This is a genomic window from Streptomyces panaciradicis, from assembly GCF_023516615.1.
GTDB classification, from domain to species: Bacteria; Actinomycetota; Actinomycetes; order Streptomycetales; family Streptomycetaceae; genus Streptomyces; species Streptomyces panaciradicis.
On record NZ_JAMGBF010000032.1, the window covers coordinates 1 to 51,455 of the forward strand.

49 protein-coding genes and 1 pseudogene are annotated in these 51,455 nt (G+C 72.7%); 34 read left to right on the forward strand and 16 right to left on the reverse strand.

Going from position 1 to position 51,455, the window contains the following annotated elements:
- From M8J74_RS13560 to M8J74_RS13575, 4 genes are all read left to right on the forward strand, one after another.
- Positions 1-538 (forward strand): ATP-binding cassette domain-containing protein (locus M8J74_RS13560; protein ID WP_505016703.1); only part of this gene is annotated, 538 nt, incomplete at its 5' end.
- Positions 531-3,143, forward strand: a complete 2,613-nt coding sequence (locus M8J74_RS13565) for an ABC transporter permease/substrate binding protein (protein ID WP_249836627.1) — start codon at positions 531-533, stop codon at positions 3,141-3,143. The genes M8J74_RS13560 and M8J74_RS13565, both read left to right, overlap by 8 nt.
- 350 nt (positions 3,144-3,493) lie before the next feature.
- On the forward strand, positions 3,494-4,069 hold the full coding sequence (locus M8J74_RS13570) for a helix-turn-helix domain-containing protein (protein WP_249836628.1): 576 nt from the start codon (positions 3,494-3,496) through the stop codon (positions 4,067-4,069).
- A complete protein-coding gene (locus M8J74_RS13575; protein WP_249836629.1) occupies positions 4,069-4,794 on the forward strand; it encodes a helical backbone metal receptor in 726 nt (241 codons plus the stop codon). Before M8J74_RS13570 ends, M8J74_RS13575 begins: the two co-directional genes overlap by 1 nt.
- Here M8J74_RS13575 and M8J74_RS13580 read toward each other — a convergent pair.
- On the reverse strand, positions 4,706-5,869 hold the full coding sequence (locus M8J74_RS13580; RefSeq protein ID WP_249836630.1) for a TDT family transporter: 1,164 nt from the start codon (positions 5,867-5,869) through the stop codon (positions 4,706-4,708). The two genes, M8J74_RS13575 and M8J74_RS13580, sit on opposite strands and share 89 nt — an antisense overlap.
- A 70-nt stretch (positions 5,870-5,939) precedes the next feature.
- Here M8J74_RS13580 and M8J74_RS13585 point away from each other — a divergent pair, with 70 nt between their 5' ends.
- Positions 5,940-6,875 (forward strand): LysR family transcriptional regulator, encoded by a 936-nt coding sequence (locus tag M8J74_RS13585; RefSeq protein WP_249836631.1) that lies wholly within the window; start codon positions 5,940-5,942, stop codon positions 6,873-6,875.
- A 113-nt stretch (positions 6,876-6,988) separates the two neighbouring features.
- Here the strand turns inward: M8J74_RS13585 and denD are convergent, their stop codons facing one another.
- A complete protein-coding gene (gene denD, locus M8J74_RS13590; protein WP_249836632.1) occupies positions 6,989-7,993 on the reverse strand; it encodes a D-erythronate dehydrogenase in 1,005 nt (334 codons plus the stop codon).
- 89 nt (positions 7,994-8,082) lie between these two features.
- On the opposite strand from denD, the gene M8J74_RS13595 reads away from it, so the two are divergent.
- Positions 8,083-9,051: a phosphotransferase gene (locus M8J74_RS13595; protein WP_249836633.1), complete on the forward strand. Its 969-nt coding sequence runs from the start codon at positions 8,083-8,085 to the stop codon at positions 9,049-9,051.
- Here the strand turns inward: M8J74_RS13595 and M8J74_RS13600 are convergent.
- Positions 9,020-9,706 carry a gamma-glutamyl-gamma-aminobutyrate hydrolase family protein gene (locus M8J74_RS13600; RefSeq protein WP_249836634.1) on the reverse strand — a complete coding sequence of 229 codons (687 nt, stop codon included), beginning with the start codon at positions 9,704-9,706 and terminating at the stop codon, positions 9,020-9,022. The two genes, M8J74_RS13595 and M8J74_RS13600, sit on opposite strands and share 32 nt — an antisense overlap.
- A gap of 82 nt (positions 9,707-9,788) precedes the next feature.
- The gene (locus M8J74_RS13605) at positions 9,789-10,523 is read right to left on the reverse strand and encodes a FadR/GntR family transcriptional regulator (protein WP_249836635.1); all 735 of its coding nucleotides are present in this window, start codon (positions 10,521-10,523) and stop codon (positions 9,789-9,791) included.
- A gap of 85 nt (positions 10,524-10,608) precedes the next feature.
- On the opposite strand from M8J74_RS13605, the gene M8J74_RS13610 reads away from it, so the two are divergent.
- Genes M8J74_RS13610 through M8J74_RS13620 form a run of 3 tightly spaced genes read left to right on the forward strand, consistent with a single transcriptional unit; the run spans position 10,609 to position 14,139 of the window.
- Complete coding sequence (locus M8J74_RS13610; protein WP_249836636.1) at positions 10,609-11,973, forward strand: glutamine synthetase family protein; 1,365 nt, start codon at positions 10,609-10,611, stop codon at positions 11,971-11,973.
- A gap of 7 nt (positions 11,974-11,980) precedes the next feature.
- Positions 11,981-13,360 carry an aldehyde dehydrogenase family protein gene (locus tag M8J74_RS13615; protein ID WP_249836637.1) on the forward strand — a complete coding sequence of 460 codons (1,380 nt, stop codon included), beginning with the start codon at positions 11,981-11,983 and terminating at the stop codon, positions 13,358-13,360.
- Complete coding sequence (locus tag M8J74_RS13620) at positions 13,357-14,139, forward strand: 3-oxoacyl-ACP reductase (RefSeq protein ID WP_249836638.1); 783 nt, start codon at positions 13,357-13,359, stop codon at positions 14,137-14,139. The genes M8J74_RS13615 and M8J74_RS13620 overlap by 4 nt, the downstream gene beginning before the upstream one ends.
- A gap of 6 nt (positions 14,140-14,145) precedes the next feature.
- On the opposite strand, the gene M8J74_RS13625 is transcribed toward M8J74_RS13620, so the two are convergent.
- Complete coding sequence (locus M8J74_RS13625; RefSeq protein WP_249836639.1) at positions 14,146-15,348, reverse strand: amino acid deaminase/aldolase; 1,203 nt, start codon at positions 15,346-15,348, stop codon at positions 14,146-14,148.
- A 1,566-nt stretch (positions 15,349-16,914) separates the two neighbouring features.
- On the opposite strand from M8J74_RS13625, the gene M8J74_RS13630 reads away from it, so the two are divergent.
- Positions 16,915-17,742: a hypothetical protein gene (locus M8J74_RS13630; RefSeq protein WP_308406046.1), complete on the forward strand. Its 828-nt coding sequence runs from the start codon at positions 16,915-16,917 to the stop codon at positions 17,740-17,742.
- Complete coding sequence (gene mycP, locus M8J74_RS13635; RefSeq protein ID WP_249836641.1) at positions 17,739-18,935, forward strand: type VII secretion-associated serine protease mycosin; 1,197 nt, start codon at positions 17,739-17,741, stop codon at positions 18,933-18,935. The genes M8J74_RS13630 and mycP overlap by 4 nt, the downstream gene beginning before the upstream one ends.
- 12 nt (positions 18,936-18,947) lie before the next feature.
- On the opposite strand, the gene M8J74_RS13640 is transcribed toward mycP, so the two are convergent.
- Positions 18,948-19,952, reverse strand: coding sequence for a serine hydrolase (locus M8J74_RS13640; RefSeq protein WP_249836642.1), 1,005 nt, complete (start codon positions 19,950-19,952; stop codon positions 18,948-18,950).
- Between the two features lie 160 nt (positions 19,953-20,112).
- Between M8J74_RS13640 and M8J74_RS13645 the strand changes: the two genes are divergently transcribed.
- Positions 20,113-20,841, forward strand: a complete 729-nt coding sequence (locus tag M8J74_RS13645) for an SseB family protein (RefSeq protein WP_249836643.1) — start codon at positions 20,113-20,115, stop codon at positions 20,839-20,841.
- A gap of 21 nt (positions 20,842-20,862) precedes the next feature.
- Here the strand turns inward: M8J74_RS13645 and M8J74_RS13650 are convergent, their stop codons facing one another.
- The gene (locus M8J74_RS13650) at positions 20,863-21,234 is read right to left on the reverse strand and encodes a DUF1844 domain-containing protein (protein ID WP_058926392.1); all 372 of its coding nucleotides are present in this window, start codon (positions 21,232-21,234) and stop codon (positions 20,863-20,865) included.
- Positions 21,235-21,583: 349 nt separating this feature from the next.
- On the opposite strand from M8J74_RS13650, the pseudogene infC reads away from it, so the two are divergent.
- The 10 genes and pseudogenes from infC (at position 21,584) to M8J74_RS13700 (ending at position 32,498) form a co-directional block, all read left to right on the forward strand.
- Positions 21,584-22,286: pseudogene (gene infC / locus M8J74_RS13655) on the forward strand (translation initiation factor IF-3).
- A 113-nt stretch (positions 22,287-22,399) separates the two neighbouring features.
- On the forward strand, positions 22,400-22,594 hold the full coding sequence (gene rpmI / locus M8J74_RS13660) for a 50S ribosomal protein L35 (RefSeq protein ID WP_004933563.1): 195 nt from the start codon (positions 22,400-22,402) through the stop codon (positions 22,592-22,594).
- Positions 22,595-22,695: 101 nt separating this feature from the next.
- Positions 22,696-23,079 carry a 50S ribosomal protein L20 gene (rplT, locus tag M8J74_RS13665; RefSeq protein ID WP_004933571.1) on the forward strand — a complete coding sequence of 128 codons (384 nt, stop codon included), beginning with the start codon at positions 22,696-22,698 and terminating at the stop codon, positions 23,077-23,079.
- A 94-nt stretch (positions 23,080-23,173) separates the two neighbouring features.
- Positions 23,174-24,016, forward strand: coding sequence for a TrmH family RNA methyltransferase (locus tag M8J74_RS13670; RefSeq protein WP_249836644.1), 843 nt, complete (start codon positions 23,174-23,176; stop codon positions 24,014-24,016).
- A gap of 54 nt (positions 24,017-24,070) precedes the next feature.
- On the forward strand, positions 24,071-25,207 hold the full coding sequence (locus M8J74_RS13675) for a sensor histidine kinase (RefSeq protein WP_249836645.1): 1,137 nt from the start codon (positions 24,071-24,073) through the stop codon (positions 25,205-25,207).
- 179 nt (positions 25,208-25,386) lie between these two features.
- Entirely contained in the window at positions 25,387-26,508 is a 1,122-nt protein-coding gene (gene pheS / locus M8J74_RS13680) for a phenylalanine--tRNA ligase subunit alpha (RefSeq protein WP_249836646.1), read from the forward strand.
- Complete coding sequence (gene pheT / locus M8J74_RS13685; RefSeq protein WP_249836647.1) at positions 26,508-29,018, forward strand: phenylalanine--tRNA ligase subunit beta; 2,511 nt, start codon at positions 26,508-26,510, stop codon at positions 29,016-29,018. The genes pheS and pheT overlap by 1 nt, the downstream gene beginning before the upstream one ends.
- A gap of 132 nt (positions 29,019-29,150) precedes the next feature.
- Entirely contained in the window at positions 29,151-30,206 is a 1,056-nt protein-coding gene (locus M8J74_RS13690; RefSeq protein WP_249836648.1) for a PP2C family protein-serine/threonine phosphatase, read from the forward strand.
- 330 nt (positions 30,207-30,536) lie between these two features.
- Positions 30,537-31,877 carry an NsdA family TPR-like regulatory protein gene (locus tag M8J74_RS13695; RefSeq protein WP_249836649.1) on the forward strand — a complete coding sequence of 447 codons (1,341 nt, stop codon included), beginning with the start codon at positions 30,537-30,539 and terminating at the stop codon, positions 31,875-31,877.
- A 75-nt stretch (positions 31,878-31,952) separates the two neighbouring features.
- Positions 31,953-32,498, forward strand: a complete 546-nt coding sequence (locus M8J74_RS13700) for an NUDIX hydrolase (RefSeq protein WP_249836650.1) — start codon at positions 31,953-31,955, stop codon at positions 32,496-32,498.
- Between the two features lie 27 nt (positions 32,499-32,525).
- Here M8J74_RS13700 and M8J74_RS13705 read toward each other — a convergent pair whose 3' ends face one another.
- Both M8J74_RS13705 and M8J74_RS13710 read right to left on the reverse strand, forming a co-directional pair.
- Complete coding sequence (locus tag M8J74_RS13705; protein ID WP_249836651.1) at positions 32,526-32,783, reverse strand: hypothetical protein; 258 nt, start codon at positions 32,781-32,783, stop codon at positions 32,526-32,528.
- A 224-nt stretch (positions 32,784-33,007) separates the two neighbouring features.
- Positions 33,008-33,868, reverse strand: coding sequence for a 3-hydroxybutyryl-CoA dehydrogenase (locus M8J74_RS13710; protein ID WP_058926402.1), 861 nt, complete (start codon positions 33,866-33,868; stop codon positions 33,008-33,010).
- Between the two features lie 187 nt (positions 33,869-34,055).
- Between M8J74_RS13710 and M8J74_RS13715 the strand changes: the two genes are divergently transcribed.
- The gene (locus tag M8J74_RS13715) at positions 34,056-35,315 is read left to right on the forward strand and encodes a glycoside hydrolase family 10-like protein (protein WP_249836652.1); all 1,260 of its coding nucleotides are present in this window, start codon (positions 34,056-34,058) and stop codon (positions 35,313-35,315) included.
- 1 nt (position 35,316) lies between these two features.
- Here the strand turns inward: M8J74_RS13715 and M8J74_RS13720 are convergent, their stop codons facing one another.
- Both M8J74_RS13720 and M8J74_RS13725 read right to left on the reverse strand, forming a co-directional pair.
- Entirely contained in the window at positions 35,317-35,511 is a 195-nt protein-coding gene (locus M8J74_RS13720; protein WP_142150646.1) for a DUF1918 domain-containing protein, read from the reverse strand.
- Between the two features lie 92 nt (positions 35,512-35,603).
- A complete protein-coding gene (locus M8J74_RS13725; RefSeq protein WP_249836653.1) occupies positions 35,604-36,539 on the reverse strand; it encodes a DMT family transporter in 936 nt (311 codons plus the stop codon).
- Here M8J74_RS13725 and M8J74_RS13730 point away from each other — a divergent pair.
- The 3 genes from M8J74_RS13730 (at position 36,538) to M8J74_RS13740 (ending at position 39,155) form a co-directional block, all read left to right on the forward strand.
- Positions 36,538-37,974: an aminotransferase-like domain-containing protein gene (locus M8J74_RS13730; RefSeq protein WP_249836654.1), complete on the forward strand. Its 1,437-nt coding sequence runs from the start codon at positions 36,538-36,540 to the stop codon at positions 37,972-37,974. The genes M8J74_RS13725 and M8J74_RS13730 overlap by 2 nt on opposite strands.
- Positions 37,975-38,015: 41 nt before the next feature.
- Positions 38,016-38,459, forward strand: a complete 444-nt coding sequence (locus M8J74_RS13735) for a GNAT family N-acetyltransferase (RefSeq protein WP_249836655.1) — start codon at positions 38,016-38,018, stop codon at positions 38,457-38,459.
- A gap of 117 nt (positions 38,460-38,576) precedes the next feature.
- The gene (locus M8J74_RS13740; protein ID WP_249836656.1) at positions 38,577-39,155 is read left to right on the forward strand and encodes a histidine phosphatase family protein; all 579 of its coding nucleotides are present in this window, start codon (positions 38,577-38,579) and stop codon (positions 39,153-39,155) included.
- Positions 39,156-39,391: 236 nt separating this feature from the next.
- Here M8J74_RS13740 and M8J74_RS13745 read toward each other — a convergent pair whose 3' ends face one another.
- The 3 genes from M8J74_RS13745 to M8J74_RS13755 are packed head-to-tail and all read right to left on the reverse strand — an operon-like array spanning position 39,392 to position 40,772.
- On the reverse strand, positions 39,392-39,877 hold the full coding sequence (locus M8J74_RS13745; RefSeq protein WP_249836657.1) for a DUF6314 family protein: 486 nt from the start codon (positions 39,875-39,877) through the stop codon (positions 39,392-39,394).
- 35 nt (positions 39,878-39,912) lie between these two features.
- Positions 39,913-40,353, reverse strand: coding sequence for a carboxymuconolactone decarboxylase family protein (locus M8J74_RS13750; RefSeq protein ID WP_249836658.1), 441 nt, complete (start codon positions 40,351-40,353; stop codon positions 39,913-39,915).
- Positions 40,350-40,772 (reverse strand): MerR family transcriptional regulator, encoded by a 423-nt coding sequence (locus M8J74_RS13755; RefSeq protein ID WP_249836659.1) that lies wholly within the window; start codon positions 40,770-40,772, stop codon positions 40,350-40,352. Before M8J74_RS13755 ends, M8J74_RS13750 begins: the two co-directional genes overlap by 4 nt.
- Before the next feature lie 312 nt (positions 40,773-41,084).
- Here M8J74_RS13755 and M8J74_RS13760 point away from each other — a divergent pair, with 312 nt between their 5' ends.
- Genes M8J74_RS13760 through M8J74_RS13795 form a run of 8 tightly spaced genes read left to right on the forward strand, consistent with a single transcriptional unit; the run spans position 41,085 to position 50,050 of the window.
- Positions 41,085-43,790 carry a YfhO family protein gene (locus M8J74_RS13760; RefSeq protein WP_249836660.1) on the forward strand — a complete coding sequence of 902 codons (2,706 nt, stop codon included), beginning with the start codon at positions 41,085-41,087 and terminating at the stop codon, positions 43,788-43,790.
- 19 nt (positions 43,791-43,809) lie between these two features.
- Entirely contained in the window at positions 43,810-44,760 is a 951-nt protein-coding gene (locus M8J74_RS13765) for a glycosyltransferase family 2 protein (RefSeq protein WP_249836661.1), read from the forward strand.
- Positions 44,760-45,191, forward strand: a complete 432-nt coding sequence (locus M8J74_RS13770; protein ID WP_249836662.1) for a GtrA family protein — start codon at positions 44,760-44,762, stop codon at positions 45,189-45,191. Before M8J74_RS13765 ends, M8J74_RS13770 begins: the two co-directional genes overlap by 1 nt.
- 34 nt (positions 45,192-45,225) lie before the next feature.
- Positions 45,226-46,254: an N-acetyl-gamma-glutamyl-phosphate reductase gene (gene argC, locus M8J74_RS13775; RefSeq protein WP_249836663.1), complete on the forward strand. Its 1,029-nt coding sequence runs from the start codon at positions 45,226-45,228 to the stop codon at positions 46,252-46,254.
- A complete protein-coding gene (gene argJ / locus M8J74_RS13780) occupies positions 46,251-47,402 on the forward strand; it encodes a bifunctional glutamate N-acetyltransferase/amino-acid acetyltransferase ArgJ (protein WP_249836664.1) in 1,152 nt (383 codons plus the stop codon). The genes argC and argJ overlap by 4 nt, the downstream gene beginning before the upstream one ends.
- Complete coding sequence (gene argB / locus M8J74_RS13785; RefSeq protein WP_249836665.1) at positions 47,399-48,307, forward strand: acetylglutamate kinase; 909 nt, start codon at positions 47,399-47,401, stop codon at positions 48,305-48,307. Before argJ ends, argB begins: the two co-directional genes overlap by 4 nt.
- A complete protein-coding gene (locus M8J74_RS13790) occupies positions 48,304-49,491 on the forward strand; it encodes an acetylornithine transaminase (RefSeq protein WP_249836666.1) in 1,188 nt (395 codons plus the stop codon). The genes argB and M8J74_RS13790 overlap by 4 nt, the downstream gene beginning before the upstream one ends.
- Before the next feature lie 19 nt (positions 49,492-49,510).
- Complete coding sequence (locus tag M8J74_RS13795) at positions 49,511-50,050, forward strand: arginine repressor (RefSeq protein ID WP_058926418.1); 540 nt, start codon at positions 49,511-49,513, stop codon at positions 50,048-50,050.
- Positions 50,051-50,094: 44 nt separating this feature from the next.
- Here M8J74_RS13795 and M8J74_RS13800 read toward each other — a convergent pair whose 3' ends face one another.
- Both M8J74_RS13800 and M8J74_RS13805 read right to left on the reverse strand, forming a co-directional pair.
- Positions 50,095-50,832, reverse strand: coding sequence for an FAD:protein FMN transferase (locus tag M8J74_RS13800; RefSeq protein ID WP_283948142.1), 738 nt, complete (start codon positions 50,830-50,832; stop codon positions 50,095-50,097).
- Positions 50,833-50,890: 58 nt separating this feature from the next.
- The coding region (locus M8J74_RS13805) for an FMN-binding protein (RefSeq protein WP_249836668.1) at positions 50,891-51,455 on the reverse strand (565 nt) is incomplete at its 5' end.

A 51,455-nucleotide genomic window follows, 5' to 3' on the forward strand; every position in this document is an offset into this window, starting at 1 on the left:
GGGCCTCGCCCGCGCCCTCGCCACCGACGCCGACCTGCTCCTCATGGACGAGTCCTTCAGCGCCCTGGACCCGCTGATCCGCCGCGACATGCAGGACCAGCTGCTCCAACTGCAGCGGACGCTGAAGAAGACCATCGTCTTCATCACCCACGACCTCAACGAGGCCATGCGGCTGGGCGACCGCATCGCCGTCATGCGCGACGGCCGCATCGTCCAGACCGGCACGGCCGAGGACATCCTGGTCCGGCCGGCCGACGACTACGTCGCCTCCTTCACCAAGGACGTCGACCGCTCCCGCGTCCTGACCGCCTCCGCCGTCATGGACACCGACCTGCGCGGCGACGAGGCCGACTGCGGGTGTGAGAGCGGGTGCGAGACCGCGACCCCGGACACCCCGTTCACCGAACTGTGCGCGATCAGCGCCCGCCTGTCGCACCCGGTGATCGTCCTGGACGACGACCGCAGACTCGTGGGGGTGGTGCCGACCCGGCGACTGGTCGGCTTCCTCGGCGACGGGGAGGTGCCGGCCCGTGCCTAGGATCCCTCTCGGCGACTGGGTCAACAGCACCGTCGACTGGCTGCTGAACCACGTCTCCTGGCTCTTCGACTTCCTCAAGACGGTCTTCACCGGCGCCTACGACGGCATCGACGCCGTCCTGCAGGCCCCCGAGCCGCTGCTCCTCGCGGGCATCTTCGCCGTGCTCGCCTTCTGGCTGCGCGGCACGCTCGCCGGCGTCCTCACCTTCGCGGGGTTCGCCTTCATCGACTCCCTCGAACTGTGGGACGACGCGATGGTGACCCTCTCGCTCGTGCTCGTCGCCACGATCATCGCGCTGGTCGTCTCGGTGCCGTTGGGCATCTGGGCCGCGCGCTCGGACCGGGTCAGCTCGGTCGTCCGCCCGGTCCTGGACTTCATGCAGACGCTGCCCGCGATGATCTACCTCATCCCGGCCATCCTGTTCTTCGGCACCGGCGCCTCCGCGGGCATCGTCGCGACCCTGATCTTCGCGCTCGCCCCCGGGGTGCGCATGACCGAGCTGGGCATCCGGCAGGTCGACGCCGAACTGGTCGAGGCGGCCGACGCCTTCGGCACCACACCCCGCGACACCCTGCTGCGCGTGCAGCTGCCGCTCGCCCTGCCCACCGTCATGGCGGGCGTCAACCAGGTCATCATGCTGGGCCTGTCCATGGCGGCCATCGCCGGCATGGTCGGCACCGGCGGTCTCGGCGGCGACGTCAACGAGGCCATCGGCCAGCTCGACGTCGGCCTCGGCTCCGAGGCGGGCGTCGCCATCGTCATCCTCGCGATCTACCTGGACCGGATGACCGGCGCCCTGGGCACCCACGTCTCCCCGCTCGGCCGCCGTGCCGCCGCCAGGGCGCGCGCCGCCCGGGGCCTGAGGATCTGGTCCTACCGCCCCCGCCCCCAGGTCGCCGTGATCGGCGTCGTGATCCTCGCCCTCGTCGCGGGCGGCATGGGCGTGTTCGGCGGGGCCTCCGGCGGCTCCACCGCCGTCGCCGACGCCAAGGACGTCGGCCAGGGCAAGAAGGTCACCCTCGGCTACGTCCCCTGGGACGACGGCGTCGCCTCCACCTTCCTGTGGAAGGAGATCCTCCAGGAGCGCGGCTTCCAGGCGGACGCCCGGCAGTTCGACGCGGGCCCGCTCTACACCTCGGTCGCCTCGGGCGACGTCGACCTCATGACGGGCGCCTGGCTGCCGACCACCCACGAGCAGTACTGGAAGAAGTACGGCGACCGGCTCGACGACCTCGGCGCCTGGTACGGCAAGACCTCGCTGGAGCTCAGCGTGCCGTCGTACATGAAGGGCATCGACTCCCTCGACGACCTCAAGGGCAAGGCCGCGCGCTTCGGCGGGAAGATCACCGGCATCGAGTCCAGCGCCGGCGAGACGGCCCTGCTCAAGAGCAGGGTCCTCAAGGAGTACGGCCTGGACAAGGAGTACAAGGTCGTCGACAGCTCCACGCCGGCCATGCTGGCCGAGCTGAAGCGGGCCTACAGCCACAAGCAGCCGATCGTCGTCACGCTCTGGTCGCCGCACTGGGCGTACAACGACTACCGGCTCACCAAGCTGAAGGACCCCAAGGGCGCCTGGGGCTCCGGCGACGGCATCCACACCGTCGCCCGCAAGGGCTTCGCAGGCGACAACCCGGTCGTCGCCGGATGGCTGAAGGACTTCAAGCTGGACGAGAAGCAGCTCACCTCCCTGGAAGCCGAGATCAACACGGCGGGCAAGGGCAGGCAGCAGGACGCCGTCCGCGCCTGGCTCAAGAAGAACCCGGGCGTGGTCGACAAGCTGGCACCGGTCCGCGACAGCGCCGCGCCCGCCGAGGCCCGGCGCGCCGTGAACGTCGCCTGGTTCCCCTGGGACGAGGACATCGCCGTCACCTACCTGTGGAAGAACGTCCTCCAGCGCCGCGGCTACCAGCTGAACCTCAAGCAGATGGACGTCGGACCCGTCTACACGGGACTGGCCTCCGGGGACCTGGACGTCACCTTCGACGCCTGGCTGCCGTATGCCCAGAAGAACTACTGGGACAAGAGCAAGGACAGCCTGACGGACCTCGGCACCTGGTACCGGCCCACCTCGCTGGAGGTCGCCGTGCCCTCCTACGTCACGGGCGTGAAGACCTACGAGGACCTCAAGGGCAAGGCGGACCTCTTCGGCGGGAAGATCATCGGGATCGAGCCGGGGACCGGCGAGATGAACCTGCTCAAGACCAAGGTGCTGCCCGGCTACGGCCTGGACAAGGAGTACAAGGTCGTCGACGGCTCCACGCCCGCGATGCTGGCCGAACTCAAGCGCGCCTACGCCAGGAAGCAGCCGGTCGCCGTCGTCCTTTGGTCGCCGCACTGGGCCTACAGCCGCTACGACCTGACCAAGCTCCAGGACGGCCGGAAACTCTTCGGCGAGGGCAACACCATCCGCACCGTCGCCAACGAGACGTTCCCCGGGCGGTACCCGCAACTCACCAAGTGGATCAAGGGATTCCACATGAGTGAGGCCGAGCTCGGCAGCCTGGAGAGCGAGATCAACCGGCGCGGACAGGGCCACGAGGAGAAAGCCGTCGCCGCCTGGCTGAAGGAACACCCCGGCATGGTCGACCGGATGACCCCGCAGTAGGGCGGCTGGCGCCTGTGCGTTATCGGCCGGATCCCTACCGTGTCCAAGGGCGCGGTAAGGATCCGGCCAACCACGCAGCGCTACCCCGACCCCAAGCCTCTCCGCGCTCCTCGCTCCCCCCGCTGGTCAGTCACTTCGATCCGAAGACGAAATCCGGACCCGTCGACTCCGTGGAACTGGTCTACTGGCGATAGTTGGCGCATTGACCACACGCCTCGTTTACGGGTGCGTGACGGTCACATGAAACGGTTTGCCGAACCTGCGTAAGGTGCAGAGAACCCATCAGGGCCACCGCACCCGACGGCGGCGCACACACGACGGACCGACGAGCGAAGGAGGGAGCCGGAGCGATGGGCGACCACAAAGACCTCAAGGAGCAGCCCCTGCGCGTGGGTGCGGCGGTGCGCCGCAGGCGCCGGGCCCTGGATCTCACCCTCGCCGTCGTGGCCGAGCGCAGCGGCCTGTCGGTGCCCTTCCTGAGCCAGATCGAGAACGACCGGGCCCGCCCCAGCAGCACGTCGCTGGAGAAGGTCGCCGACGCCCTGCGCACCACCGCGGTCGAACTCCTCGCCGCCGCCGACCCGGCGTGCAGCGTCGACGTCGTGCGCGCCGAGGGCCCCGAGCCCACGCCGGAGCCCCGGGTGCGTTCCCTCGTCCGCGGCCATCACCAGATGCACGCCTCGGAGTTCACCGGCGACCACGACGCGGGCCGTGAATTCCAGTACCGCAACGACCAGTTGATGTACGTCGCCGACGGCGCGGTGGAGATCGAGGCGGAGGGCCGCGCCTACCGGCTCGGCCGCGGCGACACCCTGTACCTGACCGGCGGGGTGCGCCACCGCTGGCGGGCGACCGTCGCCGACACCCGGCTGATCGTCGTCGCGGTGGCCGAACACGTCGAGGCGGTCCAGGACCGGTCGCGGTAGTGCCGCCACGCGTCGTCTCGCTCGTCCCCTCCCTGACCGAGGCGGTCGCCGCCTCCGTCCCCGGCGCCCTGGTGGGCGCCACCGACTGGTGCACCCACCCCGCCGGGCTCGACGTCGCCCGCGTCGGCGGCACGAAGAACCCCCGGCCGGACAGCGTTCTCGCGCTCGCCCCCGACCTCGTGATCGCCAACGAGGAGGAGAACCGCGAGGACGACCTCGCCGCCCTGCGCGCGGCGGGCGTCGAGGTCCTGGTGACCGAGGTGCGGGACGTGCCGCAGGCCTTCCGGGAACTGGACCGGGTGCTGACCGCGTGCGGTGCGCGGACCCGGCCGCGCTGGCTGGACGAGGCGGAGCGGACCTGGACGGACCTGCCCCCGCCCGCGCACCGCACCACCGCCGTCGTCCCCGTCTGGCGCCGGCCGTGGATGGTGCTGGGCCGGGACACCTTCGCGGGCGACGTGCTCGCCCGGCTCGGCGTGGACCACCTGTACGCCGGCCACCCCGACCGCTATCCCCGCGTCCCGCTCGACGCACTGCGGGCGGCGGCCCCGGACGTCGTCGTCCTGCCCGACGAGCCCTACCGCTTCACGGCCGGGGACGGCCCGGAGGCGTTCCCCGGCCTGCGCTGCGCACTCGTCAGCGGACGGCATCTGACCTGGTACGGGCCCTCACTGGCGCAGGCGCCACGGGTGCTGGCCGGGGCGCTGCGAGGAGCTCGCCGCTGAACAGGCCGCGCGCGGTGTGCACGGCGGCGACGGCCCAGGCGGTCACGAGAGCGGCGTACAGCCCGACGGCGAGCCAGTCGTACACGACGAGCCCGGTGTGCCGGGCCAGTGCCTCGGCGCCGGTGACGCAGGTGCCGACCGGGAAGGTGAAGGCCCACCAGGTCATCGTGAAGCGCATGCCGTGCCGGCGGGCCCGCAGCACCTGGGCGCCGGCGAACACCAGCCACAGCAGCGCGAACCCCGTCACCGGCACGCCGTAGAGCACCGCGAGGACCCGCAGACCCCCTTCGTACGGGGCCGGTACGACACCGGGCGCGAAGTCCGCGAACTTGCCGACGGCGGTGGTGGACTGACCCAGGGGGCCCAGCACCAGGAAGAGCGTGGGCGTCAGCGCGAGCGGCAGCGGGCCGCCGGTGATCAGCCGGGCGAAGACCAGCGGCAGCGTCAGCAGGGTTGCCAGGAGACTGAGTCCGAACAGCGCCAGGCAGCCCAGCAGCAGCGTCTCGCGCGGCTGCCCGGGCGGCAGATGCGGCACGAGCAGCGGCCCGAGCGCCGCCGACACCATCGGCGCGACCAGCGGCAGCAGCCACACCGGCGAGGCCTGCCCCGGCGCCACCTCCTGCCGTACGGCCATCAGGTACGGCACCGCGGCGGCGGCCGCCAGCCCCACGACCGTCCCGGCCGTGAACAGCACGGCGTCCAGCGCGAGGGCGACACCCGGGCCGGTCCAGTCGCGGCCGACGGTCAGGGCGCCCCCGCCGACGGCCAGCAGCGCCATCGCGAGGCAGCCGTAGAAGGGCGCGATCCCCGGATCGAGGAGGTGGGCGCGGGCCTGGTCGCGGTGGTGGGTCCAGTGCAGCGCGCGGGCGGCGAGGAGGACGAGGAGCAGCACGAGGGAGAGGGCCCAGACGGCCGCGCAGGCGGCGCGCAGGCCGGGGAGGTGGACGGGGAGGCCGGCGCCGGCGGTGGCGACGATCGCGGTCCCCATGACGGCGGCGTACCAGTTGGGTCCGAGGTGACGGACGGCGCCGGCGCGCGGGAGTTCCCGGATGACGGGGTGGGCTGCGGTGACCATGGGACCACCGTCTCGCCGCCGCTCGCCGCCGACCAGGGATCATGGCTCTATGAGGACATAAGCTGGGGTTATGAGCGACGTGGAAGAGCAGGCGGCTGCCCGGTCGGGGCCCGGTGGCTCGCTCGCGCACCGGGTGCCGGATCTCGGCGCGCTGGAGCTGCTGCTGGCGGTGGCCCGGCTGGGCAGCCTGGGCGGGGCCGCCCGGGAGGTGGGCATCAGCCAGCCGGCGGCCAGCAGCCGCATCCGGTCCATGGAGCGCCAGCTGGGGGTGGCGCTCGTCGACCGGTCGCCGCGCGGGTCCCGGCTGACGGACGCCGGCGCGCTGGTCACCGACTGGGCGCGGCGGATCGTCGAGGCGGCGGAGGCGTTCGACGCGGGCGCGCAGGCGCTGCGGGACCGCCGGGACTCGCGGCTGCGGGTGGCGGCGAGCATGACGATCGCGGAGTACCTGCTGCCGGGGTGGCTGCTGGCCCTGCGCGCGGGGCGGCCGGACACGGCGGTGTCCCTGCTGGCCGGGAACTCCGCGGCGGTGGCGGAGCGGCTGCTGGCCGGGGAGGCGGACCTGGGATTCGTGGAGGGGGTCAGCGTGCCGGCCGGCCTCGACTCGGCCGTCATCGCCCGCGACCGCCTGATCGTCGTGACCGCGCCGGGACACGCCTGGGCCCGCCGGCGGCGGCCGCTGGAGGCGTCCGAGCTGGCGGCGACGCCGCTGATCCTCCGGGAGAAGGGCTCGGGGACGCGGCAGGTGCTGGACGCGGCGCTGGGCGGGCTGGCCAGACCGCTGATCGAGCTGTCCTCGACGACCGCGGTGAAGGCGGCCGTGGTGAGCGGGGCGGGGCCGGCGGTGCTCAGCGAACTCGCCGTGGGGGAGGAGCTGGCGTTGCGGCGGCTGGTGCGGGTGCCGGTGGAGGGGGTGGCGCTCGCGCGGGATCTGCGGGCCGTGTGGCCCACGGGGCATCGGCCGGTGGGGCCGGCGCGGGATCTTCTGTCGCTGACGCGGGGGTAGGGCTCGTTGGGTACCGGTTCCCTGGGGGCTGCCGCCCCCAGACCCCCGCTTCGGCCCTGAACGGGCCTTGTCCTCAATCTCCCCCAGAGGGGGTACCCCCAGACGGGCTGAGATCAACTCGGTGGCGGCGTCTGCTCGTTGATGTAGTCCCGCAGGACCGTCTCGAAGTCCGGGTCCGGGTGCAGGCCCAGTGCCGCCGCGCGGGCGGGGTCCACCGCCGCGGGCCAGGAGGCGACGATGGCCTCGAGGGCGGGGTCGGGGGAGACGGTGACCAGGTCGGCGACCGCGTCGCCGGACACGCGGCGCAGGGTGGAGAGGATCTCGGCCACCGACACCGACAGGGCGGGCAGGTTGACCGGAAGAGTGCCGGTGAGCTGACCCGGTGCCGTGCCGCGGTCGGCCTCCGCCAGGCGCAGCAGGGCCTCAACGGTGCGCCTCGGTGAGGCCAGGGCGACCCGCAGGCCGGGGTCGACGGGGCAGACGGCCGGGAGCCCGGCGAGGGGCTCGCGGACGATGCCGGAGAGGAAGCCGGACGCGGCGGCGTTGGGCTTTCCCGGCCGCACCGTCACCGTCATCAGCCGGGCCACGCGTCCGTCGACGAAGCCGCGGCGCGTGAAGTCCGCGACGAGCTGCTCGCAGACCAGTTTCTGGGTGCCGTAACTCGTCCGCGGCAGGGGGAGCGTCGACTCGTCGACCACCGGGGGCAGAGGGAGCGCCGGGTCGCCGCCGTAGACGGCGACGCTGCTGGAGAACACCAGCCGCGGCACCGGTCCGCCGGACTCCGACTGGGCCCGGGCGGCCTCCAGCAGGGCGCGGGTCGTGTCCAGGTTGGCGCGCATGCCGAGGTCGAAGTCGGCCTCGCACTCGGCCGAGACGGCGGCGGCGAGGTGGAGGACCACGTCGACGGGCTCGGCGAACACCTCGTCGAGCCGGTCGGCCAGCTCGCCGTGCACCACCTGCACGCGCGGGTCGGACGGCAGCGGGGACTCCTGCGGCACGATCCGGTCCGCGAGCACCAGCCGGCCGATCGGTTCCCCGCGGAAGCCGCCCCGCGCGAGCAGGGCCGCGGCGAGCCGGCCGCCCACGAAGCCGAAACCGCCCGTGACCACGATCCTCATGCGCTGCTTCCTGCCCAGGAGACGGTCAGATCATCCCCGCACGGAAACGCGGTGGCGCCGTCCGCCGCCCGGCACGCACCATGGCGCGCATGAACCCCACCGCACCGCCCGCCTCCGGCGTCCGCACCCCTTGGGAGGAACTCCCCGCGGCCGTACGCGACGCGGTCGCCGGTGTGCTCGGCGGGGCCGTCGTGCACGCCGAGACCCAGAGCGGCGGATTCTCCCCGGGAGTCGCCAGCCGCGTCGCCACCGGCCACGGCCGCCGCGCCTTCGTCAAGGCCGTCAGCGTGGACGCCAACCCGCACAGCCCTGCCCTGCACCGCGCCGAGGCCCGCAACGCCGCCGCCCTGCCGCCCGCCGTCCCCGCCCCGCGCCTGCTCGGCAGCCACGACGACGGCACCTGGGTCGCGCTCGTCTTCGAGGAGGTCGCCGGCCGCCAGCCCCATGTCCCCTGGCGGGAGGAGGAGTTGGGGCTCGTGCTGGACGCGGTGGCCGAGCTCGGCCGGAGTCTGACGCCGTCCCCCGTGGCCGCGCCGCCCGCGGCCGAGGCGCTCGCCGAGGACTTCTCCGGCTGGCGGCGGCTGTGCGAACAGCCGGAGGGGGAGCTGCTCGGACGGCTCGACGCCTGGACCCTGGACCGGCTGGCCCTCCTCGCCGACCTCGCCGACGGCTGGACGGACGCCGCGGCCGGCGACACCCTCGCCCACGCCGACCTGCGCGCCGACAACATGCTGCTGACCGCCGACGGCCGGGTGGTCTTCGTGGACTGGCCGCACGCCGTGCGCGCCGCCCCCTGGTTCGACCTGCTGGTCATGCTGCCGTGCGTGCGCGCCCAGGGCGGGCCGGACCCCGAGGAGGTCTTCACCGCGCACCCGCTGGGCCGGGACGCGGACCCGGACGCCGTCACCGCCACGCTCGCCGCCCTCGCGGGCTTCTTCATGGAGCACTCCCTGCGGCCGGCCCCGCCCGGCCTGCCCACGCTGCGCGCCTTCCAGCGCGCCCAGGGCGAGGCCGCGACGGCCTGGCTCAGGAGGCGGCTCGCACCAGGGCCTGCATGACGCGCAGGTCGTCACCCATCTCGGGATGCCACTGCACGCCGAGAACCCAGCGGTCGGCGGTGGGCACCTCCACGGCCTCCACCGTGCCGTCCGCCGCGTAGGCCGACGGCATCAGGCCCGTCCCGAGCCGGTCCAGCGCCTGGTGGTGGTACGTCGGTACGGACGTCTCCTCCGGGGCGATCTCGGCGTACCGCGTGCCCGGCACCGGCTTGACCGGGTGCCGGCCGAAGACGCCGACCTCCACCGCGTGGCCGTCGAGGTGCTGCACGAGCGTGCCGCCGAGGGCGACGTTCAGCAGCTGCATACCCCGGCAGATGCCGAGCAGCGGCAGGCGCGCGGCCAGGGCCGCCTCGATCAGGGCCAGCTCCCAGATGTCCCGGGCAGCGGCCGGCGGGCCGGTCCGGGGGTCGCGCTCGGCGCCGTAGCGCTCCGGGGCGACGTCCGGGCCGCCCGCGATCACCAGCCCGTCGAGCCGGGCGACGGTGGCCGCCGCGTGTTCGGGCGCGTCCGGCGGCAGCATCGCGGTCAGCCCGCCGGCGCGCTGCACCAGCCGCGGATAGCCGGCCGGCAGCAGCGCGGCCTCCAGCTCCCACACGCCCCAGCGCGCCCCGGCCTCCAGATACGTGCTGACGCCGATCAGCGGTCTGCCCGCCATGCGCCCTCCCACCCCTGCAATGGACTGTTCCCATACCTTTTCCCAGGAGTGCCGCGCACGGCAAGGCTTCCAGGCGGGAGGGTCACGCCAGGAAGCCCCTGAGCAGTGCCGCCGTCCCCGCGCAGTGCTCGCGCATCATCTCCCGCGCCCCGTCCGCGTCCCCGTCGAGCACGGCCTCGACCAGGGCGGTGTGCTGGCGCTGCGAGTGCTCCAGGTTGCGCACCAGGAGCGGGATGCAGTCGAGCAGGTCGTTCACCGAGGCCCGTACCGCCGCGTACTGGGCGGTGAGCGTGGGTGAGCCGCACAGCTCCGCCAGCGTCAGGTGCAGCAGTGTGTCCAGGCGGCGGTACTCCGACAGGGGCGCGTCATGGGTGCGGGCCAGCGCCTCGCGCAGCCGGTCCGCCTGCTCGGCCGTCAGCCCGTGTGCGGCGCACAGACCCGCGGCCCCGACCTCCAGGACCTCCCGGAAGCGCAGCACGTCCTCGATGTCGACCTCGGAGATCCGCCGCCGCAGCTCGTCCTCGCCGCCCGCGTCCGGGCGGGGCAGGACGAAGGTGCCGCCGTAGCGCCCGCGACGGGACTCCACCAGCCCCTGGTCCTGCAGCACCTTCAGCACCTCGCGCAGCGTCACCCGGCTGATCCCGAGCCGCTCCGCCAGCTCCCGCTCGGCCGGCAGCCGTTCGCCGCCCGGCACCAGACCCAGGCGTACGACCTGCAGGATCTGCTCCAGCGCCTCCTCGAAGCCGTTCCCCGCCCGCACCGGCCTGAGCACCGGCGTCAACCGGTCCTCCAGGCCGCCGTCCGGATCGAGCGACATACCGCCGCACCCCCTTCCCAAGCAATGGTTCTCCCGAATACCTTATGGCTTCCGGCTGACCGTAGAAGCCGAAGGAGGCTTTCCCGTGGCAGACCGCACACCCCCGCTCTCCGTCGAGGAGCTGCACGCCCTCGTCGCGAGCGGTGAGATCGACACTGTCGTCCTGGCCTTCCCCGACATGCAAGGGCGCCTCCAGGGCAAGCGGTTCGCCGCACGCTTCTTCCTCGACGAGGTCCTCCACCACGGCACCGAGGGCTGCAACTACCTGCTCGCCGTCGACACCGACATGAACACGGTCGACGGCTACGCCATGTCGTCCTGGGACCGCGGCTACGGCGACTTCGCCATGCACCCCGACCTGACCACCCTGCGCCGCGTCCCGTGGAACGCCGGCACGGCCATGGTGATCGCCGACCTCGCCTGGGCCGACGGCTCCCCGGTCGTCGCCGCCCCCCGCCAGATCCTGCGCCGCCAGCTCGACCGGCTCGCCGAGCACGGCCTGACCGCCAAGGTCGGCACCGAGCTGGAGTTCATCGTCTTCAAGGACACCTACGAACAGGCCTGGGACGCCGGCTACCGAGGGCTCACCCCGGCGAACCAGTACAACATCGACTACTCGGTGCTCGGGACCGGCCGCATCGAGCCCCTGCTGCGCCGCATCCGCAACGAGATGGCCGCCGCCGGCCTGACCGTGGAGTCCGCCAAGGGCGAGTGCAACCCCGGCCAGCACGAGATCGCCTTCCGCTACGACGACGCCCTCGTCACCTGCGACCAGCACGCGATCTACAAGACCGGCACCAAGGAGATCGCCTCCCAGGAGGGCGTGTCGATCACCTTCATGGCCAAGTACAACGAGCGCGAGGGCAACTCCTGCCACATCCACCTGTCGCTGGCGGACGCCGCCGGGAACAACGTCATGCCGGGCGACGGCGAGGGCGGCATGTCCGACGTCATGCGGCACTTCCTCGCCGGCCAGCTCGCCGCCCTGCGGGACTTCTCCCTCCTGTACGCCCCCAACATCAACTCCTACAAGCGGTTCCAGCCGGGCTCCTTCGCCCCGACCGCCGTCGCGTGGGGGCACGACAACCGCACCTGCGCGCTGCGCGTGGTCGGGCACGGCCGCTCCCTGCGCTTCGAGAACCGGCTGCCCGGCGGTGACGTCAACCCGCACCTCGCCGTCGCCGGACTGGTCGCCGCCGGGCTGTACGGCATCGAGCAGAAGCTCGCCCTGCCCGAGCCCTGCCCGGGCAACGCCTACACGGCGGAGTTCGAGCACGTCCCGACCACGCTGCGGGAGGCCGCCGAGCTCTGGGAGAACAGCCCGATCGCCAAGGCCGCCTTCGGGGACGAGGTCGTCGCGCACTACCGCAACATGGCGCGCGTCGAACTGGACGCCTTCGACGCCGCGGTCACCGACTGGGAGCTGCGCCGCTCCTTCGAACGCATGTGAGGCTCTGTTGTCCACCGAGCACGAACTCGTCGTACTGAACCCCGCCACCGAGGAGGTCCTCGCCACCGTCCCGGCCGCGACCGCGGCCGACGTCCACGCCGCCGTCGTACGCGCCACGGCGGCCCAGGCGAGGTGGGCCGCCCTGCCGCCCGCCGACCGCGCCCGGCTGCTGCGCCGGTTCGCCGCGACGGTCGACGAGCACGTCGAGGAACTGGCCGGCCTGGAGGTCCGCGAGGCCGGGCACACCGTGGGCAACGCCCGCTGGGAGGCCGGCAACGTCCGCGACCTGCTGGACTACGCGGCCGGGGGAGTGGAGCGGCTGACCGGCCGGCAGATCCCGGTGGCCGGCGGCCTCGACGTCACGATCCTCGAACCGCTGGGTGTCGTGGGCGTCATCGCGCCCTGGAACTTCCCCCTGCCCATCGCCGCCTGGGGCACCGCCCCCGCGCTGGCCGCGGGCAACGCCGTCCTCCTCAAGCCCGCCGAGACGACCCCGCTCACCGCGCTGCGGCTGGCCGAACTCGCCCTGGAGGCCGGGCTGCCGGAGGGGCTGTTCCAGGTGCTCCCCGGACATGGTCCGGTCGCGGGCAACGCGCTCGTCGAGCACCCCGGCATCGCGAAGATCGTCTTCACCGGGTCGACCACCGTCGGCAAGCAGGTGCTGGCCAAGGGCTCGGCGCTCCTCAAGCGCGTCACCCTCGAACTCGGCGGCAAGAGCCCCAACATCGTCTTCGCCGACGCCGACCTCGAGGCCGCCGCGGCGGCCGCCCCCATGTCCTTCCTCGACAACTCCGGCCAGGACTGCTGCGCCCGCACCCGCATCCTCGTCCAGCGCTCCGTTCACGACCGCTTCCTGGACCTGCTGAGCCCGGCCGTCGAGGCGGTCAGGGTCGGCGACCCGGCGGACGAGCAGACCCAGATGGGCCCGCTGATCTCCAAGTCCCAGCTGGAACGGGTGCGTTCGTACGTCGACCCCGGCGCCCCCGGCATCCGCGGCAAGGCCCCCGAGGGCCCCGGCTTCTGGTTCCCGCCCACCGTCCTCACCGACGTCGCACCGCACGCGCGCGTGGCCGTCGAGGAGGTCTTCGGCCCCGTCGCCGTCGTCCTGCCCTTCGACGACGAGGCGGACGCCGTACGCCTGGCCAACGCCACCGACTACGGCCTCTCCGGCTCCATCTGGACCCGTGACGTCGGCCGCGCCCTGCGCGTCTCGCAGGCCGTACGGGCCGGCAACCTGTCCGTCAACTCCCACTCCAGCGTCCGCTACTGGACCCCCTTCGGCGGCTTCAAGCAGTCCGGCATCGGCCGCGAGCTCGGCCCGGACGCCCTGACCGCCTTCACCGAGACCAAGAACGTCTTCATCAGCACGGAAGGCCCCGCACAGTGACCGACAACATGGTTTGCCGTCGCCTCGTCGGCCGCACCGCCGTCATCACCGGCGCCGGCAGCGGCATCGGCCTCGCCACCGCCCGCCGGCTCGCCTCCGAAGGAGCGCACGTCGTCTGCGGCGACGTCGACGAGGTCCGCGGCAAGGCGGCCGCCGAGGAGGTCGGCGGCCTGTTCGTGAAAGTCGACGTCACCGACCCCGAGCAGGTCGAGGCCCTCTTCAAGGCGGCCTTCGACACCTACGGCAGCGTCGACGTCGCCTTCAACAACGCCGGCATCTCCCCGCCCGACGACGACTCCATCCTGGAGACCGGCCTGGAGGCCTGGAAGCGCGTCCAGGAGGTCAACCTCACCTCCGTCTACCTGTGCTGCAAGGCCGCCATCCCCTACATGCGCCGCCAGGGCAGGGGCTCCATCATCAACACGGCGTCCTTCGTGGCCCGGATGGGCGCGGCGACCTCCCAGATCTCCTACACCGCCTCCAAGGGCGGCGTCCTCGCCATGTCCCGCGAACTGGGCGTGCAGTTCGCCCGCGAGGGCATCCGCGTGAACGCCCTGTGCCCCGGACCGGTCAACACCCCGCTGCTGCGGGAGCTGTTCGCCAAGGACCCCGAGCGGGCCGCCCGCCGCCTGGTGCACATCCCCGTCGGCCGGTTCGCCGAGGCGGAGGAGATCGCCGCCGCCGTCGCCTTCCTGGCCAGCGACGACTCCTCGTTCGTCAACGCCAGCGACTTCCTGGTGGACGGCGGGATCTCGGGGGCGTACGTCACGCCCCTGTAGGCCGGCTCACAGGAACGTGTGACCCTCGCCCCGGTACGTCGGGACCGTCGCCGTCACCGTGTCGCCCTCGACGAGGTGCAGTTCCTCGAACCGCTCGCACAGCTCGCCGGCCTTCGCGTGCCGGAACCACACCCGGTCGCCGATCAGCAGGTCGTCGGCCGGCGAGCCGAGCAGCGGGGTCTGCACCTCGCCGGGCCCCTCCTGCGGGTCGTAGCGCAGCCCCTCCGGCAGGTACGGCACCGGGAGCCGGTCGGGGCCCGGGGCGCCGGAGGCCGGGTAGCCGCCGCCGAGGACCGTGACGACCCCGACGCCGGGCCGCCGCACGACCGGCATGGCGAACAGCGCGGCCGGACGCCCGGTGAACGACGTGTAGTTGTCGAACAGCCGCGGCACGTACAGACCGGACCCGGCGCCGATCTCGGTGACGGCGTCCTCGGCGGCCGTGTGCTGCACGCTGCCGGTACCGCCCCCGTTGACGAACTCCAGATCCGGTACGACGGCCCGCACCGCACGCACGACCTCGGCGCGCCGCTCGGCCAGCTCCCGGCGGGCCGTGGCCTGCATCAGCCGGACGGCACGCGACCGGAAGGGCTTGCCGGCGACGGAGTCGCCCACACCGGCGATGTGGCCCTCGTACGCCATGATCCCGACCACCTTGAAGCCGGGCCGCTCGGCCACGAACCGGGCCAGGTCGGCCACTTGGGCGGGGGAGTGCAGCGGGGAGCGCCGTGCGCCCACCCGCACCCGGCCCCCGAGCATCCGCAGCGAGGTGTCCAACTCCAGGCAGACCCGGATCACTTCACGTCCGCCGTCACGTGCCTCGTCGATCAGCCGCAGCTGCGCCGGGTCGTCGATCATCACGGTGACCGCGGCGGCGAGCTTGGGGTCGGAGGCCAGTTCGGCGTACCCGGCCCGGTCCGCGGACGGGTAGGCGAGCAGCACGTCGTCGAATCCGCCGCGCGCCAGCCACAGGGACTCGGCCAGGGTGAAGGACATGATGCCCGCGAAGCCGTCCTTCGCCAGGACCCGCTCCAGCAGCGCCCGGCAGCGCACGGACTTGCTGGCGACGCGGATCGGCTTGCCGCCGGCGCGGCGGACGAGATCGTCCGCGTTGGCGTCGAAGGCGTCCAGATCGACGATCGCGAGAGGGGCTTGGAGGTGGGCGGTGGCCCGGTCGTAACGGGCCCGGTCGGCGGCGCGCGCAGTCATGAACGAAGCCTGCCAGACAGGATTACCGCAGGGTAGGGGGACGTTCCGGGCAGATGCCCCGGGCTCGCGGACTGGTTCCCGTTCCCACAGGGGCACGCCGTAGAGTGACGCGCACGTACGGCGGACGGGCGAGTGCCGCATACGCTGCGCCGGGATGCCGGTCCGCTCGTACGGGTATGCGTGATCGGGACGGACCGTCCGCGCCGGAATCGGCGCCGAGTGAATGAGCGCAACGACCACGGCTCGCGTACGTGTAGACGGCCCGGGGCACGAGGAAACGGGGGGTGCATGACCACGGAACCGCGGCACGCCTCTTTTCCGCCACGCCCGTCCCGTCCACCGACGGTGGGGACCGAGGGCTCCGAGGCGCAGAGCGAGACCGCTGCGGCGACCGGTGGGGCGGGCCCCGACGCGTCGCCGGGCGGCGGGAGAAACGGGAGTGCGGTGTCCGGCGGCGAGGGTTCACGACCGGTGTCCGACAGGTCCGGCGGGCGTTCCCCCGCCGAAGCGGCGGCGTTCGGCCCCACCGGCGTGTGGTCGCCCTGGCGCAACGCCGAGCCCTTCGAGGCGTTCGGAACCCGCACGCCGCCCACCGGCAGAGCGGGCACGGGAGCACCGGCGGACCCGGCGTCCACGCGACCGACCCCGGACGGCAGGGGCGACGCCCCCCGCCCGGAGGCAGCGGCACGCCCCCAGACCCCGCCGCCGCCCCAGGCGTCGGCGCGCTTCCCGGACACCCCGCCGGCCGTCGGCCGGAACCAGGAAGCGACGCCCCCGGCGAAGCCCCGCACCCCACCGGCCCCGCCACGCCCCACGACACCCCCGACACGAGACGCATCGAGTCCACCCCGGACCTCGGGCTCGTCGGCGCCGCCCATGTCGGAGGCCCGCGCGTCCTCGACCGGTCCGACGCAGCCACGTCCCGCGTCCGGGCCGGCGCGGACCCCGGGCTCGCCGATGCCGCAGGCCCGCCCTTCGTCCGCGAGTCCGACCCCGCAGGCGCGTCCGGCGTCGGGTTCGTCGGCGCCGCCCATGCCCGAGGCCCGACCGTCTTCGGCGGGTCCGGCTCAGTCGCGTCCCGCGTCCGGGCCGTCCGGGCCGGCGCGGACCTCCGGCACCACGCCGCCCATGCCCGCGGACCGACCGTCTTCCGTGAGGCCCATGCCTCAAGCGCGCCCGGAGTCGACCGCGTCCGGTGCGGAGCGGGCGTCGGGTTCGTCGGCGCCGCCCATGCCCGACGCTCGTCCGTCCTCGGCCGGTCCGATGCCCCCGACGCCGCCTGCGTCCGGGGCCGCCGGGGTGTCCGGTGGCCGGGTGGCGGGTTCGGGCGTGCCGCCCGTGCCCGGAACCCGCCCGGGCCCCGGCCCGGACCCAGCCGCCCCACGGCGCACCGGCGCCGCTCCCGTCGGCGCCCCACGCCATCCGTCGGCCGGCCCGCGCCCCACCCACCCTCCGGTGCCTCCCATGCCCTCCGCGCGGCCGGGGTCCGGGGTGGTGGCGGGTGTGACTCCCGATCCGGCGTTGTCGTGGAGTGCGCCGATGGCCCCCGGCGGGGAGGCCGGGAGCATGCGGCCCGTGGTGTCGTTCGGGGAGCCCGAGGGGTACGACGAGCGGGTTCGGCCGCGGCCGCTCGGCGGGCGGGTGCGCTCGCGGACCCTCGCCGTCGCCACCTGCCTCGTACTGGGGCTGGGCCTCATCGGCGGTGCCGTGACCGGGAGCTGGCTGCTCGGCGGCTCCGGGGACGGCGGAGCCGAGGGCACGTTCGTCACGGCCCGCGGACTGTGGCACAGCGTGCCCGTGGACCGGCTGTTCCCACAGACCGTGCTGGGCACGGGAGCGGGCCCCGGCGGCGCCGACCGCACGTGGACGCGCATAGCCGTCGCCCCGGACAGCGGCTGCAAGGACGCCTTCGACCCACTGCTCGCCAAGGCGCTCGCGCCCGTCGGCTGCGAACGACTGGTACGGGCCACGTACACCGACGCCACCCAGAGCTTCGTCACCACCGTCGGCCTGCTGTTCACCAAGGGCGACCAGGCCGCCATGTCCTCCCTCGCCAAGCGCTTCCGGGACGACGGCCTCGGCGACCGCGCCGACCTCATGCCCCGCCCCTACGCCGCGCAGGACACGGCCGCCGCCCGCTTCGGCCCCGGACAGCGCGCCTCGTGGACGATCTCGGTCCTCGACGACGCCCCCGTCGTGGTCTACGCCGTCTCCGGCTGGGCCGACGGCCGCACCGTCGACACCCCGCAGCCCGCCGACCAGGCAACCCAGTCCGGCGCCGGCACGGCCCCCGCCCAGGCCGGCCTCGGCAACGAGGCACAGGGCCTCGCCGACCGCATCGAACGCGCCCTGCGCAAGGACATCGCCGGCCCGGCCACGGAGCAGCCCTCATGAACCCCCGTACCGGAAACCGCCGTACCGGATACCGCCGTACCGGAGCCATGGGTCTCCTCCTCGCCGGCTCCCTGGTGCTGGTGCCGTCCACCTCCGCGCACGCCGACGGCATACGCGGTCAGGAGTGGGCCCTGGACGCCATGCACACCCAGCAGGCCTGGCAGACCACCAAGGGCAGGGGCGTCACCGTCGCCGTCCTGGACACCGGCGTCGAGGCCGACCACCCCGACCTCGTCGGCAACGTCCTGGCCGCCAAGGACATGATCGGCTTCGGGGCGCAGGAGGGGGACCGCGCCTGGGCCCGGCACGGGACCGCGATGGCCGGCATCATCGCCGGCCACGGACACGGCCCCGGCAACGCCGACGGCGTCATGGGCATCGCCCCCGAGGCCAAGATCCTGCCGGTGCGGGTGATCCTGGAGGACGGCGACAGCGCCCGCGGCAAGGCCCGCTCCACCCGGGGCAACGCGCTCGCCGAGGGCATCCGCTGGGCCGCCGACCACGGCGCCGACGTCATCAACCTCTCCCTGGGCGACGACTCGGCCTCCGCCCACCCCGAGCCCGCCGAGGACGAGGCGATCCAGTACGCCCTCAAGAAGAACGTCACCGTCGTCGCCTCCGCCGGCAACGGCGGCAAGAAGGGCGACCACGTCTCCTACCCCGCCGCCTACCCGGGCGTCATCGCGGCGACCGCCGTGGACCGCTTCGGCGCCCGCGCGGACTTCTCCACCCGCCGCTGGTACGCCACGGTCAGCGCCCCCGGCGACGACGTCGTCATCGCCGACCCCGACCACAAGTACTACGAGGGCTGGGGCACCAGCGCGGCCTCGGCCTTCGTCTCGGGCGCCGTGGCACTCGTCAAGGCGGCCCACCCGGGCCTGACCCCGGCCCAGGTCAAGCAGCTCCTGGAGGACACCGCCCGCGACGCCCCGGCCGGCGGACGCGACGACTCCCGCGGCTTCGGCATGGTCGACCCGGCCGCCGCGATCAAGGCCGCAGGCCGCCTGAAGCCGAAGGACCTGCGGGCGGTCGCCTCCACCGACAAGTACTTCGGCCCCGGCCCGGACGCCGCCGAGTCCGGCGACGACACCAGCGACTGGGCCGCCCCGCTCGCGGGCGGCCTCGGCGGCGTCCTGCTCGTCGCCGCCGTGGTGCTCTGGCGCGGCCGCCGCCCCCGCCCCGAGAGCGTCTAGAGGCGGTGGCCGCTACGAGGTCGCGGTGGCCGCGGCGGACGGGGACGCCGATACCGACGCACCGTCACCGTCCCCGGTGAACACCGCCACCGCCGCCCTCGCCGCCGCCTCGACCAGCGAAATGCCCTTCGCCTGCGTCGAGTTGCCGTCGGACAGCACGGCCACCAGGAACGTGCGGCCGCCCGCCGTGACCCGGCCGATGCTGTTGACGTCCCACAGTCCGGTGGTGCTGCGGGGCAGCCAGCCGTTCTTCAGCGCCCACGCCGTACCGTCCGCCGCGGCCGACACACCCCACTGCTGATCGGCCTCGATCCGCCCCATGAGCCCCCCCAGGTACGACCGTGAGGCGGCGGTCAGCTTCGAGTCCTCCCCGAACACCTGCCGCAGCAGGGTCAGTTGGTCGGCCGCCGTGGTCCGGGTCAGCCCCCACAGGGCGCCGTCACCGCCCTCGGTGCCGGTCAGCCCGAACCTCTTGTTCGCCGCGTCCAGCCCGTCGGCCCGCCCGATGACGTCCCACAGGGCGGAGGCCGACGCGTTGTCGCTGTTCTCGATCATCCTGGTGGCGTACGCCTTCTCGGCCGCCGTCAGACGGCGGTCCCCGTCCTGGGCCCGCAGCAGCAGCGCCGCGAGGATGTCGACCTTGACGATGCTCGCCGTGTCGAAGGCGCCGTCCCCGTACGCGGCGCTCTCGCCGGAGTCCAGGTCCAGCACCGCCACCGACACCGCCGCCCCGTCCTCGACGCTCAGCGACTCCATCGCCGCGCCGAGCAGCGCGTCGTGATCCACCGTCGGCTCCGCCACGGGCTCCACCGATTCCCTCCCGTCGGCCGTGGCCGAGGGGGAGGCCGACGCCCGCGACGATACGGGGGCCGTGCCGGAGTGCGCCTGCGCCTTCACGTACACCGTCCCCGCGGCGGTGAAGCCGACCACGGCGACCACGGCGAGGGCGGTACCGAGCAGCGGACGGGTCCGGGAGGGGCGGGCGCGGCGGCCGCGGCGGGCTCTGGGGGACTCCATGCCCGCGATGCTCGGGGCGGCGACTGTGCGCGCCGTAAGACGGACGTGAGATCCACGTCAGGGAAATCTGAGAAAGCCGTGAAGGCGGTGAACGCCCGGTTTCCGGGGCCGCACAAGCCCAGCAGCATTCCCCCGTACCCGCCCTATAGGGTCGGTGACCGTGGCGAACAAGAACATTCCCGACCCCGGCTTCTCCGACGACGACGGCTCCGCCGACCCCCGGCTGAGCGCCGCGCTCGCCGCCTGGGCCGCGGACCGCACCGCGCTGGGACCGGTCCTGGAGGCGCTCAAGGGCGCCCGGCTGCTGGTCCCCGTCGTGGCCGTGCTCGGCGAGGTCGAGGAGGACGAGAACGGGCTGCGCCGCGAGAAGACCTCCGACATGGCCGTGCCCACCCTCAGGGCCGGGAACCGCACCGCGCTGCCGGCCTTCACCTCCACCGAGTCGCTGGCCCGCTGGGACCCGGCGGCGCGCCCCGTCGCCGTACCCCTGCACCAGGCGCTGCAGGCCGCCGCGCACGAGAAGGCGGACACGGTGCTGCTGGACATGGCCGGACCGGTGCCCTTCGAGCTGACGGGACCGGCCCTGCTCGCGCTCGCCGAGGGCCGTACGACCACCGACCCGCTCGCCGACCCGGCCGTGCGGGAGGCGGTACGGGCCGCGGTCGCCGCCGAGTCCGCCGTGCTCAGCGCCTACCTCGGGCCCGGGCAGGCCGACGGCACCCTGGCCCTCGTGCTGGAGGAGTCCGCCGCTCCGGCCGAGGCCGCGCGGGCCGTCGCCGAGCGGCTCGCCGGTGACGACACACTGAGGGCCCGCCTGGTGCGCGGCCTCGACCTGGCACTGCTGCCGGCCGGGACGACGCCTCCGGGCGAGCCCCTGTACGTGCGCTGACCTGATCGCCGCAGAGCCGGCCTACTTGCCGTAGACCGGGCCCGTGTACTTCTCGCCCGGCCCCTGGCCCGGCTCGTCGGGCACGAGCGAGGCCTCGCGGAAGGCCAGCTGCAGCGACTTCAGGCCGTCGCGCAGCGGGGCGGCGTGGAAGGAGCTGATCTCCGTCGCGGAGGCGTCCAGCAGACCGGCGAGGGCCGAGACCAGCTTGCGGGCCTCGTCCAGGTCCTTGTACTTGTCGCCCTCCTCGGTCAGGCCCAGCTTCACCGCGGCGGCGCTCATCAGGTTGACGGCGACCGTCACGATCACCTCGACCGCGGGCACCTCGGCGATGTCGCGGGTCATGGCGTCGAAGTCGGCGGGGGACTCGGGGGACTCAGGAGGGGTGTCACTCATGCCCCACACGATAGGGCCCGGTGCACGCCGGTTCGCACCACCCCCGGACAGCTGCTAACCTTGTGTGACGACCGGCTGGACACACCAGCAAGACCCTGTGCCCGGCCCACAAGTGGAGGCTCCGATCTCCCACCCGACCGCCCTCCGGGACGGCGGGTCACCCCGGTCAGGCGGCCACCATCGTTCCGTACGGACGATGGAGTCGCCCGAAAGCGCGCCCCGCGATCATCGCGGCGGTGCTCCGGCAGTGTATTTGGAGCCCCGCCTGTGATCGTCCGGGGCATTTTTTGTGCTTCGGCGCGGTTAGGTCTGTCGAAAAGAGACAAACACGGCCGTCCGCCAGATGGTCGTGTGGTGCTAACCGAGGAGGATCCATCAGCGCCGAGCCCCGCATCAACGACCGGATTCGCGTTCCCGAGGTGCGACTTGTCGGTCCCAGTGGCGAGCAGGTGGGCATCGTCCCGCTGGCCAAGGCACTGGAGCTTGCCCAGGAGTACGACCTCGATCTCGTCGAGGTAGCGGCGAACGCCCGTCCGCCCGTGTGCAAGCTCATGGACTACGGGAAGTTCAAGTACGAGTCGGCCATGAAGGCCCGTGAGGCGCGCAAGAACCAGGCGCACACGGTCATCAAGGAGATGAAGCTCCGGCCGAAGATCGACCCGCACGACTATGACACCAAGAAGGGTCACGTCGTCCGGTTCCTCAAGCAGGGCGACAAGGTCAAGATCACGATCATGTTCCGTGGTCGCGAGCAGTCCCGGCCCGAGCTGGGCTACCGACTGCTGCAGCGTCTCGCGGAGGATGTGGCCGACCTCGGGTTCGTGGAGTCGAACCCGAAGCAGGACGGCCGCAACATGATCATGGTTCTCGGTCCGCACAAGAAGAAGACCGAGGCGATGGCCGAGGCCCGCCAGGCGCAGGAAGCCCGCAAGGCCGAGGCGAAGGCGAACCCGGGCAAGTCGCAGAACGCGGCGGACCCGGACGCTGTGAACGCCGAGACGCACGACGAGGCGCACGACGAGGCCCCTGCCGAGGCTTCCGCCGAGGCGTGATCCCGGGGGACGCCACGTCCCCAAGGATGTAACCGATACAAGAGCGACGTTCCGACGTGCCCGGTTTTCGTGACCGGGCACCGGAGCGCCACCGACGAGGAGATAACGGCGCTATGCCGAAGAACAAGTCGCACAGCGGTGCCAGCAAGCGCTTCAAGGTCACCGGCTCCGGCAAGGTGCTCCGTGAGCGCGCCGGCAAGCGCCACCTGCTCGAGCACAAGTCGTCCCGCGTGACGCGTCGCCTCACCGGCAACGCCGAGATGGCCCCGGGCGACGCCGCGAAGATCAAGAAGCTTCTCGGCAAGTGACGTGCCCGGCGCTCCCCCCGAGCGCCGCGCGTCTGGACCGGGACCCCATCGATACCGGGCCGTGTGAGTCCCACCACGGCCCCGCTACAAGGAGTTAACAAGTGGCACGCGTCAAGCGGGCAGTCAACGCCCACAAGAAGCGCCGGGCGATCCTCGAGCAGGCCTCCGGCTACCGCGGTCAGCGTTCGCGCCTGTACCGCAAGGCCAAGGAGCAGGTCACCCACTCGCTGGTCTACAACTACAACGACCGCAAGAAGCGCAAGGGCGACTTCCGTCAGCTGTGGATCCAGCGCATCAACGCCGCTGCCCGCGCCAACGGCATCACGTACAACCGCTTCATTCAGGGTCTGAAGGCCGCGAACGTCGAGGTCGACCGCAAGATCCTGGCCGAGCTGGCCGTCAACGACGCCACCGCGTTCGCCGCGCTGGTCGAGGTCGCCCAGAAGGCGCTGCCCGCCGACGTCAACGCCCCCAAGGCGGCCTGACGCCGCGCTCGGCCCGAGCCGACGTGACTGGACGGACCCGCGGGCTGATGCCCGCGGGTCCGTTGTGCTGAGTGGAAACGAAGGTGAGCACCGCATGCCCCCCGTCAGCCCCGAGCTGATCTCCCCCCGGTCCCCCCGTGTGTCGGCCGCACGGCGGCTCGCCAAGCGGAACTTCCGGGGCAAGGAGCGGCTGTTCCTCGCCGAGGGGCCGCAGGCCGTACGGGAGGCCGCGGGGCACGGGCTGGTGGAGCTGTTCGCCACCGTCGAGGCCGCCGAGCGGTACGCCGACATCGTGGGCGAGGCCCGGGACGCGGACGTCCGGGTGCACCTCGCCTCCGAGCAGGTCATCGCCGACATCTCGACGACCGTCACCCCCCAGGGACTCGTGGGGATCTGCCGGTTCCTGGACACGCCGTTCGAGGAGATCCTCGCCGCCCGCCCGAAGCTGGTCGCCGTGCTCGCCAACGTGCGGGACCCCGGCAACGCCGGCACCGTCCTGCGCTGCGCCGACGCCGCCGGAGCCGAGGCCGTCGTGCTGACCGACGCCTCCGTCGACCTGTACAACCCCAAGGCCGTACGGGCCTCCGTCGGCTCCCTCTTCCACCTCCCCGTGGCCGTCGGCGTCCCCGTCGACGAGGCCGTCGCCGGGCTCAAGCGCATCGGCGTCCGCGTCCTCGCCGCCGACGGCGCCGGCACCGACGACCTCGACGACGAGCTCGACAAGGGCACCATGGGCGGGCCCACCGCATGGGTGTTCGGGAACGAGGCGTGGGGGCTCCCGGAGGAGACCCGCGCGCTCACGGACGCCGTGGTGCGCGTCCCGATCCACGGGAAGGCCGAAAGCCTGAACCTCGCCACCGCGGCCGCCGTATGTCTCTATGCGTCGGCCCGTGCACAGCGCGCCTCCGGAGGGTGCCGCTCCGTCACCGAGAGCTAGTAGGGTGACCAGCTCGGGGGGCCACCTGCGCCGTCGAGAGGTGGGGTTTCGGGGATGAGTGTCGGCACGGGCAGGGCACGGGGAGCACAGGACGCGCCGCACGCGCCCGCGCCCCGGCACGGTGAACCCACCGGGCTCGGCATCGACCCCGACGACCTGCCCGACGGCCTGGTCGTCGCCGACGAGCAGGGCCACGTCGTCTGCTTCAACGCCGCCGCCGAACGGATCACCGCCGTCCCCGCCGAGGAGGCCCTGGGACAGCGGCTGGAGAAGGCCCTGCCCCTGGAGGACCTCGAGGGGCGCCGCTGGTGGCAGCTGACCGACCCCTACGGCGGACTCGCCATCCGGCAGCGGCAGCCCGAGCGCAACCTCCTGCTGCCCGGCGGCCGCGAGGTCCTGGTGTCGGCCCGCTATGTGCGCGCCGAGCCCACCGGGCCCGTCCGCCGCGTCGTCGTCTCCCTGCGCGACACCGAGGCCCGCCGCCGCACCGAACGCAGCCACGCCGAGCTGATAGCCACCGTCGCCCACGAACTGCGCTCGCCGCTGACCTCGGTCAAGGGCTTCACCGCCACGCTGCTGGCCAAGTGGGCGAGGTTCACCGACGACCAGAAGCGGCTGATGCTGGAGACCGTCGACGCCGACGCCGACCGGGTCACCCGGCTCATCGCCGAGCTGCTGGACATCTCCCGCATCGACAGCGGGCGGCTGGAGGTGCGGCGCCAGCCCGTCGACATCGGCGCGGCCGTCGGCCGGCACATCCAGGCGTACGTCGCCGCGGGCCAGCCCGCCGACCGGTTCCTGCTCCGCCTCGAGCAGCCGCTGCCCGCCCTGTGGGCCGACCCCGACAAGATCGACCAGGTGCTGAGCAACCTGCTGGAAAATGCCGTGCGCCACGGCGAGGGAACCGTCACGATCGACATCACGGCCACGGAGTCCCCGCGCGAGGGCGAGGACACCGGCACGTCGGTCACGGTGAGCGACGAGGGGCCCGGCATCCCGGAGGAATCCATGAACCGCGTCTTCACCCGCTTCTGGCGGGGCAGCAAGCGCGGCGGCACGGGCCTCGGGCTCTACATCGTCAAGGGCATCGTCGAGGCCCACGGCGGCACCATCACCGTCGGCCGGGGCCCCCAGGGCGGCGCCGAGTTCCGATTTACGTTGCCCGTGGCGGCCCCGGCGTATCTCACCTGAGAGCCGGCAAGCGGTCCACGGGCGCATTCGCACACCGGAGGGCGGCTCCCGGACAGGCGCGGCCCTCCACCCCGTTAGACTCGGCCCTTGGCACCCTTGTGTCCCATGGACGGCCCTCTGACCTCTGTGTGAGTCGGTGACGGGGACCTTCAGCCAGCCAATCGGAAGCACGGGAAGAGATGTCGGCACCGAATAAGTCGTACGACCCTGTCGAGGTCGAGGCGTTGAAACCGGAAGAGATCGAGCGCATGCGGGACGAGGCGCTCGCCGCCTTCGCCGCCGCGGACTCCCTCGACAAGCTCCAGGAGGCCAAGGTCGCCCACACCGGCGGCGCCTCCCCGCTGGCCCTCGCCAACCGGGAGATCGGCGCCCTGCCCCCGCACGCCAAGGCCGCCGCCGGCAAGCTCGTCGGCCAGGCCCGCGGCGCCGTGAACAAGGCGCTGGCCGCCCGCCAGGCCGAGCTCGAGGCGGAGCGGGACGCCCGGGTGCTGGTCGAGGAGTCGGTGGACGTCACACTGCCCTACGACCGCGTACCGGCCGGCGCCCGGCACCCGCTGACCACCCTGTCGGAGCGCATCGAGGACGTCTTCGTGGCCATGGGCTACGAGGTCGCCGAGGGCCCGCAGGTGGAGGCGGAGTGGTTCAACTTCGACGCCCTCAACATCGGCCCGGACCACCCGGCGCGCGGCGAGCACGACACGTTCTTCGTGCAGGGCCCGCAGGGCGGCACCGAGTCCGGTGTCGTGCTGCGCACCCACACCTCGCCCGTGCAGATCCGCTCGCTGCTCAACCGCGAGCTGCCGGTGTACGTGATCTGCCCAGGCGTGGTGTACCGCACCGACGAGCTCGACGCCACGCACACCCCGGTCTTCCGCCAGGTCGAGCTGCTCGCCGTGGACGAGGGCCTGACCATGGCCGACCTCAAGGGCACCATGGACCACATGGTCCAGTCGCTGTTCGGCGAGGGCATGAAGACCCGGCTGCGGCCGAACTTCTTCCCGTTCACCGAGCCGTCCGCCGAGATGGACATGGTGTGCTACGTCTGCCGCGGCGAGTCCGTCGGCAACCCCGACCGGCCCTGCCGCACCTGCTCGTCCGAGGGCTGGATCGAGCTCGGCGGCTGCGGCATGGTCAACCCGCGGGTGCTCACCGCCTGCGGCGTCGACCCGGAGAAGTACAGCGGCTTCGCCTTCGGGTTCGGCATCGAGCGGATGCTGATGTTCCGCCACAACGTCGAGGACATGCGAGACATGGTCGAGGGTGACGTCCGGTTCACCCGGCCGTTCGGGATGGAGATCTGATGCGGGTCCCGCTTTCTTGGCTGCGGGAGTACGTCGACCTGCCGGCGACGGAAACCGGCCGTGACGTCCAGGAGAAGCTCGTCTCGGCCGGGCTCGAGGTGGAGACCGTCGAGCACCTCGGCGCCGACCTCAAGGGCCCCCTGGTCGTCGGCCAGGTGCTGACCATCGAGGAGCTGGAGGGCTTCAAGAAGCCGATCCGCTTCTGCACGGTCGACGTCGGGCGGGCCAACGGCACCGGCGAGCCCCAGGAGATCGTCTGCGGCGCCCGCAACTTCGCCGTCGGCGACAAGGTCGTCGTGGTCCTGCCCGGCGCCACCCTGCCCGGCGGCTTCTCGATCTCCGCCCGCAAGACCTACGGCAAGACCTCCCACGGCATGATCTGCTCCAGCGACGAGCTGGGCATGGGTGACGACGGCACGCACGGCATCATCGTGCTGCCGCCGGAGACCGAGGTCGGCAAGGACGCCGTCGAGCTGCTCGAACTCGTCGACGAGGTCCTGGACATCGCCGTCACCGCCAACCGCGGCGACTGCCTGTCCATCCGCGGCGTCGCCCGCGAGACGGCCATCGCCTACGGCCTGCCGCTGCGCGACCCGGCCCTGATCGACGTGCCGGGCCCGAACGCCTTCGGCTACCCCGTCCAGGTCACCGACCCGCACGGCTGCGACCGCTTCACCGCCCGCACGGTGACCGGCCTGAGCCCCGAGGCCCGCTCCCCGATCTGGCTGCAGCGCCGGCTGCAGAAGGTCGGCGTGCGCCCGATCTCGCTCGCCGTCGACGTCACCAACTACGTGATGATGGAGCTCGGCCAGCCCCTGCACGCCTACGACCGCTCCCTGGTCCAGGGCACCATCGGCGTGCGGCGCGCCGAGCCGGGCGAGAAGCTCGTCACCCTCGACGGCGTCGAGCGCAAGCTGGACGCCGAGGACCTCGTCATCACCGACGACCGCGGCCCGATCGGGCTCGCGGGCGTGATGGGCGGCGCCAACACCGAGATCGCCGACCACGCCGAGGGCGAGGGCACGACCGACGTCGTCATCGAGGCCGCGCACTTCGACGCGGTCTCCATCGCCCGCACCTCCCGCCGCCACAAGCTGTCCTCCGAGGCATCCCGCCGCTTCGAGCGGGGCGTCGACCCGCAGGCCGCCGCCGCTGCCGCGCAGCGCACGGTCGACCTGCTGGTCCTCCTCGCGGGCGGCACCGCCGAGGCCGGCGTCACCGAGGTCGTCGCGCCGTCCGCGCCGCACACCATCGCCGTGGCGGCCGACCACCCGGACAAGGTGGCGGGCGTCGAGTACGGCCGGGAGACGGTCGTACGGCGGCTGCAGGAGATCGGCTGCGACGTGTACGGGCAGGACGAGCTGATCGTCACCGTGCCGTCCTGGCGCCCCGACCTCCAGGAGATCAACGACCTCGCCGAGGAGGTCATCCGCCTGGAGGGCTACGAGAGCCTGCCCTCGACGCTGCCCAAGCCCCCGTCGGGCCGCGGACTGACGCACCGCCAGCGGCTGCACCGCCGGGTCGGCCGCGCGCTGGCCGGCGCGGGCTACGTGGAGGCGCCGAACTACCCGTTCCTCAGCGAGCAGGTCTTCGACCAGCTGCTGCTGGAGGCCGACGACCCGGCGCGCCGGGTCGTGAAGCTCACCAACCCGCTCAACGACGAGGAGCCCGCGCTCCGCACGTCGCTGCTGCCGGGCCTGCTGGGTGCCCTGCGCCGCAACGTCGGCCGCGGCTCGCACGACCTGGCCCTGTTCGAGACCGGGCTGGTGTTCCACCCGCGCGAGGAGCAGAAGGTCGCCGTCGCCCTGCCCGTCGACCGGCGTCCGACCGACGAGGAGATCGCCGAGCTCGACGCCGCGCTGCCCGAGCAGCCCCGGCATGTCGCCGCCGTCCTCGCGGGCGCCCGCGAGCAGGCCGGCTGGTGGGGCAAGGGCCGCCCCGCCGACTGGGCCGACGCCGTCGAGGCGGGACGCGCGGTCGCCCGGGAGGCCGGTGCGCAGCTGCAGGTCCGCAAGGGCCAGTACGGACCCTGGCACCCCGGCCGCTGCGCCGAGTTCACGGTCGTCGCGGACGGCGCGGAGATCGTCGTCGGGCACGCCGGCGAGCTGCACCCGCGGGTGGTCAAGGCGCTCGGGCTGCCCGAGCGGACCTGTGCGGTGGAGCTGAACCTCGACGCGCTGGAGCAGGTCGGCGACGACACGCCCCAGGCGCCGCGCATCTCCACGTTCCCGGTGGCCACGCAGGACGTCGCCCTCGTCGTCGACAAGTTCGTGCCGGCCGTCGAGGTGGAGGCCGCGCTGCGCGACGGCGCGGGTGAACTCCTGGAGTCCATCCGGCTGTTCGACGTGTACGAGAACGAGGAGCAGCTCGGCGAGGGCCGCAAGTCGCTGGCGTACGCGCTGCGCTTCCGTGCCGACGACCGGACCCTGACCGTCGACGAGGCGTCCGCGGCCCGGGACGCGGCGGTCGTCGTGGCGGGCGACCGCACCGGGGCCGTCCTGCGGGCCTAGGGTGTGTTTCCCTCATTCGGGTGACAACTCCGGGTGATCTGGTCCTATCGGGCCATGCGCTCGACACAATCGGACCGGCCTTTCGAGGCCGGTCCGTCTGTGCTCTCGGGGCCTTTATGGGGGGCCATCGGCATGATCAGGGTCAGGTCTCGCCTTTTCCGCAAGCGCTTGCTCCCGCTGGGGCCGCCCCTCCTCTGGGGAGCCACGGCCGTTACCTACAAGCTGGCCTGTCCGCTCGCCCAGCAGAACGGGCTGCGGGCGCGCATCGTCACCAGCGCCGTGTTCTTCGTCGTCGGGACCGGGCTGGTCCTGCAGGCCCGGCGGGCGCTGCTGCGGGAGCTGCGGGAGGCCCGTGCGGTCGCCTGTGCGGCGCAGCGGGTGCTGGTGCGGCCCCTGCCCGCGCGGGTCGCCGGGCTGAACCTCGCCGCCACCCAGCTGTCGGCCGACCCCGGTGCGGTCATCGGCGGAGACCTCTACGAGGTCATCGCCACCGAGCACGGGGTGCGGGTCGTGATGGGCGACGTGCGCGGGCACGGCCTCGCCGCCGTCGGCACGGTCGCCGCGGTCCTGGGCAGTTTCCGCGAGGCCGTGCACGACGAACCGGACCTGGGGCGCGTGCTGCGGCGGTTGGAGCGGGCGCTCGCCCGGCATCTGCGCGAGCGGGCGCGCGGGGAACATCCCTCCGCCGGGGGCGAGCCGGACCATCCGGTCGCCGAGGAGTTCGTCACCGTACTGCTGCTGGAGATCCGGCCGGACGGCGAGGTGCACGTCCTCAACTGCGGGCACCCCTGGCCGTATCTGCTCGGACCGGCCCGGGCCGAACCGCTGACCCGGGCCGAACCGCTGCCTCCCCTCGGGCCGTTCCCGCTGCCCGCCGAACTGCCGGCCGTCGGCTGCGGCCGCCTGCTGCCCGGCGAGGCGCTGTTCCTGCACACCGACGGGGTCGAGGACGCCCGGGACGGACGGGGCCGGTTCTTTCCCCTGCCGGCCGTGCTCGCCGACGCCGCCGGCTCCGGACCCGTCTGCCCGCAGTCGGTGCTGCGCGCCGTCCTCGCCGCACTCCTGCGGCACGCCGGAGGCAGACCGGCCGACGACGTCGCGCTGCTCGTCGTGCACAACGACCGCCGTCACGTCGTACGGCAACCTCCCGGTGAGCCGGTCGGACACCGGGCGCACCGCCTCACGTGACGTCGAGGCCGCGAACCGTCACGCACCCCCACGGTGCGCCCGGCGCTCCCGCGTGGTCTCGGCGGGTTCGGTCGTCGCTCGGGGCCCGGCGCGCCGTCCCCCCGCCACGGAGTGTCGGGCAGGCAGCGGGGTGGACGGCGCGGAAGCGGGCCGCCGCACTGTACGAGGGGGAGCCGGCGGCCCGGCCGGCCTCTTGCGAGGCATTTCAGTCAACCGGCTGGAAACTCTCCGCGACAGTGCGCGCACCCTGCGGATTCTTGTACTCCGTTCACACCCCGTGTGAAGGCGCTCCCACTACTCTGTCGGCACCGAGGCTCCCGGGGGGCACCCATGCAGCCCAACACTCTGCTCGACGCGATCCTGGACGAGGCGGGGATCTCGCACGCGGGGCTGGCCGCGCACGTCAATCAGGCGGGACGCGCACGCGGTCTCGCCCTGCGCTACGAACACACCGCCGTGGCGCGGTGGTTGAAGGGTCAGCGGCCGCGCGGTCAGGTGCCCGACCTCATCTGCGAGGTCCTGGCGGTCCGGCTGCACCGCCCCGTCACCCTCGACGACATCGGCCTGGGCGTGCCGGGGGAGCCGTCGGCCCCGCACGGCACGTCCCTGTCCGGCTTCGTCGAGCGGGCCACCGCGCTGTGGCGTTCCGACGAGCAGCAGCGCCCGCACATCCTGGGCGCGCCCGCGGTGACGGGCACGCCCGCGGTCATGCCGGTGTGGGAGTGGGAGAACCCGCCCGAGGACGTCGACGTCTCGCGCGGGGGCCGGCACCGGGTGACGCCCGCCGACCTCGAGATGCTGCGTGCCGCCCGCACCCACTACGAGCAGATGTACCGCAAGGCGGGCGGCATAGCGACCCGCACCCGGATCGTGGGGTTCCTCAACGCCGAGGCCGCGCCGCTGCTGCGGGGCAGCTACACCGACGCGACGGGTCGTCAACTGCACCGTGCCACGGGCGGGTTGGTGGCGATCGCCGGCATCTGCGCCTATGACTCCGACGCCCACGGCCTCGCCCAGCGCTACTTCCACCAGGCGCTGCGGCTGGCGAAGGCCAGCGGGGACCGGGGACTGGGCGCCTATGTGATCGCCCTGCTGGTCAACCAGTCCCTGTTCATGCGGGAGTACCGGCAGGCCGTCGCCTTCGCGGAGGCCGCGCTGCGCGCCGCGGGCAAGCACATCACGCCCGCCCTGGCCTGCGATCTGTACGCGATGCAGGCGAAGGCGTACGCCCACCTCGGCGACGGCACGACCGCTTTGTCCTGCATCCGGCGTGCCGAGCAGGCCGCCGAACGCATCCGGCGCGGGTACGAGCCCGACGAGACCGGCTATGTCCAGCCCGGTCTGGTCAACGTCCAGGTGGCGGAGGCGCTGCTCAGTCTCGGTGAGCTCGTGGCGGCGGGGGAGCACGCGGCGGCCGCCGTGGACAACCCGGCGCACGACCGGGGGCGTGTGCACCGGCTCGCGATGCTGAGCACGATCGAACTGCGCCGCGGCAACGCCGACAACGCGGTGGCCATCGCGGTGCAGATGGCCGAGCAGGCGCGCGGGATGGAGTCGCAGCGGCTGCGCGACAGACTCCGGGCGGTGCGCGAACACCTGGTGCGCAGCGGCTGCGCGGGCACCGCCGAGGCCGCCGAACTCATCGACGGGGCCCTGCGCGTCCCGCTGTAGACCGGTCGCCGAGCACCGCCGCGTCACAGTCCCTGCTGCGATATTGCCACTTACTCGACGGAAGGTGGCAGAACCGTGCAGTGGACGAAACAGAACGAACAAACTGTGTACTCAAACCGCTGGTTCAGCGTCAACCTCGCGGATGTCGAACTGCCGGACGGCCGGCATCTCGATCACTTCCTCATACGGCTGCGGCCCGTTGCCGTGGCCACGGTGGTCAACGAGGCCAACGAGGTCCTCCTCCTGTGGCGCCACCGCTTCATCACCGACAGCTGGGGGTGGGAACTCGCGGCGGGCGTCGTCGAGGACGGCGAGGACGTCGTCCACGCGGCCGCCAGGGAACTGGAGGAGGAGACCGGCTGGCGGCCGGGACCCCTGCACCACCTCATGAGCGTGGAGCCGTCCAACGGCCTCACCGACGCCCGGCACCACATCTACTGGTCGGACGAGGGTGAGTACGTCGGGCCCCCCGTGGACGACTTCGAGTCGGACCGCAGGGAATGGGTCTCCCTCAAGCTCGTCCCCGACATGGTCGCCCGCGGGGAGGTCCCGGCCGCCAACATGGCGGCCGCGTTATTGCTCCTGCATCACCTCAGGCTGGGGCAGGACGCCACACCCTGATCCCCCACCCGCGTCCTGGTCCCGCCTTCAGTGGCCCAGGGCCTGCCATATCGTCGCCACGAGCGCCCCCACCGCGGTCAGCGTCGCGATCGCCGGCAGCGGCCAGCGGGCGTGTTCCAGTGCGATGATCCGTGCGCTCAGGTCGTCGATCTCCTTGTCGGACTCCTCGGTGCGATGGTTGAGCAGGGCCAGTCCTCCCTCGACACGCGCGTAGGCGACATCGAGCCGACGGCGTAACTCTGCGAGTTCTCCATGGACCACGGGATGCTCGGGGTCGGCGGTCACGAGTCCGCTCCTTTCCGTAGTCGTCACATCCCTTGCATGCGCATGAAGAGTCAACTCGCCTGGTGGGCGCGTGGGGAGCGTGTGCGCGCGGCATATGCGGGCCCGGCGCGCACACGGTGTGTGAACGGCGCGGGCCCGGTACTCCGCGGAGTGCCGGGCCCGTGACCGTCGCACTGTGTCACCGGCACCCTGGAAGGGGCACTGTGCACACAGGCGGGCGGCCGTCAGTCGTAGGTGTAGAAGCCCGAGCCGGTCTTCCGGCCGAGCCGGCCGGCGTCGACCATGCGCTGGAGCAGCGGGGGAGCGGCGTAGAGCGGCTCCTTGTACTCCTCGTACATCGAGCTCGCGATGGAGGCGATGGTGTCCAGGCCGATCAGGTCGGACAGCTTCAGCGGGCCCATCGGGTGGGCGCAGCCCATCTCCATGCCGTTGTCGATGTCGTCGCGGCCCGCTATGCCCGACTCGAACATGCGGATCGCGGAGAGCAGGTAGGGCACCAGCAGCGCGTTGACGACGAAGCCGGAGCGGTCCTGGGCGCGGATCGCGTGCTTGCCGAGCACCTTCTCGGCGAAGACCTGGGCGCGGCTGAGGGTGCCCTCGGAGGTGGTGAGCGCCGGGATCAGCTCGACCAGCTTCTGCACCGGGGCCGGGTTGAAGAAGTGGATGCCGACGATGTGGTCCGGGCGCGAGGTGGCGACCGCGAGCTTCACCAGCGGGATGGAGGAGGTGTTGGAGGCCAGGATGGCGTCCGGCCGGGTCACCACCTGGTCGAGCACCTGGAAGATCTCGGTCTTGACCTGCTCGTTCTCGACGACGGCCTCGATCACCAGGTCACGGTCGGCGAACTCGCCGAGGTCCGTGGTGAAGCTCAGCCGCGCCTGGGTCGCGTCCCGCTCCTCCTCGCTGATCTTGCCGCGCTCGGCCGCCTTGCCCAGGGAGTTGAACAGCCGGGTCCGGCCGATCTCCAGGGCCTCGCCGGTGGTCTCGGCGACCTTCACGTCCAGGCCGGACCGGGCGCACACCTCGGCGATGCCCGCTCCCATCTGGCCGCAGCCGACCACTCCGACGCGCTCGATGTCGGTCACATCGTCCCCTTCGCTGATCTACGAATCGGGCAGGTTACCCGCTGGTTCGGCGCCTGCTCCAAACCTGCACGTTACCTCCGGCGATCGTTGATCGATCGTTCGGGTACCGCGTGGCAGGCTGACGCCGGAGGGTGCCCGGGTCGACAATCGCGCCGGGACTCGCTCATCGGCACACGGAGGTCGGGGAATGCTGCACCGGAGGTCCGGTCTGTCACGGCGGGTGTTCGCGGTGACCGCCCTGTCGGCTCTCGCCGCGGGCGGCGGTGCCGTGGCGGCGGGTGCGGCGACGGCAGGCGGCGAGCCGAGGCGCCGGCGGGCCGCGCGCGAGATGCGGGGCGTGTGGGTGGCGACCGTGACCAACCGCGACTGGCCCTCGAAGCCGGGACTGACGGCCGACCGGCAGCGCGCCGAACTCATCGCGATCCTCGACCGCGCCGTGGAGGACCGCCTCAACACCGTGATCTTCCAGGTGCGCCCGACGGCCGACGCGCTGTGGCCCTCGCCGTACGAGCCCTGGTCGCAGGTGCTCACCGGCACCCAGGGCGGCGACCCGGGCTGGGACCCGCTGGGCACGGCCGTCGAGCAGGCCCACGCCCGCGGCCTGGACCTGCACGCCTGGTTCAACCCGTACCGCATCGCCAACCACACCGATCCGGCCAGGCTCGTCGCCACGCACCCCGCGCGCGTGCACCCGGACTGGGTGGTGACGTACGGCGGGAAGATGTACTACAACCCCGGCCTGCCCGAGGTCCGCGCCTTCGTGGAGAAGGCGATCCTCGACGCGGTGCGCAAGTACCCCCTCGACGCCGTCCACTTCGACGACTACTTCTACCCGTACCCGGTGGCCGGCCAGACCTTCGACGACGACGCGGCCTACGACCGCTACGGCGGCGGCTTCGCGAGCCGCGCCGACTGGCGCCGGGACAACATCGACAAGCTGGTGCGCGAGACGGCGGCCGGCATCAAGCGGATCCGCCCGGCCGCGCAGTTCGGCATCAGCCCGTTCGGCGTGTGGCGCAACGCGGCCACCGACTCCCGTGGTTCGGACACCAGGGCCGGTGTGCAGACGTACGACGACCTGTGCGCGGACACCCGCAAGTGGGTGCGCAAGAACTGGATCGACTACATCTGCCCGCAGATCTACTGGAACATCGGCTTCGCCGCCGCCGACTACGCGAAGCTGCTGCCCTGGTGGGCGGAGGTGGCGAAGGGCACCGCGACCAGGCTTTACATCGGTGAGGCCCTGTACAAGGCCGGCGACCCGGCACAGTCCGCGGCCTGGCAGGACCCCGCCGAGCTGTCCCGGCACCTCACTCTGGGCGCGGACCACCCGGAGGTGCGCGGGCACATGTACTTCGCCGCCAGGGACGTGGCGGCGGACCCGATCGGCGCGATGGCGAGGGTGGTCGCCGACCACTACCAGCGGCCGGCGAGGCCCCCGCGCTGACTCACGCCTGTGTTTCCCTGTGTCGGATCTCGGTGTCGGGGCCCGGTGAGCAGATGCCCGTGTGCCCGTCCTCGAAGCGGACGCGGTACGGAGGGTTGCCCTCCTGGCCCATGACTTCGACGATCTCGCCGACCTTGTCCTGTTGGCCTACCACCCTGCCGTGCTGGACAAGCTGGTCGCCCACGGTTGCACGCATCTTCGGTGCCTCCTCAGCAAGTGGGGGAGAAGCGGTCCGTGGCCCTGAGTCTACGGCGCCGAACGGCGGTGGGAAGCGGGCCGTTGGACCCCTCAGCCCCGGGCCCGCTGGGTCACCGCGATGCACACCAGCACCGCCGCGGCCGTCAGCGGGGCGGCCACCGTCAGGTGCTCGCCGAGCAGCAGCACCGACCACACCAGTGTGAGCAGGGGCTGGGCCAGCTGCAACTGGCTGGCCTTCGGGATGCCGATGGCCGCCATGCCGCGGTACCAGACGACCAGGCCGAGGAACTGCGAGCCCGCCGCCACCCACAGCAGCCCCGCCACGGCGTGCCCGGTCAGGCGCACGGGTTCGTACGACAGCGCGAGCGCCGCGGCCGGCACGGACAGCGGCAGGCACAGCACCAGCGCCCAGCCGATGACCTGCCAGCCCGGCATCACCCGCGCCAGCCGGCCGCCCTCGGTGTAGCCGGCCGCGCACACCAGCAGCGCCGCGAACAGGTACAGGTCGGCGGCCGTCAGCGCCCCGCCGCTCTGCTGCACGGTGAACGCGACGACCGCGGCCGCACCCGCGAGGGCCGCCCCCCAGAACGTGCGCGAGGGGCGGTGGCCCATGCGCAGGGCCGACAGCAGCGCGGTCGTCAGCGGCAGCAGGCCCACCACGACCGCGGCGTGCGCGGTGGTCGAGGTGCGCAGGGCCAGCGTCGTCAGCAGCGGGAAGCCGAGGACGACACCGGCGGCGACGACCGCGAGGCCCGCCCAGTGCCGGCGGTGCGGTACCGGCACCCGCAGTGCCAGCAGACAGCCCCCGGCGATGACCGCGGCGAGCACGCTGCGCACGGCGACCAGCGACCAGGGCCCGAAACCCTCCAGCCCCCAGGCGGTGGCGGGGAAGGTGAGGGAGAAGGCGGTGACACCGAGCGCGGCCTGCAGGGTGCCGGAGCGCCGGTCCGCCGGGGCCGCCGGATCGGCGGTGCGGGCGCTGACCGCTATCGTGGTCGCCGTAGTAGCGCTACTCTGTGCTCTCATGCAACAGCGTAGCAGTGTGGGTGAACTGGCGGAACAGCTGAAACAAGAGCTGAACCGCTACTCACCTGGTGGAAAGCTGCCGTCGAGTCGGGTCCTGGTCGAGCGGTTCCGGGTCAGCCCGGTGACCGTCTCGCGCGCCCTGGCCCAGCTGGCCGCCGAGGGCCTGGTGGTGACCCGGCCGGGTGCGGGCGCCTTCCGGGCCGCGCCGCGCGCCGCGGCAGCGCCCGTCGGCGACACCTCCTGGCAGGAGGTCGCGCTGAGCGCCGACGGCGCCGGCGACCTCGTCCCGCGCACGGTCGACGCCTCCGGCGTGGTCGTCTCGCTCGCCGCCCCGCCGCCCGGCGTCATCGAGTTCAACGGCGGCTATCTGCACCCCTCGCTGCAGCCGGAGCGGGCGATGGCGGCCGCCCTGTCCCGGGCCGGCCGCCGCCCCGGCGCCTGGGGGCGGCCCCCGATGGAGGGGCTGGAGGAACTGCGGGAGTGGTTCGCGCGCAGCATCGGCGGCGGGGTCACCGCGGCCGGGGTGCAGATCACCGCCGGCGGCCAGTCCGCGCTGACCACCGCCCTGCGCGCACTCGCCCCGCCGGGCGCGCCGGTGCTCGTCGAATCGCCCACCTATCCCGGCATGCTGGCGATCGCGCGGGCGGCGGGCCTGCGTCCCGTCCCGGTCCCGGTGGACGCCGACGGCGTCCGGCCGTCGCTGCTCGCCGACGCCTTCCGGGCCACCGGAGCCCGCGTCTTCGTCTGCCAGCCCCTGTTCCAGAACCCGACCGGCGCCGTGCTCGCCCCCGAGCGGCGCGGGGAGGTGCTGCGCATCGCCCGTGCGGCGGGCGCCTTCGTCGTCGAGGACGACTTCGTACGGCGGCTCGTGCACGAGGACGCCGGGCCGCTGCCCAGCCCGCTCGCCGCCGACGACCCCGACGGAGTCGTCGTCCACGTCTGCTCGCTGACCAAGGTGACCTCGCCGAGCTTCCGGCTGTGCGCCCTGGCCGCCCACGGCCCGGTCCTGGAACGGCTGCGCGCCATCCAGGTCGTGGACACCTTCTTCGTCCCCCGCCCGTTGCAGGAGGCGGCCCTCGAACTCGTCGGCTCACCGGCCTGGCCCCGCCATCTGCGCGCGGTCTCGGCGGAGTTGCGGGCACGCCGCGACACCATGACGGCGGCCCTGCGCCGGGAGCTGCCCGAACTCGCCCTGCCGCACGTCCCGTCCGGCGGCTACCACCTCTGGCTCCGCCTCCCCGACGGAACCGACGAGGCCGCCCTCGCCTCCGCCGCCCTGCGCGCGGGCGTCGCCCTCACTCCCGGCCGTCCCTACTTCAGCGCCGAACCCCCGGCCGCCCACGTGCGGTTGAGCTTCGCGGCGGTGGCCGGCGCGGGCGAGATCACGGAAGGGGTGCGCCGGCTGCGCACCGCATGCGAGGAGGTGCTGGGATAACCGCTCGACGGCGGTGACCGGGGCCTGCGAGCATCCCCGCCATGACCGACAGCGACACCCCGGGCCTGCCCGAAGGCTACGAGCTCTCCACCGACCCCGGCCGCCTCGACACCGACCGCGTGCACCGCTGGCTGTCCACCGACGCGTACTGGGCGCTCGGGCGGTCGCGGGAGAAGCAGGAGCGCGCGATCGAGGGATCGCTCAACTTCGGGGTGTACGAGAGGGTTTCCGGAGATCAGGTGGCGTATGCCCGGGTCGTCACCGATCGCGCCACCTTCGCCTGGCTGTGCGACGTCTACGTCGATCCGTCCGCGCGCGGCAAGGGCGTCGGCACGGCGATGGTGACGGCCGTACGGGAGCACCTGCGGCCCTTCGGGCTGCGGCGCGTCCTGCTCGCCACGTTCGACGCGCACGGCGTCTACGAGAAGGCCGGCTTCACCGGGCTGGAGCGGCCCGAGATCTGGATGGCGCTCGAGTTCGGCTGAGCCGCTTCGGGTGACTTGTCCGCCAAATCCTGACCCACGGGTAAGGTTTCGGCCACCCTCGGTCACTCGTGAGCGGCATCCCTTGACCAGCAATACTTCACGATTCACCATCACCGCATGCAACTCAGGGTCACATTCCTCGCCGCCGCTCGCAGCGCCCCGCTGCTCGCCGAGCGCTTCGAGGACGACCGTCCGCTGGACCAGGCCGGCTGGGAGGAGGTGCAGCGCGTCGCGCACGAGCTGATCCCGCTCGCGGCGGCCGAGCTGCGCTACTGCTCACCCACGCCGCGCAGCCGGGCCACGGGCGACGCCCTCGGTTACGCACCGCTGGTGCAGCTCGCCCTTCGCGACTGCGACATGGGCCGCTGGCGCGGGCTCACTCTGGGCGAGGCGATGGCCCGGGAGCCGCAGGCGGTGGACGCCTGGCTCGCCGACCCGCGCTCCGCCCCGCACGGCGGGGAGTCGCTGCTGACCTTCATCGGCCGGGTCGGCGGCTGGCTCGACACCCGGCCCGTCGAGGACGGCGGCCGGATCGTCGCCGTCGCCGAGCCCTCCGTCGTCCGCGCCGCCCTCGTCTACGCCCTCAAGGCCCCGCCGTCGACGTACTGGAACCTCGACGTGCGCCCCCTGTCGACGACCACCGTCACCGGCAGCGCGGGCCGCTGGAACCTCCGCTTCGACGCGGTGCCCGCCTAGGGCCTGCCGTTTGGATCAGGTCGGCGTCGCGGGGTCTGGTGCGCACTCCCCCAGAGGGGGGACCCCCAGCTGCGTTGTCGTCACTCGCCGATTCCCCCGCTCTCGGCTTCGCTCGAGCGGGGGGACCCCCATCGCATCGACTCCCTCCTCCGCCTTGCAGCTGCACGCACCAGCCCCCGCTCGGGTCAGCCAGGACGCACCGTCCCCTGCAGCCGACCTGATCCAAACGACAGGCCCTAGCGTCCGTCCGCGCGGAGGTATTCCGTCACCAGGACGAGGTCCTTCGCGGGGCCCCGCACCCGCCACACCGCCCGCCAGCGGTCGGCGTCGCGGACGGTGAACTCGCCGCGGTAGAGGTCCGCCGAGCAGGGGTGGTCGGCGACATGGCGGCCGGTGGTGAGGTCCAGGTCGTGGAAGGGGCGGCCGTCCGAGAAGCGCACGTCGGCCGTTCCGGGCGTGGTGCCGGGCAGGAAGCGCAGGGTGCGTTCGGCGGGGCGCGGGACGCCCTGCCAGACGAACGTGCCGGACTCGACGTGCAGGAGCCCGCCGCCCTCCAGCGGGCCGAACTCGGTCGTCCCCTCGAAGCGCCCCTCGTCGCCGTTCGCGAGATCCCGCACCGTGCGCGTCACGAGCCAGCGCCCGCCGAGATACGCCAGGACGTCGGGCACGGGCCGGAAGGAGTCCGCCCGCACGCCTTCCTCCCGGTCCGGCGGTGCGTTCATGTCCCCGACCCTACGTCGTCCGTCGGCCGCCGGGATCAGGCGGTGCCGGCCGGAGCCGTGTCTACGGGCTGCTGTCCGAGCGGCAGCAGCCCGCGCTCGGCGAAGACCTTCTTCGCCGCGAAGGTCGCGTTCAGGGCCTTCGGTATGCCGCAGTACACCGCCGAGTGGGTCAGCGCCTCGATGATCTGCTCGGGCGTGAGGCCCACGTTCAGTGCCGCGTTGACGTGCACGTCGAGCTGCGCCTCGCAGCCGCCGAGCGCGGTGAGCATGCCCAGCGTCACCAACTGGCGGTCACGCGGGGCGAGTCCGGGACGGTCGTAGATCTCGCCGAAGGCCCAGGCGACGATCTGGTGGCCGAGCTCGGGGTTGACGTCGGCGAGCGAGTCGACGACCCGCTGACCCGCCTCCCCGTCGACCCTCTTCAGGACCTCCAGGCCGTGGGCGAAACGCTCTTCACGGGTGGTGCTGTCGCTCATGTCGTCTCTTCCGTCCCCGTCTGCTCGTCGAGCAGCCGTTCGTAGTGGTGGATCTTGGCGTCCAGCGCGCGGGCGTTGCGGCGCAGCGCCCGCATCCGGTCGGCCAGCTCGGCGCGGTGCTCGCGCAGCATCGCCAGCCGGTCGGCGACCGAGACGTCCCCCCGCGCCCGCAGCCGTGCGTACCGCTGCATGCCGGCGATCGGCATCCCGGTGTCGCGCAGCCGCAGCAGGAACTCCAGCCAGAGCAGGTCGGCCGCGTCGTAGCGCCGTTGGTTGCCGGTGGTCCGGCCGACCCGCTCGATCAGGCCGGCCTTCTCGTAGTAGCGCAGGGTGTCGTGCGACAGGCCCGTGCGCTCGGCGACCTCGGCGATGGTCAGGGTCGGCTCCGGGTCCTGCGGGAGGGACTGTCCGCTGGTCATGACAAGAACGGTAGAACCTGGAGCGCGCTCCAGGTCAAGCGGCTCCTCCTCGGGGTGCATCCGGTGTTCTCAGTTCACTGCCAAATCATGCGCCGGGAGATTTCCGTTTCCCGCCTGTTCATTTTTCTCTCGAATTCAAGCCCAGGAGTCATTCGGAACAGGCATTGTCACTTCCTGCCGGCGGGGCAACCTATGGGGAATTCGATCCGTCTAACCCCGCGAATCGACGACCCGCGGGGAGTAACGAGCAATGCAGCGCCCTATCCTGTCCAGAATCGTCTCGAGTGGTATTTCCCCCGGAAACGCACTGCCGTGAAACGGCGCCTCGCGAACCGGCCGGGGCGCGCGGCCGGGCTGCTCGCGGCGCTCGTCGCGACCGCGGTGTCGTGCGCCGCGGACGCGCTGGCCCGCAGCCGGCCCTTCGGCCCCCGCACCCGTGACGTCAACGACCTGGGAAACCAGTACGTCCCGTTCCACGCCCACCTGTGGGACCTGCTGCACGGACGCGCCGACGGCGGACTCCTCGTCAACTGGCAGTCCGGATACGGCTCCAGCTTCCTGCCCGACCTCGGCACCTATCTCGGCAGCCCGTTCGCCCTGCTCGTCGGGGTGTTCCCGCGGGACGAGATCGACCTCGCGGTGTACGTGATCACGGTGCTGAAGACGGCGTCGGCGGGCGCCGCCATGGCCGTGCTGCTGCTGAGCCTGCGGCCCGGCCGCTGGTGGGCGGCGGGCCTGCTCGGTGCCGCGTACGCGCTGTGCGGCTGGAGCGTCGCGGTCGGCTCGTACAACCCGATGTGGCTGGACGGACTGCTGGCGCTGCCGCTGCTGTGCCTGGTGGGCGAGTGGACCCTGCGCCGGCGCCGGCCGCTGCTCGGCGTGCTCGTCGTGGCCCTCGCCTGGACCGCCAACTTCTACACGGCGTACATGGCCATCCTCGCCGCCGGCCTCGTCCTGCTGCTGCGGCTGGGGCTCAGCGGCCTCCCGGCCCGGCGGCGGCTCGGGACGGCCGGACGCGCGGCCGCCACCGTCGTACTGGGTGTGGGCCTGGCGGCCCCGCTGGTCACGGTGGTCTGGTGCGGCACCCGGCACGCCTACCCGGGCAGGACCGTGGCGTTCCGGCCGGTGTCCACGCCGGACCTGCTGGCCCGCCTCCTGCCGACGACGTACAGCTTCGGCAGCCCCGCCCTCTACGCCGGTACCGCGGCGCTTCTGCTCGCCCTCGCCCTGCCCTTCCACCGGGCGGCCCCGCGCCGGGTGCGGGCCGGCTGGCCCCTGCTGCTCACCGCGGTCGCGCTGTCGTTCCAGTGGGGCCCGACGCACCTCGTCTGGCACGCCTTCGCCACCCCGCAGGGCAGCCCCTACCGGCAGGCCTTCGTCCTGTGCGCGCTACTGGTGATCACGGCCTGGCACACCCTGTCCTACGGCCTGCCCGGCCCGCGCGCGCTGGGCGCGGCGGGCGCCCTGCTCGCCCTGCTCACCGCGGTCGCCGGCCGGAGCACCCTGATGAAGCCCGTGAGCTGGGCGGTACTGGCGCTCGCGGTCGCGGGCGCGGCCGGGGGACTGGCGCTGCTCCGGGCGGCCGAGAGCCGCCGAACGGCCTGCGGCGACGGGTCCGGGCCCGCGGCCGCCGGTGCGGACGGCCCGGCGTCACCGTCCGGGGCCTGGTCCGCCGTCCGCGGGCTCACCGACAGCCCCCGTCCCTCGTCCGGGGCCCGCCCCCCAGCCCGCCGCCGTACCGCCCTGGCCGTGCTCGCCCTCGCCCTGCTCTTCGGTGGTCAGTTCGGCGAGGCGATGGCGACCTCCTTCGTGGCGACCCGGCAGCGCTACGGGCACATGGACGACTACGCCCCCTGGGGCGCCCGGCAGCGCGCACAGGCGCGGGCCGTCGCGCGGGCCGACGGCTGGCCCCGCCACCGCACCGACCCGGGGCGCGAGCAGACCGTCGGCAACGACCCGCTCATGGTCGGCGGCCAGGGCGCCCAGTACTACAGCAGCCTCACCTCGGACATCCTCAGCCGCACCCTCACCGCGCTGGGCGGCGGCTGGACCTCCCGCGGCCGCAGCGTGCAGAGCCTGGACAATCCCGTCACCGACGCGATCTTCTCAGTCGGGGCGCGCGTGCACTCGCCCACGGACCCCCACCAGGGCTATCTGCCGCAGGTGGGCGGCCCGTTGAGCGTCTCCCGGGAAGACGTGCCGCCGCTCGTGACGGTACGGCCCCGGCCCGACGCGACGCCCTTCGGCCCGTCGCCGTACCGCAACCAGGAACTGCTGCTCGGCAGCCGCGTCTACACCGTCCCGCCGATCGTCGTGCAGGACGACGCGGGGAAGCCGGTACGGTCCGGGCGGGTCGGTTCCGGCAACGCCCTGGCCGCACCGGTGATCACGGCGGACTGCCCGGCCGGGAGCCAGGTCCAGCTGTGGGCCCCGCACTTCTCCGGCACCGCCCGCCTGGCGGACCGGACCGCGTTCTTCCGCTCCGCCCGCCCCCGCAACCGCGCCGCCATGGAGCCGCTCGGCACCGCCCCGGCCTCCGGACGGGTCCGCATCCACCTGACCCCCGACCGCCCCGGCGGCATCCCCCAGGGCGCCGTCGGCTGCCTGGACACCGCCCGGCTGCGCGCGGCCGTGGAGCGCCTCAAGGCATCCGGCGCCACCCGCGTCACCGTCTCCGGTGCCACCGTCCGGGCCGAGCTGCCCGCCGGCAGCAAGGGGATCGCGGTCGTGGCGGCACCCCGCATCGCCGGCTGGCGCTGCGCCGCCGGCGACGGCGCCGCCGTACCGGCGAAGGACCACCACGGCCTGATCGCCGTCCCCCTCGACGGCACCTCGACCACCGTGACCTGCACCTTCCACCCGCCCGGGCTGCGGCTCGGCACCAGTGTCGGGGCCGGCTCGCTGCTGACCCTGGCCCTGCTCGGCGTCCTGGCCGCCGTACGCCGGCGGCGCGGCACATCGCCCTCCTCCCCGTCCCTGCCCACCCGACCGCGCGAGCGCGTGCCCGGCGCTGCCTGACCGCGTCCCAGGGGGACCCATGCTCATATCGATCGTCGCACCCTGCTACAACGAGGAAGCCGTCCTCGACCGCTTCCACGAAGAGGTCCAGAAGGTCGCGGAGGAACTCCTCCCGCTCGGCCACGACATGGAGTTCGTCTACGTCGACGACGGCAGCCGCGACCGCACCCTCGCCGTACTGCAGCGGCTGGCCGACCGCGACGCCCGCGTCCGGTACGTCTCGCTCAGCCGCAACTTCGGCAAGGAGGCGGCCCTGCTCGCCGGTCTGCGCCATGCCACGGGCGACAGCGTCGTCGTCATGGACGCCGACCTCCAGCACCCGCCGGCGCTGATCCGGCGCATGGTGGAGCTGCGCGCCAAGGGCTACGACCAGGTCATCGCCCGCCGCACCCGCACCGGCGACAAACTGACCCGCACCCTGGCCGCCCGCCTCTACTACCGCCTGGTCAACCGGCTCGTCGACGTCCGGCTGGTCGACGGCGTCGGCGACTTCCGGCTGCTCTCGCGCCGGGTCGTGGACGCGGTGGTGAACCTCACCGAGTACAACCGCTTCTCCAAGGGGCTGTTCGCATGGGTGGGCTTTCCCAGCACCACCTTCGAGTACGAGAACGCCGCCCGGGAGGCCGGCCGCAGCTCCTGGAGCATGCGCGGACTGCTCAACTACGGCCTGGACGGACTGCTGTCCTTCAACAACCGCCCGCTGCGCGCCGCACTCCACCTGGGCATGGTCCTGCTGCTGATCGCCGGCCTGTACACGGCGTGGATCGTGGGCGCCGCGCTCGTCAACGGCGTGCAGACGCCCGGCTACGTCACCATCATCACCGCCGTCACCGGCCTGGCCGGAGTCCAGATGGTCATGCTGGGGGTGATCGGGGAGTACACCGGCCGGATCTACTACGAGGTCAAGGGGCGCCCGCACTTCCTGGTGAAGGCGACCAACGTCGAACGCGCGAAGGACCTCGTTCCGTGATGTCCCGGCAGCTTGTGATGTTCGCCGTCATCGGCGTTTTGAACACCGGCACGTATTACGGCTTCTACCTGTTGTTCCTCACGGGTGTCCCGTATCTCGCGGCGCATGTTCTCGCCTCGCTGCTCAGTATGGTCGGTTCCTTTTTCCTCAATGCGCGGTTCACCTATCGGACACCTCCCACCTGGCGGAAATTCCTGCTCTTCCCGCTGTCGAACGCCACCAATTTCGCGGTCACGACCGCGGGCCTGTACGTGATCGTGGACGTGCTGCACGCCGGAAGCCGTTTCGCGCCGCTGCTCGCCTCCCTCTGGGCGATCCCGGCGACCTTCGTCGTCTCCCGCTGGGTGATGCTGCCCAGGACCGTCCCGGCCCGGCCCGAACCCGCCGCGGTACCGCATGACGATGCATGGGATTGCATAAAACTGCAGTGAAACGTATAGTCATGCCGTCCAGGAGGAGGATGACATGGCGGTACGTGCGGCGGTGGCCGGAGCGAGTGGATACGCGGGCGGTGAACTCCTGCGCCTGCTGCTCGCGCACCCGGGCATCGAGATCGGTGCCCTGACCGGCAACTCCAACGCCGGCCAGCGGCTCGGCGCGCTCCAGCCGCATCTGCTGCCGCTGGCCGACCGCGTGCTCGAGGAGACCACCTCCGAGGCCCTCTCCGGCCACGACGTCGTCTTCCTGGCCCTGCCCCACGGCCAGTCCGCCGCCGTCGCCGAACAGCTCGGCCCGGACGTCCTGGTCGTCGACATGGGCGCCGACTTCCGGCTGAAGGACGCGGCCGACTGGGAACGGTTCTACGGCTCCGCGCACGCCGGGACCTGGCCGTACGGCCTCCCCGAACTGCCGGGTGCCCGCGCCGCGCTGGAGGGGTCCAGGCGCATCGCGGTGCCCGGCTGCTATCCGACCGCCGCCACCCTGGCCCTCTTCCCGGCCTACGCCGCCGGACTCGCCGAGAACGAGGCCGTGATCGTCGCCGCCTCCGGCACCTCCGGCGCGGGCAAGGCGCCCAAGGCGCACCTGCTCGGCAGCGAGGTCATGGGCTCCATGTCGCCGTACGGCGTCGGCGGCGGCCACCGGCACACCCCCGAGATGATCCAGAACCTCAGCGCGGCGGCGGGGGAGCGGGTGTCCGTCTCCTTCACGCCGACGCTGGCCCCCATGCCCCGCGGCATCCTCGCCACCTGCAGCGCGAAGGCCGTCGCGGGCGTGACGGCGGAGTCCGTCCGGGCCGCCTACGAGAAGGCCTTCGCCGACGAGCCCTTCGTCCACCTGCTCCCCGAGGGCCAGTGGCCCGCCACGGCGTCCGTCTACGGTTCCAACGCCGTTCAGGTGCAGGTCGCGTACGACGAGGCCGCCGGCCGCATCATCGCGATCAGCGCCATCGACAACCTGACCAAGGGCACCGCGGGCGGTGCCGTCCAGAGCATGAACCTCGCCCTCGGACTCGACGAGACGACGGGGCTTTCCACGATCGGAGTCGCACCGTGAGCGTCACGGCAGCCAAGGGATTCACGGCGGCGGGCATCGCCGCCGGGATCAAGGAGAACGGCAACCCGGACCTGGCCCTCGTGGTCAACAACGGTCCGCGCCGCGCCGCCGCCGGCGTCTTCACCTCCAACCGTGTGAAGGCCGCGCCCGTGCTGTGGTCCGAGCAGGTCCTCAAGGGCGGCCAGGTGTCCGCGGTCGTCCTCAACTCCGGCGGCGCCAACGCCTGTACGGGACCGAAGGGCTTCCAGGACACGCACGCGACCGCCGAGAAGGCGGCCGAGGTGCTCGGGCGGGCCCCCATCGAGGTCGCCGTCTGCTCGACGGGCCTCATCGGCGTCCTGCTCCCGATGGACAAACTGCTCGCGGGAGTCGAGACGGCCGCCGCCCAGCTCTCCGAGCACGGCGGTGAGAAGGCCGCCATCGCCATCAAGACCACCGACACCGTCCACAAGACGTCCGTCGTCACCAAGGACGGCTGGACCGTCGGCGGCATGGCGAAGGGCGCGGGCATGCTCGCCCCCGGCCTGGCCACCATGCTGGTCGTCCTCACCACCGACGCCGTCCTCGCCGACGACGCACTGGACGGCGCGCTGCGGGCCGCGACCCGCACGACCTTCGACCGCGTCGACTCCGACGGCTGCATGTCCACCAACGACACCGTGCTGCTGCTCGCCTCCGGCGCCTCCGGCGTCACCCCGGAGTACGCGGAGTTCGCTGAGGCCGTACGGCAGGTCTGCGACGACCTCGGCCAGCAGCTCATCCGCGACGCCGAGGGCGCCAGCAAGGACATCAAGGTCGAGGTGGTGGGCGCGGCGACCGAGGACGACGCCGTCGAGGTGGGCCGTTCCATCGCCCGCAACAACCTCCTCAAGTGCGCCATCCACGGCGAGGACCCCAACTGGGGCCGCGTGCTCTCCGCCATCGGCACGACGAAGGCCGCCTTCGAGCCGGACCGGCTCAACGTCGCCATCAACGGCGTCTGGGTGTGCAAGAACGGCGGTGTCGGCGAGGACCGCGACAAGGTCGACATGCGCTACCGCGAGGTGCACATCGTCGCCGACCTCGCCGCCGGGTCCGAGACCGCCACCATCTGGACCAACGACCTCACCGCCGACTACGTCCACGAGAACAGCGCCTACAGCTCATGACCACCACACGCAAACACACCGCGCTGCCCAAGGCCCAGATCCTCATCGAGGCGCTGCCCTGGCTGGTCCGGCACAACGGCAAGACGGTCGTCATCAAGTTCGGCGGCAACGCCATGATCGACGAGGACCTCAAGGCCGCGTTCGCCCAGGACGTCGTCTTCCTGCACCACGCCGGCCTCAAGCCGGTCGTCGTGCACGGCGGCGGCCCGCAGATCAGCGCCGCCCTCGACAAGCACGGCATCGTCAGCGAGTTCAAGGCCGGCCTGCGCGTCACCACCGAGGACGCCATGGACGTCGTACGGATGGTGCTGGCCGGGCAGGTGCAGCGCGAGCTGGTCAACCTGCTCAACGAACACGGGCCGCTGGCCGTCGGGTTGACCGGCGAGGACGCGCACACCATCACCGCCACCAAGCACCAGCCCGAGATCGACGGCGAGTTGATCGACATCGGGCGGGTGGGCGAGATCACCGAGATCGACACGGGCGCGATCGAGGCTCTGCTCGCCGACGGCCGCATCCCGGTCGTCTCGTCGATCGCCCGGAGCCAGGACGACGGACATGTCTACAACGTCAATGCTGATACGGCGGCTGCGGCACTCGCTGCTGCTCTTGGAGCGGAGACTCTCATGGTCCTCACGGACGTCGAGGGTCTCTATGAGGACTGGCCGAACAGCGACGAGGTGATCAGCCGCCTGACCGCTTCCCAACTGGAGAAACTGCTGCCGGAGTTGAGCTCCGGCATGGTGCCGAAGATGGAGGGCTGCCTGCACGCCGTGCGGGGCGGAGTCAACACCGCCCGCGTCATCGACGGCCGGGTCCAGCACTCGATCCTGTTGGAGATCTTCACCGACGAGGGCATCGGCACGATGGTCGTGCCCGACGCCGAAGAGGGGGACGTCGCATGACCGCCAACGAGGAGCTCACCCAGCGGTGGCAGGGCGCGCTCATGAACAACTACGGCACCCCGCTGCTGCCCCTGGTGCGCGGTGCGGGCACCAAGCTGTGGGACGCCGACGGCAAGGAGTACCTCGACTTCGTCGGCGGTATCGCGGTCAACGCCCTCGGGCACGCCCACCCGGCGATCGTCGCGGCCGTCGGCGAGCAGATCGGCTCCCTCGGCCACATCTCCAACTTCTTCATGGCCGACACCACGGTGACCCTGGCCGAGCGGCTGCTGCAGCTCTTCGGCCGGGACGGCCGCGTCTTCTTCTGCAACTCCGGCGCCGAGGCCAACGAGGCCGCCTTCAAGATCGGCCGGCTGACCGGGCGCACACACGTCGTCGCCACCGAGGGCGGCTTCCACGGCCGCACCATGGGCGCCCTGGCGATGACCGGCCAGGAGGGCAAGCGGACGCCGTTCCTGCCGCTGCCCGGGGAGGTCACGCACGTCCCCTACGGCGACGCGCAGGCGCTGGCCGCCGCCGTCACCGAGGACACCGCGCTGGTGATCCTCGAACCGATCCAGGGCGAGATCGGCGTGGTCACCCCGCCGCCGGGCTACCTCAAGGCGGCGCGTGCCATCACCGCCGCGAACGGCGCGCTGCTGGTCCTCGACGAGGTGCAGACCGGCGTCGGCCGGACCGGGCACTGGTTCGAGTACCAGGCGCACGAAGGGGTCCTGCCGGACGTCGTCACGCTGGCGAAGGGCCTGGGCGGCGGGCTGCCGCTCGGTGCGACCGTCGCCTTCGGGCGGGCCGCGGAGCTGCTGCAGCCGGGCCACCACGGCTCGACCTTCGGCGGCAACCCGGTCGCGTGCGCCGCCGGACTCGCCGTGATCGACACGATCGCGAACGAGGGGCTGCTGGACAACGTCAAGCGGCAGGGCGAGAAGCTGCGGGAGGGAATCGAGTCACTGGGCGACCCGTTGATCGCCCATGTCCGGGGTGCGGGCCTGCTGCTGGGTATCGTGCTCACCGAGCCGCTCGCGCCCCAGGTGCGCCAGGCGGCTCAGGAGGCCGGGTTCCTGGTGAACGCGCCCGCCGCCGACGTCGTACGGCTCATGCCGCCGCTGAATCTCGGCGACGACGAGGTGGACGCGCTCCTGCGGGCACTTCCCGGCATCCTGGACGCTGCCAAGGGGGACGGATGATCCGGAGAAACGAACGACGATGAGTCAGGCGCAGGACGACGCACAGCACGCGGGGCCTGCCGTGCCGCAGACGCGGACAGCGCGGCATCGCCGGATCGTGGACATCCTCAACCGGCAACCGGTCCGCTCGCAGAGCCAGTTGGCGAAGCTTCTCGCCGACGACGGCCTGAACGTCACGCAGGCGACGCTCAGCCGGGACCTCGACGAGCTCAACGCGGTCAAGATCCGCAACACCGACGGCGACCTGATCTACGCGGTGCCCAGCGAGGGCGGTTTCCGTACCCCGCGCGCGCCGCTGGGCGGGTCGGCGAAGGAGGAGCGGATGCGGCGGCTGTCGCAGGAGCTGCTGATCTCCGCGGAGGCCTCGGCGAACCTCGTGGTCCTGCGCACACCCCCCGGGGCCGCGCAGTTCCTGGCATCGGCCATCGACCAGGCCGAACTGCACGACATCCTCGGCACGATCGCCGGCGACGACACCCTCCTGCTGATCAGCCGCGAACCCACGGGCGGCCAGGCCCTGGCGGAACACCTGCTGCGACTGGCCCAGAACGGCCACTGAGGGGGCGGGGACTGCCGGGCGCGGGTTCCTGCCGTTGGGGGGCCTCAGCCCAGCCGGGACGCCAGGCCCCCCGTGCAGCGGACCTCGTCGCCCGCTGTGATGAGCAGGGCCTCCACGTCCGGCAGGGACTCCAGCCAGCGCAGGCCGTCCCGTGAGCCCATCGCGAAGGCGGCCGTCGCCCAGCAGTCCGCCCAGGTCAGCCGGGGGGCGACCACCGTCACGGCCACCAGGTCGGTGACCGCGGACCGGCCCGTCCTCGGGTCGACGATGTGGTCGCCGCGTTCCGCCGTGCCCGACGTCGCCACGGCCAGCTCGTCGGCACCGGCCGCCGAGACCACCGCGGCCAGGCCGCCGGGGCGGAGCGGGTCGGCGACGCCCACCCGCCAGGCACGGTGCTCCTCCGGCACGCCGAACATCTGGACGTCGCCGCCGCCGTTGACGCTGACGCCGGTCGCGCCGGCGGCGCGGAGTCGGAGGGCGGCTTGCTCGGCCGCCCAGCCCTTGACGATCCCCGTCGGGTCCAGCCGCTTGCGGTAGTGCATGCTGAACCAGCCGTCGCTCACCCGCTCGGCCTCCGCGCCCAGTTCGAGCACCTCGGCGATGTCCGGGTCGCACTCCTCCAGGTCCAGCTCCCCGCGCGCCAGCCGGGACACCTGGCTGTCCTCGCGGTAGGTGCTGAACAGCTCGTTCACCCGGTGCAGTCCGGCGATCGCCTCTTCGAGCGCCGCCTCGACCGCACCGGGCTCCCCGCCGCGGACGTCGAAGGAGAAGACGGTCCCCATGACCTCCTCCGCGTGCCGGCGCACCGCGACGGGAGCATCCGCGGACTCGGCCACCCGCTCAGCCACCGGCCTGGTCCAGCGCCGACTGCAACGACTGCTTGTAGCCGCCGCTGGTGTACGTGGCCCCGGACACCGAGTCGATCTTCGCGCTGCCGGCCGCCACCGCCTCCTGGTTCAGCTTGGGGATGGACAGGGCCGTCTTCTGGTCGCTGAGGCCGCCCTTGGGCGCCTGCACCGCCTCCGCCTTGGTGATCTTGCCGTTGCTGACCGTGATCCGGACCTGGACCGGCCCGTACTGGGTCTGCGCGACGGCCCCGGTGACGGTCTTCGCCTGGGCGGCGCCCGAGGAGCCCGAACCGCCGCTCTGCGAGGAGCCGGTACCGGCACCCTGTGACGGGCTCGCGCCGCTCTGCGAGGAGCCGGCGCTCGACTTCATCTTGTCGAGCGCCGACTGCAGCGACTGCTTGTAGCCGTTGCTCGTGTACGTCGCCCCCGACACCGAGTCGATCTTCGCGCTCTGCGCGGCGACCGTCTCCTGGGCGAGCTTGGGGATGGACAAAGCCGTCTTCTGGTCGCTGGTGCCGCCCTTGGGCGCCTGGATGGCCTCCGCCTTGGTGATCTTT

Excerpts from the sequence above, each read along its gene's own strand:
- M8J74_RS13770 (WP_249836662.1), top strand. The coding sequence starts at position 44,760 with ATGTCCCGGCAGCTTGTGATGTTCGCCGTCATCGGCGTTTTGAACACC.
- denD (WP_249836632.1), bottom strand. The coding sequence starts at position 7,993 with ATGAGGATCGTGGTCACGGGCGGTTTCGGCTTCGTGGGCGGCCGGCTC.
- rpmI (WP_004933563.1), top strand. The coding sequence starts at position 22,400 with ATGCCGAAGAACAAGTCGCACAGCGGTGCCAGCAAGCGCTTCAAGGTC.
- M8J74_RS13790 (WP_249836666.1), top strand. The coding sequence starts at position 48,304 with ATGACCGCCAACGAGGAGCTCACCCAGCGGTGGCAGGGCGCGCTCATG.
- M8J74_RS13570 (WP_249836628.1), top strand. The coding sequence starts at position 3,494 with ATGGGCGACCACAAAGACCTCAAGGAGCAGCCCCTGCGCGTGGGTGCG.
- M8J74_RS13690 (WP_249836648.1), top strand. The coding sequence starts at position 29,151 with ATGATCAGGGTCAGGTCTCGCCTTTTCCGCAAGCGCTTGCTCCCGCTG.
- M8J74_RS13585 (WP_249836631.1), top strand. The coding sequence starts at position 5,940 with ATGAGCGACGTGGAAGAGCAGGCGGCTGCCCGGTCGGGGCCCGGTGGC.
- M8J74_RS13735 (WP_249836655.1), top strand. The coding sequence starts at position 38,016 with ATGACCGACAGCGACACCCCGGGCCTGCCCGAAGGCTACGAGCTCTCC.
- M8J74_RS13725 (WP_249836653.1), bottom strand. The coding sequence starts at position 36,539 with ATGAGAGCACAGAGTAGCGCTACTACGGCGACCACGATAGCGGTCAGC.
- M8J74_RS13675 (WP_249836645.1), top strand. The coding sequence starts at position 24,071 with ATGAGTGTCGGCACGGGCAGGGCACGGGGAGCACAGGACGCGCCGCAC.
- M8J74_RS13730 (WP_249836654.1), top strand. The coding sequence starts at position 36,538 with ATGCAACAGCGTAGCAGTGTGGGTGAACTGGCGGAACAGCTGAAACAA.
- M8J74_RS13600 (WP_249836634.1), bottom strand. The coding sequence starts at position 9,706 with ATGGCGGGCAGACCGCTGATCGGCGTCAGCACGTATCTGGAGGCCGGG.
- M8J74_RS13755 (WP_249836659.1), bottom strand. The coding sequence starts at position 40,772 with ATGACCAGCGGACAGTCCCTCCCGCAGGACCCGGAGCCGACCCTGACC.
- M8J74_RS13580 (WP_249836630.1), bottom strand. The coding sequence starts at position 5,869 with ATGGTCACCGCAGCCCACCCCGTCATCCGGGAACTCCCGCGCGCCGGC.
- M8J74_RS13745 (WP_249836657.1), bottom strand. The coding sequence starts at position 39,877 with ATGAACGCACCGCCGGACCGGGAGGAAGGCGTGCGGGCGGACTCCTTC.
- M8J74_RS13720 (WP_142150646.1), bottom strand. The coding sequence starts at position 35,511 with ATGCGTGCAACCGTGGGCGACCAGCTTGTCCAGCACGGCAGGGTGGTA.
- mycP (WP_249836641.1), top strand. The coding sequence starts at position 17,739 with ATGAACCCCCGTACCGGAAACCGCCGTACCGGATACCGCCGTACCGGA.
- M8J74_RS13625 (WP_249836639.1), bottom strand. The coding sequence starts at position 15,348 with ATGACTGCGCGCGCCGCCGACCGGGCCCGTTACGACCGGGCCACCGCC.
- M8J74_RS13670 (WP_249836644.1), top strand. The coding sequence starts at position 23,174 with ATGCCCCCCGTCAGCCCCGAGCTGATCTCCCCCCGGTCCCCCCGTGTG.
- M8J74_RS13640 (WP_249836642.1), bottom strand. The coding sequence starts at position 19,952 with ATGGAGTCCCCCAGAGCCCGCCGCGGCCGCCGCGCCCGCCCCTCCCGG.
- pheT (WP_249836647.1), top strand. The coding sequence starts at position 26,508 with ATGCGGGTCCCGCTTTCTTGGCTGCGGGAGTACGTCGACCTGCCGGCG.
- M8J74_RS13740 (WP_249836656.1), top strand. The coding sequence starts at position 38,577 with ATGCAACTCAGGGTCACATTCCTCGCCGCCGCTCGCAGCGCCCCGCTG.
- argB (WP_249836665.1), top strand. The coding sequence starts at position 47,399 with ATGACCACCACACGCAAACACACCGCGCTGCCCAAGGCCCAGATCCTC.
- M8J74_RS13765 (WP_249836661.1), top strand. The coding sequence starts at position 43,810 with ATGCTCATATCGATCGTCGCACCCTGCTACAACGAGGAAGCCGTCCTC.
- M8J74_RS13695 (WP_249836649.1), top strand. The coding sequence starts at position 30,537 with ATGCAGCCCAACACTCTGCTCGACGCGATCCTGGACGAGGCGGGGATC.
- argC (WP_249836663.1), top strand. The coding sequence starts at position 45,226 with ATGGCGGTACGTGCGGCGGTGGCCGGAGCGAGTGGATACGCGGGCGGT.
- M8J74_RS13750 (WP_249836658.1), bottom strand. The coding sequence starts at position 40,353 with ATGAGCGACAGCACCACCCGTGAAGAGCGTTTCGCCCACGGCCTGGAG.
- M8J74_RS13715 (WP_249836652.1), top strand. The coding sequence starts at position 34,056 with ATGCTGCACCGGAGGTCCGGTCTGTCACGGCGGGTGTTCGCGGTGACC.
- M8J74_RS13630 (WP_308406046.1), top strand. The coding sequence starts at position 16,915 with ATGCGGCCCGTGGTGTCGTTCGGGGAGCCCGAGGGGTACGACGAGCGG.
- M8J74_RS13800 (WP_283948142.1), bottom strand. The coding sequence starts at position 50,832 with ATGGGGACCGTCTTCTCCTTCGACGTCCGCGGCGGGGAGCCCGGTGCG.
- M8J74_RS13605 (WP_249836635.1), bottom strand. The coding sequence starts at position 10,523 with ATGTCGCTCGATCCGGACGGCGGCCTGGAGGACCGGTTGACGCCGGTG.
- M8J74_RS13795 (WP_058926418.1), top strand. The coding sequence starts at position 49,511 with ATGAGTCAGGCGCAGGACGACGCACAGCACGCGGGGCCTGCCGTGCCG.
- M8J74_RS13595 (WP_249836633.1), top strand. The coding sequence starts at position 8,083 with ATGAACCCCACCGCACCGCCCGCCTCCGGCGTCCGCACCCCTTGGGAG.
- M8J74_RS13650 (WP_058926392.1), bottom strand. The coding sequence starts at position 21,234 with ATGAGTGACACCCCTCCTGAGTCCCCCGAGTCCCCCGCCGACTTCGAC.
- pheS (WP_249836646.1), top strand. The coding sequence starts at position 25,387 with ATGTCGGCACCGAATAAGTCGTACGACCCTGTCGAGGTCGAGGCGTTG.